This is a genomic window from Luteimonas sp. MJ250 (assembly GCF_039548455.1).
Classification (GTDB): domain Bacteria; phylum Pseudomonadota; class Gammaproteobacteria; order Xanthomonadales; family Xanthomonadaceae; genus Luteimonas.
This window is the reverse complement of sequence record NZ_JBCLVB010000003.1, coordinates 112,693-169,284: the sequence shown is the minus strand read 5'-3', so window position 1 is coordinate 169,284 and position 56,592 is coordinate 112,693. Positions and strand designations below refer to the sequence as shown.

At 65.9% G+C, this 56,592-nt stretch carries 51 protein-coding genes, 2 tRNA genes and 1 pseudogene (2 of these 54 cut by a window edge); 27 read left to right on the top strand and 27 right to left on the bottom strand.

All coding sequences use genetic code 11. The features are described 5' to 3' along the window. The 5 genes in view from pdeM to WCE37_RS01280 are tightly spaced (at most 12 nt apart) and all read right to left on the bottom strand, a layout consistent with a single transcriptional unit that may run on beyond the window. Positions 1-493 carry the 5' portion of a ligase-associated DNA damage response endonuclease PdeM gene (gene pdeM, locus WCE37_RS01300; protein WP_343277790.1) on the bottom strand. Its footprint begins 209 nt before the window's first position, so only the first 493 of its 702 coding nucleotides appear in the window; it begins with the start codon at positions 491-493; its stop codon lies off the left edge, out of view. Beyond that, the gene (locus WCE37_RS01295; RefSeq protein WP_343277789.1) at positions 486-2,975 is read right to left on the bottom strand and encodes a ligase-associated DNA damage response DEXH box helicase; all 2,490 of its coding nucleotides are present in this window, start codon (positions 2,973-2,975) and stop codon (positions 486-488) included. The genes pdeM and WCE37_RS01295 overlap by 8 nt, the downstream gene beginning before the upstream one ends. Continuing rightward, the gene (locus WCE37_RS01290) at positions 2,975-4,744 is read right to left on the bottom strand and encodes an ATP-dependent DNA ligase (protein WP_343277788.1); all 1,770 of its coding nucleotides are present in this window, start codon (positions 4,742-4,744) and stop codon (positions 2,975-2,977) included. The genes WCE37_RS01295 and WCE37_RS01290 overlap by 1 nt, the downstream gene beginning before the upstream one ends. After that, entirely contained in the window at positions 4,744-5,739 is a 996-nt protein-coding gene (locus WCE37_RS01285) for a ligase-associated DNA damage response exonuclease (protein WP_343277787.1), read from the bottom strand. The genes WCE37_RS01290 and WCE37_RS01285 overlap by 1 nt, the downstream gene beginning before the upstream one ends. A 12-nt stretch (positions 5,740-5,751) precedes the next feature. Beyond that, entirely contained in the window at positions 5,752-6,237 is a 486-nt protein-coding gene (locus WCE37_RS01280) for a pyridoxamine 5'-phosphate oxidase family protein (RefSeq protein WP_343277786.1), read from the bottom strand. A 212-nt stretch (positions 6,238-6,449) separates the two neighbouring features. Between WCE37_RS01280 and WCE37_RS01275 the strand changes: the two genes are divergently transcribed. Further along, positions 6,450-6,716, top strand: coding sequence for a hypothetical protein (locus WCE37_RS01275; protein WP_343277785.1), 267 nt, complete (start codon positions 6,450-6,452; stop codon positions 6,714-6,716). 9 nt (positions 6,717-6,725) lie between these two features. Here WCE37_RS01275 and WCE37_RS01270 read toward each other — a convergent pair whose 3' ends face one another. The 3 genes and pseudogenes from WCE37_RS01270 to WCE37_RS01260 form a co-directional block, all read right to left on the bottom strand. Further along, positions 6,726-7,013 carry a hypothetical protein gene (locus tag WCE37_RS01270; RefSeq protein WP_343277784.1) on the bottom strand — a complete coding sequence of 96 codons (288 nt, stop codon included), beginning with the start codon at positions 7,011-7,013 and terminating at the stop codon, positions 6,726-6,728. Between the two features lie 34 nt (positions 7,014-7,047). Continuing rightward, on the bottom strand, positions 7,048-7,974 hold the full coding sequence (locus tag WCE37_RS01265; RefSeq protein WP_343277783.1) for a ribonuclease H-like domain-containing protein: 927 nt from the start codon (positions 7,972-7,974) through the stop codon (positions 7,048-7,050). Between the two features lie 8 nt (positions 7,975-7,982). Further along, positions 7,983-10,262 (bottom strand): annotated as a pseudogene (locus WCE37_RS01260) (DEAD/DEAH box helicase); the annotation flags it as partial. A gap of 290 nt (positions 10,263-10,552) precedes the next feature. Here WCE37_RS01260 and WCE37_RS01255 point away from each other — a divergent pair. Next, positions 10,553-10,822, top strand: a complete 270-nt coding sequence (locus tag WCE37_RS01255) for a hypothetical protein (RefSeq protein ID WP_343253757.1) — start codon at positions 10,553-10,555, stop codon at positions 10,820-10,822. Positions 10,823-10,988: 166 nt separating this feature from the next. Further along, the gene (gene dbpA / locus WCE37_RS01250) at positions 10,989-12,377 is read left to right on the top strand and encodes an ATP-dependent RNA helicase DbpA (protein ID WP_343277782.1); all 1,389 of its coding nucleotides are present in this window, start codon (positions 10,989-10,991) and stop codon (positions 12,375-12,377) included. On the opposite strand, the gene WCE37_RS01245 is transcribed toward dbpA, so the two are convergent. Next, positions 12,374-13,267 (bottom strand): hypothetical protein, encoded by an 894-nt coding sequence (locus WCE37_RS01245; RefSeq protein ID WP_343277781.1) that lies wholly within the window; start codon positions 13,265-13,267, stop codon positions 12,374-12,376. The two genes, dbpA and WCE37_RS01245, sit on opposite strands and share 4 nt — an antisense overlap. A gap of 1 nt (position 13,268) precedes the next feature. Continuing rightward, positions 13,269-14,777, bottom strand: a complete 1,509-nt coding sequence (locus WCE37_RS01240; protein ID WP_343277780.1) for an amino acid permease — start codon at positions 14,775-14,777, stop codon at positions 13,269-13,271. A gap of 157 nt (positions 14,778-14,934) precedes the next feature. Between WCE37_RS01240 and WCE37_RS01235 the strand changes: the two genes are divergently transcribed. Together WCE37_RS01235 and WCE37_RS01230 are read left to right on the top strand one after the other, a co-directional pair. Further along, the gene (locus WCE37_RS01235) at positions 14,935-15,708 is read left to right on the top strand and encodes a HipA family kinase (protein WP_343277779.1); all 774 of its coding nucleotides are present in this window, start codon (positions 14,935-14,937) and stop codon (positions 15,706-15,708) included. Beyond that, complete coding sequence (locus WCE37_RS01230; RefSeq protein WP_343277778.1) at positions 15,683-16,090, top strand: DUF3037 domain-containing protein; 408 nt, start codon at positions 15,683-15,685, stop codon at positions 16,088-16,090. The genes WCE37_RS01235 and WCE37_RS01230 overlap by 26 nt, the downstream gene beginning before the upstream one ends. A 41-nt stretch (positions 16,091-16,131) precedes the next feature. Here the strand turns inward: WCE37_RS01230 and WCE37_RS01225 are convergent, their stop codons facing one another. Beyond that, positions 16,132-16,404 carry a hypothetical protein gene (locus WCE37_RS01225; protein ID WP_343277777.1) on the bottom strand — a complete coding sequence of 91 codons (273 nt, stop codon included), beginning with the start codon at positions 16,402-16,404 and terminating at the stop codon, positions 16,132-16,134. Positions 16,405-16,644: 240 nt separating this feature from the next. Between WCE37_RS01225 and WCE37_RS01220 the strand changes: the two genes are divergently transcribed. Beyond that, on the top strand, positions 16,645-17,181 hold the full coding sequence (locus WCE37_RS01220) for a DnrO protein (protein ID WP_343277776.1): 537 nt from the start codon (positions 16,645-16,647) through the stop codon (positions 17,179-17,181). A gap of 136 nt (positions 17,182-17,317) precedes the next feature. Further along, on the top strand, positions 17,318-17,926 hold the full coding sequence (locus WCE37_RS01215) for an NAD(P)H-dependent oxidoreductase (protein ID WP_343277775.1): 609 nt from the start codon (positions 17,318-17,320) through the stop codon (positions 17,924-17,926). A gap of 21 nt (positions 17,927-17,947) precedes the next feature. Here WCE37_RS01215 and WCE37_RS01210 read toward each other — a convergent pair whose 3' ends face one another. From WCE37_RS01210 to WCE37_RS01195, 4 genes are all read right to left on the bottom strand, one after another. Beyond that, positions 17,948-18,187: a hypothetical protein gene (locus WCE37_RS01210; RefSeq protein WP_343277774.1), complete on the bottom strand. Its 240-nt coding sequence runs from the start codon at positions 18,185-18,187 to the stop codon at positions 17,948-17,950. A 99-nt stretch (positions 18,188-18,286) separates the two neighbouring features. Further along, positions 18,287-19,951, bottom strand: coding sequence for a urocanate hydratase (hutU, locus tag WCE37_RS01205; protein WP_343277773.1), 1,665 nt, complete (start codon positions 19,949-19,951; stop codon positions 18,287-18,289). A 151-nt stretch (positions 19,952-20,102) separates the two neighbouring features. Continuing rightward, a complete protein-coding gene (locus WCE37_RS01200) occupies positions 20,103-20,414 on the bottom strand; it encodes a hypothetical protein (protein WP_343253765.1) in 312 nt (103 codons plus the stop codon). Between the two features lie 88 nt (positions 20,415-20,502). Beyond that, entirely contained in the window at positions 20,503-22,203 is a 1,701-nt protein-coding gene (locus WCE37_RS01195; RefSeq protein ID WP_343277772.1) for a type IV secretory system conjugative DNA transfer family protein, read from the bottom strand. An 84-nt stretch (positions 22,204-22,287) separates the two neighbouring features. On the opposite strand from WCE37_RS01195, the gene WCE37_RS01190 reads away from it, so the two are divergent. Further along, positions 22,288-22,785, top strand: a complete 498-nt coding sequence (locus WCE37_RS01190; RefSeq protein WP_343277771.1) for a hypothetical protein — start codon at positions 22,288-22,290, stop codon at positions 22,783-22,785. On the opposite strand, the gene WCE37_RS01185 is transcribed toward WCE37_RS01190, so the two are convergent. Continuing rightward, the gene (locus WCE37_RS01185; protein WP_343253768.1) at positions 22,778-22,951 is read right to left on the bottom strand and encodes a DUF1328 family protein; all 174 of its coding nucleotides are present in this window, start codon (positions 22,949-22,951) and stop codon (positions 22,778-22,780) included. The genes WCE37_RS01190 and WCE37_RS01185 overlap by 8 nt on opposite strands. 76 nt (positions 22,952-23,027) lie before the next feature. Beyond that, on the bottom strand, positions 23,028-23,885 hold the full coding sequence (locus WCE37_RS01180) for a PA4780 family RIO1-like protein kinase (protein WP_343277770.1): 858 nt from the start codon (positions 23,883-23,885) through the stop codon (positions 23,028-23,030). 169 nt (positions 23,886-24,054) lie between these two features. Here WCE37_RS01180 and WCE37_RS01175 point away from each other — a divergent pair, with 169 nt between their 5' ends. From WCE37_RS01175 to WCE37_RS01165, 3 genes are all read left to right on the top strand, one after another. After that, complete coding sequence (locus WCE37_RS01175) at positions 24,055-25,134, top strand: DUF4105 domain-containing protein (RefSeq protein ID WP_343277769.1); 1,080 nt, start codon at positions 24,055-24,057, stop codon at positions 25,132-25,134. After that, positions 25,131-27,227, top strand: a complete 2,097-nt coding sequence (locus WCE37_RS01170) for an alpha/beta hydrolase (protein ID WP_343277768.1) — start codon at positions 25,131-25,133, stop codon at positions 27,225-27,227. The genes WCE37_RS01175 and WCE37_RS01170 overlap by 4 nt, the downstream gene beginning before the upstream one ends. 278 nt (positions 27,228-27,505) lie before the next feature. Then, a complete protein-coding gene (locus tag WCE37_RS01165) occupies positions 27,506-28,717 on the top strand; it encodes a site-specific integrase (protein ID WP_343277767.1) in 1,212 nt (403 codons plus the stop codon). Here WCE37_RS01165 and WCE37_RS01160 read toward each other — a convergent pair. Then, on the bottom strand, positions 28,714-29,226 hold the full coding sequence (locus WCE37_RS01160) for a hypothetical protein (protein WP_343277766.1): 513 nt from the start codon (positions 29,224-29,226) through the stop codon (positions 28,714-28,716). The two genes, WCE37_RS01165 and WCE37_RS01160, sit on opposite strands and share 4 nt — an antisense overlap. Positions 29,227-29,339: 113 nt before the next feature. Here WCE37_RS01160 and WCE37_RS01155 point away from each other — a divergent pair, with 113 nt between their 5' ends. The 13 genes from WCE37_RS01155 to WCE37_RS01095 all read left to right on the top strand — a co-directional run bounded on the left by WCE37_RS01155 (position 29,340) and on the right by WCE37_RS01095 (position 37,569). Beyond that, positions 29,340-29,540: a helix-turn-helix domain-containing protein gene (locus WCE37_RS01155; protein WP_343277765.1), complete on the top strand. Its 201-nt coding sequence runs from the start codon at positions 29,340-29,342 to the stop codon at positions 29,538-29,540. Next, a complete protein-coding gene (locus WCE37_RS01150; RefSeq protein ID WP_343277764.1) occupies positions 29,537-30,010 on the top strand; it encodes a hypothetical protein in 474 nt (157 codons plus the stop codon). The genes WCE37_RS01155 and WCE37_RS01150 overlap by 4 nt, the downstream gene beginning before the upstream one ends. Next, positions 30,007-30,207, top strand: coding sequence for a hypothetical protein (locus tag WCE37_RS01145; protein ID WP_343277763.1), 201 nt, complete (start codon positions 30,007-30,009; stop codon positions 30,205-30,207). The genes WCE37_RS01150 and WCE37_RS01145 overlap by 4 nt, the downstream gene beginning before the upstream one ends. Before the next feature lie 94 nt (positions 30,208-30,301). After that, positions 30,302-30,772: a hypothetical protein gene (locus WCE37_RS01140; RefSeq protein ID WP_343277762.1), complete on the top strand. Its 471-nt coding sequence runs from the start codon at positions 30,302-30,304 to the stop codon at positions 30,770-30,772. 302 nt (positions 30,773-31,074) lie between these two features. After that, complete coding sequence (locus WCE37_RS01135; protein WP_343277761.1) at positions 31,075-31,482, top strand: hypothetical protein; 408 nt, start codon at positions 31,075-31,077, stop codon at positions 31,480-31,482. Positions 31,483-31,665: 183 nt separating this feature from the next. Next, on the top strand, positions 31,666-31,947 hold the full coding sequence (locus WCE37_RS01130; protein WP_343277760.1) for a head-tail connector protein: 282 nt from the start codon (positions 31,666-31,668) through the stop codon (positions 31,945-31,947). 70 nt (positions 31,948-32,017) lie between these two features. Further along, entirely contained in the window at positions 32,018-33,235 is a 1,218-nt protein-coding gene (locus tag WCE37_RS01125) for a phage major capsid protein (protein WP_343277759.1), read from the top strand. Next, on the top strand, positions 33,235-33,753 hold the full coding sequence (locus WCE37_RS01120) for an HK97 family phage prohead protease (RefSeq protein ID WP_343277758.1): 519 nt from the start codon (positions 33,235-33,237) through the stop codon (positions 33,751-33,753). The genes WCE37_RS01125 and WCE37_RS01120 overlap by 1 nt, the downstream gene beginning before the upstream one ends. Next, a complete protein-coding gene (locus tag WCE37_RS01115) occupies positions 33,750-34,907 on the top strand; it encodes a phage portal protein (RefSeq protein ID WP_343277757.1) in 1,158 nt (385 codons plus the stop codon). The genes WCE37_RS01120 and WCE37_RS01115 overlap by 4 nt, the downstream gene beginning before the upstream one ends. Continuing rightward, positions 34,885-35,286, top strand: a complete 402-nt coding sequence (locus WCE37_RS01110) for an HNH endonuclease (RefSeq protein ID WP_343277756.1) — start codon at positions 34,885-34,887, stop codon at positions 35,284-35,286. The genes WCE37_RS01115 and WCE37_RS01110 overlap by 23 nt, the downstream gene beginning before the upstream one ends. After that, the gene (locus tag WCE37_RS01105; RefSeq protein ID WP_343277755.1) at positions 35,283-35,729 is read left to right on the top strand and encodes a hypothetical protein; all 447 of its coding nucleotides are present in this window, start codon (positions 35,283-35,285) and stop codon (positions 35,727-35,729) included. Before WCE37_RS01110 ends, WCE37_RS01105 begins: the two co-directional genes overlap by 4 nt. After that, positions 35,726-37,231, top strand: coding sequence for a terminase TerL endonuclease subunit (locus WCE37_RS01100; RefSeq protein ID WP_343277754.1), 1,506 nt, complete (start codon positions 35,726-35,728; stop codon positions 37,229-37,231). The genes WCE37_RS01105 and WCE37_RS01100 overlap by 4 nt, the downstream gene beginning before the upstream one ends. Before the next feature lie 11 nt (positions 37,232-37,242). Beyond that, positions 37,243-37,569, top strand: coding sequence for a phage head closure protein (locus WCE37_RS01095; protein WP_343277753.1), 327 nt, complete (start codon positions 37,243-37,245; stop codon positions 37,567-37,569). 576 nt (positions 37,570-38,145) lie between these two features. Here WCE37_RS01095 and WCE37_RS01090 read toward each other — a convergent pair. Both WCE37_RS01090 and uvrB read right to left on the bottom strand, forming a co-directional pair. Continuing rightward, positions 38,146-38,220: transfer RNA gene (locus WCE37_RS01090), tRNA-Val, on the bottom strand. 104 nt (positions 38,221-38,324) lie between these two features. Beyond that, positions 38,325-40,361, bottom strand: coding sequence for an excinuclease ABC subunit UvrB (gene uvrB, locus WCE37_RS01085; protein ID WP_343277752.1), 2,037 nt, complete (start codon positions 40,359-40,361; stop codon positions 38,325-38,327). Positions 40,362-40,558: 197 nt separating this feature from the next. Here uvrB and WCE37_RS01080 point away from each other — a divergent pair, with 197 nt between their 5' ends. The 3 genes from WCE37_RS01080 (at position 40,559) to WCE37_RS01070 (ending at position 42,569) form a co-directional block, all read left to right on the top strand. Next, a complete protein-coding gene (locus WCE37_RS01080; RefSeq protein ID WP_343277751.1) occupies positions 40,559-41,086 on the top strand; it encodes a GspH/FimT family pseudopilin in 528 nt (175 codons plus the stop codon). Positions 41,087-41,145: 59 nt separating this feature from the next. Continuing rightward, positions 41,146-41,222, top strand: a tRNA-Asn gene (locus WCE37_RS01075). A gap of 144 nt (positions 41,223-41,366) precedes the next feature. After that, positions 41,367-42,569 carry an integrase arm-type DNA-binding domain-containing protein gene (locus WCE37_RS01070; protein ID WP_343277750.1) on the top strand — a complete coding sequence of 401 codons (1,203 nt, stop codon included), beginning with the start codon at positions 41,367-41,369 and terminating at the stop codon, positions 42,567-42,569. Positions 42,570-43,091: 522 nt separating this feature from the next. Here WCE37_RS01070 and WCE37_RS01065 read toward each other — a convergent pair. The 7 genes from WCE37_RS01065 to WCE37_RS01035 all read right to left on the bottom strand — a co-directional run. Continuing rightward, a complete protein-coding gene (locus tag WCE37_RS01065) occupies positions 43,092-43,541 on the bottom strand; it encodes a hypothetical protein (protein WP_343277749.1) in 450 nt (149 codons plus the stop codon). Between the two features lie 251 nt (positions 43,542-43,792). Beyond that, complete coding sequence (locus WCE37_RS01060; RefSeq protein ID WP_343277748.1) at positions 43,793-44,311, bottom strand: hypothetical protein; 519 nt, start codon at positions 44,309-44,311, stop codon at positions 43,793-43,795. Between the two features lie 265 nt (positions 44,312-44,576). Next, entirely contained in the window at positions 44,577-46,646 is a 2,070-nt protein-coding gene (gene brxL / locus WCE37_RS01055) for a protease Lon-related BREX system protein BrxL (protein WP_343277747.1), read from the bottom strand. Continuing rightward, entirely contained in the window at positions 46,636-49,254 is a 2,619-nt protein-coding gene (gene pglZ / locus WCE37_RS01050; RefSeq protein ID WP_343277746.1) for a BREX-1 system phosphatase PglZ type A, read from the bottom strand. The genes brxL and pglZ overlap by 11 nt, the downstream gene beginning before the upstream one ends. Before the next feature lie 2 nt (positions 49,255-49,256). Next, positions 49,257-52,868: a BREX-1 system adenine-specific DNA-methyltransferase PglX gene (pglX, locus tag WCE37_RS01045; protein ID WP_343277745.1), complete on the bottom strand. Its 3,612-nt coding sequence runs from the start codon at positions 52,866-52,868 to the stop codon at positions 49,257-49,259. Then, positions 52,868-56,488, bottom strand: a complete 3,621-nt coding sequence (brxC, locus tag WCE37_RS01040; protein WP_343277744.1) for a BREX system P-loop protein BrxC — start codon at positions 56,486-56,488, stop codon at positions 52,868-52,870. The genes pglX and brxC overlap by 1 nt, the downstream gene beginning before the upstream one ends. Positions 56,489-56,504: 16 nt before the next feature. Further along, a protein-coding gene (locus tag WCE37_RS01035) for a DUF1788 domain-containing protein (protein ID WP_343277743.1) crosses the window boundary here: on the bottom strand, positions 56,505-56,592 show its end. 491 nt of this gene lie beyond the right edge of the window; only the last 88 of its 579 coding nucleotides appear in the window; its start codon lies off the right edge, out of view — the gene reads right to left on this strand; its stop codon occupies positions 56,505-56,507.

The window sequence follows — 56,592 nt, the reverse complement described above, 5'->3', positions numbered from 1 at the left end:
AGATCACGTAGCCCGCTGCCGGATCGAAGCCGCGGGGGCCGCCATCGGGTCCATCCAGCGGCATGTGGCGGAAGCGGAAGGGCCCGTCGCGCACATCGTCGGGCAGGGGGACGATGCCGACCGCGTCAGGCACCAGGCTGCGATCGTGGTTGCCCGCGACCACGCTGGCCACGACGCCCGGGTGCGCGCCGAGCAGCGCGCGCCACGCCGCTTCCACCCGCGGATGGCGGCGGCCGTGCAGGAAGTCGCCGAGCACCCACAGTTCGCGGGCACCGGTGGCGCGCAGCAGCGCATCCAGGCGCGCGAGGTCGTGGCTGGTGCCGCCGCTGGGCACCGGGATCCCGGCCGCGCGCAGGATGTCGCCCTTGCCCAGGTGCAGGTCGGCGATCAGCAGTCGCCCGCGCCCAGGCCAGTACAGGGCGCGCTCCGCATGCAGCCGCATCGGCTCGCCGGCGATGAGCAGGTCCACGGCATCGTCCATGGCTTCATCCATGCCGCTTCTCCAGCTGCGCGGCCGCTCGCCGCACGCGCGTGCGCCAGTCCTCGGTGCTCAGCTGTCCGCGCAGGGAGTCCGCCCACAGCGGGAAGGCCAGCGGCGTCAGGCCGCGCGGGCGGTGCAGGTCGAGCCTGCGCGCGCGGCAGCGCTCCAGCGCCTCGCCAAGGCGTCGGATTTCGAGCTGCGCCTCCAGCACTTCGCGCTCCGCCTGCGCCAGCAGCACGTGGCCGGGGTCGTGGCGGCGCAGCACGTCGAACAGCAGGCCGCTGGACGCCTGCAGCTGGCGCAGCGAGCGGATCGCGCGGCCCGGCAGCGACGGCGGCAGCAGACCGGCGACGCGCGCGATCTCGCGGAACTGCCGGCGCGCGAGCTCGGCCAGGTTGAGACTGGCGTACAGGTCATCGAGCAGGCCTTCGGGCGTGAACATGCGTTCGAGCAGCGCGGTGTCGGGCCAGGCTTCGGCCTGTGCGTTCAGCACCAGGCCGTAGTCGTTCACCGCCCAGGCGAAGGTGTTGGGCGCCTCGCGCGCCCAGCGCAGGGCGAGCAGCGGCGCCAGGCCTTCGTGCACGGCGCGGCCGGCGAACGGGAACACGAACAGGTGCCAGCCCTGCCGGGTCCTGGCCGCTTCCACCAGCAGGGTGTCGGGCGTCGGCAGCGCGGAGAGCTTCGACTGCAGCGCGAGCAGCGGCGACAGCGCGCGCATCTCCGGGCTGTCGGCCGGCTGTCCGATGATGGCTTCCACCTCAGCGGCAAGCTCGCTTGACAGCGGCATGCGCCCGCCCTGCCAGCGCGGCACGGCGCCGTCGCTGCGCCTGGCGATGCGCACGTAGGCGGTCATGTCCTTCATCTGCACCAGCTCCAGCGTGCGGCCCGCGAACTGGAAGCGGTCGCGCGGCCGAAGCCGGGAGACGAAGGCCTCCTCCACCACGCCCAGGTGGCCGCCCTTGAGGAAGCGCACCTGCACGCCGCCATCGCTGGTGATGGTGCCGATCGAGAGCCGGTGGCGGAAGGCGACGCGACGGTCGTGCACGCGATAGGTACCGTCCTCGTCGCGCAGCACGCGGCGGTAGTCGGGATAGGACTCCAGCGCGCTGCCGCCGCGGACGATGAAATCGAGCACCGCCTCCCACGCGGCATCGGACAGATCGGCGAAGGCGTGCGTGCCGCGGACTTCGGCAAGCAGCGCGTCGGGCTTGAAGCCACCGCCGAGCGCGAGGGTGACGCAGTGCTGTGCCAGCACGTCGAGCGACAGCCGCGGCGGTGGCCGCGATTCGATGCGGCCGGATGCCAGCGCCTTGCGCGCCGCGGCGTATTCGGCCAGCTCAAGCGCGTGCGTCGGCACGCAGACCACCTGCCCGGCTTCGCCCGGGCGGTGCCGCGCCCGCCCGCCGCGCTGCAGCAGGCGCGCCATGCCCTTGGGGCTGCCGACCTGCAGGACCTGGTCGACGGCGGGGAAGTCGACGCCGAGGTCGAGGCTGGAGGTCGCGACTACGCAACGCACGCTGCCGTCGCGCAGGCCGGATTCAGCGGCGGCACGCAATGAGGCGTCGAGCGAGCCGTGGTGAAGCGCAAGCGTGGACGGGTCGTCCAGCCACACCGATTGCAAGGCGCGGTGCCAGAGTTCGGCCTGCGAGCGGGTGTTGGTGAACAGCAGGCTGCTGCGGGCGCGCTGCAGCACGGCGGCAACGCGTTCGAGCTGCGACAGGCCGAGGTGGCCGGCCCAGGGAAAGCGTTCGCCCTCGCCGGGCAGCAGGGTCTCGAGGGTCATCTTGCGCTGCTTCGGGGCGGACAGGATGGCCGCGCCGGGCGCGTGCGGAAGCAGTACGTCGCGCGCCTCATCAAGGTTGCCGAGCGTTGCCGACAGGCCCCAGGTGCGCGCGCCCGGGGCCAGCGCGCGCAGGCGCGCCAGGCAGAGCTGCAGCAGCACGCCGCGCTTGTTGCCGAGCAGTTCGTGCCATTCGTCGACGACCACCGCGCGCACGCCGGACAGGATGTCGCCGGCATCCGGATACGACAGCGCCAGCGCGAAGGACTCCGGCGTGGTCACCAGCACGTCGGCCAGGCCCTTGCGCGCAAGCCGGCGGTCGCGGGCGGCGGCGTCGCCGGTGCGCATGGCCACGATCCAGGGCACGCCGAGGGCGTCGATCGGCTCGCGCAGCGCGCGCACGGTGTCCACGGCGAGCGCGCGCAGGGGCGTGATCCAGAGCAGGCGCAGGCGCGGCGGCGTGGACGCGGACGTGCGTTTCGGCGCCGGCACATCGCCCAGGCTAAGCGCTTCCAGCAGCGGTCCGCCAGCCGCGGCCAGGGTCTTGCCGCTGCCGGTGGGCGTGACCAGCAGGCCGGACTCGCCGCGCAGGTAGCGACGCCAGGCTTCGCGCTGGAAGGCTGCGGGACGCCAGGCCCGGGCCGCGAACCATGCGGTGAGCGCTGCGTCGGCGGGTCGGCGGCCGGACCCGCGGACGCCGCTGCCAGTCACCATCACCGCGCCAGCGCCCGCAGGCTGTCGAGCCGGTCGGCTTCGCTCGCGGGCTTGTCCTCGCGCCAGCGCAGGATGCGCGGGAAGCGCACGGCGATGCCGGACTTGTGGCGCGCTGAGCGGTTCACGCCCTCGAAGCCAAGCTCGAACACGTGCACCGCCTCGACCGAGCGCACCGGCCCGAAACGCTCCAGCGTATGCGCGCGGATCCAGCGGTCCAGTCGCAGTATTTCGGCGTCGTCCAGGCCGGAATAGGCCTTGGCCACGGGCACCAGCGCGTCGCCATCCCACAGGCCGAAGGTGTAGTCGGTGAACAGCGTGCTGCGCCGGCCGTGGCCGGACTGGGCGTAGATCAGCACCGCGTCGATGCTGAGCGGATCGACCTTCCACTTCCACCAGTCGCCGCGCTTGCGGCCGTGGCGATAGGGCGAATCGGCGCGCTTGAGCATCAGCCCTTCGACGCCGCGGTCGCGGGACTGTTCGCGGAGCGTGGCGGCGTGTGCCCAGTCGTCGGCGTCGACACCGGGCGAAAGCACGATGCGGCCGATGCCGGGATCGGCACGTGGTCCGGCGTCGTGGTCGGCGCTGGCGTTGGCGCACGTGCCGGCCTGCGTTGCACCAAGCAGCTCCGTCAGCAGCGCGCGGCGCTCGCGCAGCGGGCGCGTCCTCAGGTCCTCGCCTTCAAGCTCCAGCAGATCGTAGGCAAGCACGCGGGCAGGGGCGGCGGCGAGCGACTTCGGCCCGGGCCTGAGCCGCTGGATGCGGGTCTGCAGCGCACTGAACGGCATCGGGTCCGCCTCCCCCGGCTGCCAGGCAAGCAGTTCACCGTCGATCACGCAGTCGCGCGGCAGCAGCGCCGCAGCGGCTTCGATTTCGGGGAAGCGCCCGTCCATGCGCTCCTCGCCGCGCGACCACAGCGCAACAGGACCCTCGCGCCGGATCAGCTGCAGGCGGATGCCGTCCCACTTCCACTCCAGCAGCCAGTCGTCGATCGGACCAAGCGCGTCCGGCTCGACCTCCAGCGGCGAAGCCAGGAAGAAGGGATATGGCAGCGCGGCGTCGCCGGCCTGCGGCTCCGCCGAGAGCAGGCCCTCGAGGAAAGCGGCGCTGGGCGTCCAGCGGCCGAGCATGCGCTGCGCGATCAGCGCGATGTCGACGCCCGACAGTTCGGCGAGCGCCTGCTGCACCAGGCCCTGGGACACGCCCACGCGCAATGCCCCGGTCAGCAGCTTGTTGAATACCAGGCGTTCGCGAAACACGAGGCTGCGCCACGCGCCGACGACCACCGCGCGGCGCGCTTCGGGTTCGGCGTTGGCGATCGGCGCCAGGCGAAGTTCGATCCAGTCGGCGAGGCCGGTTGCTTCCGCGGCGCCATCACCACCACTGCTGCTACTGCCGCTGCCGCTGCCACCACCACTGCCGCCGCCGATGTCGACCGCGTCATCGCCCTGTCGACGGGCGCCGCTCGCGTAGTCGACGGGCGGGTCGTCCAGCAGCAGGGCCAGGGTCTCGGCCAGATCGCCGACCTGGTGGTGGCAGGCCTCGACCAGCCAGTCAGGCGTGCCGCTTTCTTCCCCGATCCAGGCGCGCAACTCACCGGTGCCGGCGATCTTCGCGCGCGCGCCACCGACCTTGCCGCCGGCCAGCAGCCACAGCGCCCATGCGGCATCGCGCGGCGGCGCATCGCCAAAGTAGGCGACCAGGGCGCGACGCTTGTCGGTCGTGCCGGTGCTGCGGTCCAGCCGCTCGTAGAGGGCGGCGAAGCGGCGCATCAGTCGTCCTCGCCGTAGCCGGTGGCGAACACGCCGGTATCGATGCCGCGCTCGTTAAGCACGCGCACCAGCGCGTCGGTGTCGCCGTGGGTGGCGATCACCCGACGCGCGCCGGTCTCGTGCGCGGTGCGCAGCAGCGCCGGCCAGTCGGCGTGATCGGACACGACGAAACCACGGTCGTAATTGCGCCGCCTGCGGTTTCCGCGGATGCGCATCCAGCCCGACGCGAAGCCCTGCTGCGCGCGGCGAAAGCGGCGGATCCACGGACTGCCGGCGGCCGACGGCGGCGCGATCACCAGCTCGCCGGCGAAATCAGAGCCGCGCGCCTCGTCGGCCACGCGGCGGGTGTCGAGCATCGCCACGCCAGCCTCGCGATAGACCTGCACGCCGGCGTCGATCGCGCCATGCACGAATGCCGGACGATCGGTGTGTGCCGCGAGCTCGGCCAGCACGCGCTGCGCCTTGCCCAGCGCGTAGCAGTACAGGATCGCGGCCTCGCCGTTGGCGGCGCACTCTTCGCGCCACTCGACAATGTCGCGCGCCACCGCCGACGCCAGCGGCCAGCGGTAGATCGGCAGGCCAAAGGTCGATTCAGTGATGAACACATCGCAGGGCACGACCTCGAACGGCAGGCAGGTCGGGTCCGGATCGCGCTTGTAGTCGCCCGATGCCACCCAGACCTCGCCGCCACTTTCGATGCGCACCTGGGTGGAACCAAGCACGTGGCCGGCAGGATGGAATGACACCAGCGCACCGCCGATGCGCACGCGCTCGCCGAGCGCGTACACGCGGTAGTCCTGCTCGCCCAGCCGCCATTGCAGGATCGGCAGCCCCTGCTCTGCAACGTGGTAGGTCCCCATGCCGGGGCGCGCATGGTCGCCGTGGCCGTGGGTGATCACCGCGCGCGGCACCGGCCGCGAGGGATCGATGTGGAAATCGCCGGCGGGGCAGTACAGCCCCTCCGGCGTCGATACCACCAGATCACCCCGGGCCACCGTGCGCTCCGCTCAGCGCAGGTCGACGTCGCCGACCTTGTCCCTGTAATCCTTCTTCGGATCCATGCCCAGCAGCATCTTCACGCCGGCGACCATGCTGGACGCATCGATCCAGACCTCGGCGTCTTCCGCGTCCAGGCGCAGCAGTCGCAGCTTGGGATCGTCCTTGCCCTCGTACCAGGCGCCGACGAAGGGATTCCACAGCCGTTCGACCACGGCGCGGTCGGTGTCCACGCGCAGGGTGCCGCGGATGCTGGCGAAAAGGTCATGGCCCTTGGAGGCGAAACCGGCGATAGCGCGGCCGCTGCCGGAACCCAGCTGCTTCACGAGCATATTGTCGGCGGAGGTGAAGAACCAGATCGGGGCGCGGCGTTCTTCCGCCATCCCGGTCATCGGCCGGGCGTGGCCGTCTTCCTGGCCGTCAAGGCCGAGCATCACGGTGCGGTCGCTCTCAAGCGCCTTCCAGAATTTCTCTTCGAGTTCGCGGGGGTCGGTCACGATCAACTCCAGTGGGTTTGGAGCATCGATGTAATCACCGCACCGGTGATAGCGACGTGCGCGCCCGCTCCGGACGCCGGGCGCTCCACTGTTCCACCGTGGGAGCGGCCATGGCCGCGATGCCGCGATGCCCGTCGCGGCCGGTTCACCCGCCGCGGACCCGTCGCGCCGCATGATCGCGCCCCTTCCCACTGATCGCGGACACCCCACCCATGAATCCCGACATCATCGGCTGGGCGGCCTCGGCCATCCTGCTCGCCACCCTCAGCCGCCAGATCGTCACCCAGTGGAAGGACAAGGACGCCAAGGGCGTCTCGCGCTGGCTGTTCCTGGGCCAGATGGCCGCGTCCGTCGGCTTCATCGCCTACAGCTGGATGCTCGACAACCGGGTGTTCATCGTCACCAACTCGCTGATCCTGCTGACGGCGGTGGTCGGTGAAATCGGGCTGCTACTGCGGCGCCGTGGCGCCGGGACATGAGGGCCGCGCTCAGGGCACCGGATGGAAGCGGACCCGCACCACGCCGTAGGGATTGAACGGCACGCGCGTCTGCCAGTGACTTCCGTGCACCGTGACGCCGGTACCCGGCAATTCTGGATGCACGTAAAGCAATACGAACCGTGCACCCTCCAGGCCATCCGCCAGTGCGACCATGCCATCCAGGCCGGAGGTCATCATGCGGCTGTTGTAGTTGGCCTCGGGAGCCGGCTCGTCGCGCACGATGTCGTGGCCGTCATCCAGGAACAGCAGCGAGGGCAGCACGAGCCGGTGCCCCATCGCGGTCACCGGCCCCTTCGATTGACCGCGGCCATCAGGCAATGGCCGGCAAAGGACAAATGGTCGACTCGCCCTCGCCTTTGTCCTGCAGCGCCTCAAGCAGCCCGCACAGGCTGCGCAGGTCCTGCGCGTTGTGCAGGCCGACCCGGCGCAGCTTGGAGGCGCTGCCGCCGCGCAGGTAGCCCAGCCATGCACCGGGCGCTTCGGAACCCGGCAGGTCGTCCTCGCGCAGCACGCCGAGCAGCTCCCGCTCCACCGTCGCCAGGCGGCAGTTGGCCCAGACGCCGCGGTAGCGCCGGCGCACCGGGTGCAGCAGGTCGATGTGGCGGCGCCCGAACACCGGATCGGGCAGGCGTGCGAGGCGGTAGCGCGTGGACAGCAGCGGGCGGTCGTAGCTCTTGCCGTTGTAGCTGACCAGCGCGGTGTCTTCTTCCAGCCAGCCGGCGAAGGCACGAAGCATCGCCTCTTCCGCCGACAGCCGGGTGATGCACAGCTGGCGGATGCGCAGGCCGCCGTCGCGCCAGTCGGCGGCACCGATCATGAAGGCACGGGTGCCGGTGCCGCCGGCAAGCCCGGTGGTTTCGGTATCGAAGGCGAGCAGGTGTTCGCGGGCGATCGTGTCCTGGCCGATGCCGGTGAGCGGCAGGACGTCCTCACCGTCTGGCCACGGCGTCCATTGTTCGAAATAGCGAAGACCGGGCGAAACCTCCTCGCCAGGCAGCGTGCGGTCGATGCTCCGCGGGGCCGCGACCGGCGCCGGCGCGCGGATCTTCAGCAGCGTGCGGAGCTGGGCGATGGTGGCCTCATGCGATGTCCTGGCCGCGCGCGCCGATGCGCTGGCATCGTGGCGGTACGGAGCAGCCGAGACACGGTCGGACACCGGTTCCACCCCACCCTTCATGCCCGCTGCCACGCCCGCCTGCTTGCGCAGCCCGGCCAGCCTTTTCGCCAGCGCGCTCACGCCGCGACCAGGAGGTCGAGCACGCGCAGCGCAAGCTGCCGCGGCGTGCCGGTACCGCCCTCGTCGGCCTCGAGGATCGGACCGACGCAGGCCGGGCAGCCGGCATGGCAGTCGCAGTCCTGCACCACCGCGCGCGCGCGGGCGACCAGTTCGTCGCGCCGCTCGTACAGCGGCGAGGACAGTCCCACACCGCCGGGATAGTTGTCGTAGAGGTACAGCGTGGGCGTAAAGCGGCCGGCCGGATCAAGCACATGTACGTTGGCCCACGCCCCGTCCCCGCTGCCCACCGCCTTCAGCAGGTCGCGCGACTCGGCCATCACCGACACCTGCGCCACCAGGTGCAGCGCGTGCGCCGCGCCGAGGAAGCCGTCCAACGCCTCGTGACGCATCTCGAACGCATCCTCCAGCACCCGCTGCGGCAGCTGCCACCACACCGCGCTGGTATGCAGCTCCTGGTCGGGCAGCGTGACCGGGCCGTAGCCGATGTTCTCGTGGGTGTGGAAGCGGATCTTCTTGTAGCCCGAGACCCGGCGCAGCACGTGCACCTCGCCCAGGTGCGCCGAGCCCTGCCCCGCCGGCGCCTGCTCCATGTCGTCGAGCACCTTGAGCTTGGTGTAGTCGATGGCGTCGGTGTAGTAGTCCACCCGCGTGCGCTGCACATAGGCCTTGCGGCCCTCCCAGTCCAGGCGCTCCACCTGGAAGGGCTCGGACTGGATCATGTGGATCGCACCCTCGTACAGCGTCAGCGCCGCGGCCGAATAATCGACCTCGGCCACGATCACCTGGCGGCCATCGGTGCGATCGACGACCACGAAATTGCCGTCGGCCACCGAGCGCAGGTTCACCGCCTGGGCCGGATAGCTGTCGGCGATCCACTCCCAGCGCTCGCCCTCCTGGTGCAGCACGCCGCTCTCGGCCAGCACCTCCAGCCACGGCCCCGGATCCACCGGGCCGAACCCGTCGCCATCGCGGAACGGAAGCTCGAAGGCCGCGCAGCGGATGTGGTCGAGCAGGATCAGCGGCTGGTCGGGTTCGATGCGCGCGTGCTCCGGGTTGGCCGCGGCAAAGAACTCGGGATGCCGCACCACGTACTGGTCCAGCGCCTCCGAGCTCGCCACCAGCACGCCCAGCGACGGCTGCTGCCGACGACCGGCGCGCCCGAAGCGCTGCCAGGTGGCGGAGATGCTGCCGGGATAGCCGTTGAGCACCACCACGTCCAGGCTGCCAATGTCCACGCCAAGCTCCAGCGCCGAGGTGCTGACGATGCCGTCGATGCGCCCGGCGCGCATGTCCTGCTCCACGGCACGGCGCTCGGTCGGCAGGTAGCCGCCGCGATACGCGCGGATGCGGCGGGGCTTGCGCGGGTCGTGGTCGAAGACTTCCTTCAGGTACTTGGTCAGCACCTCGACCATCGACCGCGACTGGCAGAACACCAGGGTCTTGAGCCCCGCCCTGATCGCCAGCCGCGCGATGCGGTTGGACTGCGAGCGCGCCGACGCGCGGATGCCGAGGTCGGGATTGATCACCGGTGGATTCCACAGCAGCACGTGCTTGTCGCCGCGCGGCGCGCCGCTGTCTTCGATCACCTCGACTTCGTCGATCGAGGCCTCGATCAGCGCGCGCCCGTGTTCACCGGCGTTGCCGATGGTCGCCGAGCACAGGATGAAGGTCGGCGACGCGCCATAGAAGGCGCACACCCGCCGCAGCCGGCGGATCACGTTGGCGACGTGGCTGCCGAACACGCCGCGATAGGTGTGGATCTCGTCGATCACCACGTAGCGCAGATTCTCGAAAAACTGCGCCCACTTGGTGTGGTGCGGCAGGATGCCCTGGTGGAGCATGTCCGGGTTGCTGACCACGATGTCGCCGCTGACCCGGATCGCGCGGCGCGCATCGCCAGGGGTATCACCGTCGAAGGTGGCCGCACGCAGGCCAAGTTCACCGGCGGCATTCAGCTCCAGCAGCTCCGACACCTGGTCCTGCGCCAGCGCCTTGGTCGGGAACAGGTACAGCGCCTTGCCGCGCTCGCGCAGTGCGCCGGCGACCACCGGCAGCGTGTAGCACAGCGACTTTCCCGACGCCGTGGGCGTGGCCACCACCAGGTGCCGGCCGGCCTGCGTCGCCGCCCAGGCCCGCGCCTGGTGGCTGTACAGGCGATCGATGCCGCGAGCGCGCAGGGCGCCGGCCAGGGGCTCGGGAAGATCCTCGGGGAGCGGCGCGTAGTCGCCGCCCTGCCCGGGCAGCAGCAGGCTGCCGGTAACGCGGCCGGGGTACTTGGCCTCGAGCCTGGCGGCCAGGGTGTTGCCGCCCATGGGCGCGATGTCCTGGGCGGGCCGGGTAATGGCGTTCAAGGCGGGCTCCGGTTGGGCGTGGCGCGCAGCCTGCGCGCCCGGCGTCTCACCCCATGCGACTGCGATCCGGCCCCCCGGCTTCAGGCCAGCATGGCCATCGCGCGCGGCCGCTCTGTTTGGCGCGACAACGGGCCTGGTTGGCGCCCGCTCAGCAGCCCGGCCCGTGTTTGCCTTGCCTTGACACGCCCCGGACCACAGTGGTCTCCCCCTCGCAGCGGAGTGCCCTGATGGCCAAGTCCAACCCCACCCGACCCGACGCCCCCGCGGAAGAGTCCAGCCTCGACGACGGCACCGACCTGCCCGAGACCCGCGGCCCGAAGCTGAAGGACCCGCGCGCGACCTCGGCGATGGACAACATCGGCGTCGATACAGGCGCCGACCTCCTGGACGTGGCCCTGGACGACCAGCCTGGCGATGTCGATGCCGACGGCCGCTCCTTTGCCGATGACGTGCGCAGCGACACGATCAGCGACGACGAAGGACGCGAGCGACGCTGACAGCGACCGCGAAGCCGCGAGCAGCTCCGACAGCAGCCGTCCGCGACGTCCCGCGGGATCGGCTACAAGCGCGACCCGTCCTGGGGGAGCGGCCAAGGCCGCGATCGGCGCCGGTGCATCGCGGCCGGAGCCGCTCCCACGGCAGGAATGCTGCGATCATGGCGATATGGATATCGACCAGCCCCCCGCCTTCTCCACCCTTCCCGTCCCGCCTGCGCTGCTCCGCGGCGTGGAGGCACTCGGCTACACCGCGATGACGCCGGTGCAGGCGCAGGCCCTGCCCGCGATCCTCGAAGGCCGTGATGTCATCGCCCAGGCGCCCACCGGCAGCGGCAAGACCGCGGCCTTCGGGCTCGGCCTGCTGCAGCGCCTGGACCCGGCGCAGGTGCGCACCCAGGCGCTGGTGCTGTGCCCCACCCGCGAGCTTGCCGAGCAGGTCGGCGCCCAGCTGCGCAAGCTGGCCCTGGGGGTGCCGAACGTGAAGCTGTCGGTGCTGTGCGGCGGCATTCCGCTGGCGCCGCAGCTGGCGTCGCTCGCGCACGCGCCACATGTGGTCGTGGGCACGCCGGGGCGCATCCTGGAACTCCTCGGCCAGGGCGCACTGCAGCTCGGCGGCGTGCAGACCTTCGTGCTTGACGAAGCCGACCGCATGCTCGACATGGGCTTCGAAGACCAGATCCGCGATGTCGCCCGGCACGTTCCGCGCAACTGCCAGCGGCTGCTGTTCTCGGCGACCTTTCCGGATGCGATCCGCGCCCTGGCCAGGACGATGCTGCGTGATCCCGCGGAAGTCAGCGTCGGCGGCAGCGCCGGCGCGCCGGAGATCACCCAGGTGGTGGTGGACGCCGAACCCGAGCGCAAGGCGCCGCAGCTGGCGGCGCTGCTGCTCGAACATCGCCCGGAGTCGTGCGTGGTGTTCTGCAACATGCGCCGCGACGTCGACGAAGTCGCCGCTTCGCTGAACCACTACGGCTTCGACGCGCTCGCCCTGCACGGCGACATGGAGCAGCGCGACCGCGCCGAAACCCTGCTGCGCTTCGCCAACCGCAGCTGCAACGTGCTGGTGGCCAGCGACGTCGCCGCGCGCGGCCTGGACATCGACGACCTGGCCGCGGTGGTGAACTACGACGTGCCCTCGGACCCCGACACCTACATGCACCGCATCGGCCGCACCGGCCGCGCCGGGCGCGAGGGCCTGGCGCTGACCCTGTGCACGCCGCAGGAGTTGCGGCGCATGGAGGCGATCGAGGACCACCAGTTCCGCACCCTGCCGCGCGAACGCGCGCAGCCGGTCGAAGGGCGGCCGAAGGGCGTGCCCAGGGCCGCGATGGCCACGCTGCGCATCGACGCCGGCAAGACCGACAAGCTGCGTCCCGGCGACATCCTGGGCGCGCTCACCGGCGACGCCGGCCTGTCGGCGAAGGCGATCGGCAAGATCGACGTACTGGCCACGCGCGCCTACGTCGCGATCGCGCGCGCGCAGGCGCCGCAGGCGCTGGCACGCCTGCGCGAAGGCAAGATCAAGGGCCGGAAGTTCCGGGTGGCCGCGCTCTAGCCGGGGACCTGCGCACGCAGCGCCCTGGCAAAGCCCGCGCCGCGCGCCGGATCCACGCCCAGGTAGAAGTCGGGCTCGATCAGCTCCGCTTCCATCAGCAGCCAACGGCCCTCCGCGTCGGGCACCACGTCGATGCGTGCGTACAGCAGCGGGGCGTCGATGGCCGCGAGCGTCGCTGCGGCCAGTTCGAGCGCAGCTGCCGGCGCCTCCCGCAGCAGCGTGTATTGCCCGCCGAAGGTTTCCTGCACGCGGAAATCGCCCGGCACGGGGCGCTTGTTCACCACGTGCGAAAGCTGGCCGCCGAAGTACAGCAACGAGGTTTCGCCTTCGCTGGCGATGGTGGACAGGTAGGGCTGCACCAGCATGTCGCCAGCGCCGGCAGCGGCTGCCACGGCTTCATCGATGCTATGGCGGCGCACGCGCTGCGTTTTCCACGCACCTCCGGAGACTGAGGGCTTGACGATCAGCTCGTCGGCACCGGTCTCGTCGAAGAACTGTTCGAGCCGGGCGCGAGACGGATCCGGCGTCCACGCCGTGTGCGGGATCGCGACGCCCCGCGCCGCCAGTCCGGCGAGGTAGCGCTTGTCGGAATTCCACTCCAGCACCTCGGCCGGGTTGGCCATTGGCAGGTCCGTGCGCCGCCAGGTCGCGCAGGCCCGGAGCCAGCGCGCGTGGTCCAGGTGGTAGCTCCACGCCAGCAGCGGCAGCACCTGCGCGAAGTCGCGCAGCCCGGCAGCATCGTCGACGTGCGCCGTCCAGGGCGTCGGCGTTGCGCGGATGCCTTCGTTCCGCAGCGTGGCCTGCAGCCGTGCGAGCACCCGGGGCCACAGCTGCGCGTATTCGCCGACCGCGGGGTCGGGCGTGAGGATGGCGACCTCGACCTCGGCCACCTCAACCTTCCCCGGCCGTACCCGGACGTCCCACGCGCGCGTTGCGGCGCCCGTAGGCGAAGTAGATCGCCGCGCCCACCGCCAGCCAGACCGCGAAGCGGACCCAGGTCAGCGTGGTCAGGTTGAGCATCAGATAGAAGCAGAGCAGCGCCGATATGACCGGCAGCACGGGCGAGAACGGCACCCGGTAGCCACGCTTCAGGTCCGGCCGCGTGCGCCGCAGCACCACCACCGCCAGGCTGACCAGCACGAAGGCCGACAGCGTGCCGATATTGATCATCTCTTCCAGGATCTCGACCTGGGTGAAGCCGGCCAGCAGCGCCACCGCCGCGCCGCTGATCAACTGCAGGCGCACCGGCGTCTTGCGCGTTTCAGAGGTGACGCTGAGCCAGCGCGGCAGCAGGCCGTCGCGGCTCATTGCCAGCAGCACGCGCGACAGCCCCATCAGCAGCACCATGATCACCGTGGTCAGGCCCACCAGGATGCCGACCGAGATCACCTGCGCCGCCCAAGGCGCGCCCACGGCCACGAAGGCAGTGGCCAGCGACGGATTCTCGGCTTCGGCAAGCACCGTGTACGGCACCATGCCGGTCAGCGCGAACGCGACGCCGATATACAGCAGGGTGACCAGGGCCAGGCCGCCGAAGATGCCCAGCGGCAGGGTGCGCTGCGGATTCTTGACCTCTTCCGCCGAGGTCGCGACCACGTCGAAGCCGATGAAGGCGAAGAACACCAGCGCCGCGCCAGAGAGCACGCCCGCGATTCCGTATTTCGCCGGCGCCGCGCCGGTGAGCCAGGCCAGCAGCGACTGCGACCAGACATCGCCCTCCGCCCCGCCCGCGGGCTCGGACGGCGGCACGAAGGGCGTGAGGTTGTCGGCGTTGAAATAGGTCAGGCCGACCACGATCACGAACACCACGATGCCGACCTTGATCATGGTGAACACATTGTTGACCCGCGCCGACATCTTGGTACCGAGGATCAGCAGGCCGGTGAACACGCTGACGATGAACAGCGGGCCCCAGTCCATGGCCAGCCCGAACACGCCGATCGTGGTGGGTATGTGCACGTCGAACAGTTCGAACACCATCGCCAGGTAGATGCCCCAGTATTTGGCGATCACCGCGGCGGCGGTCAGCAGCTCCAGGATCAGGTCCCAGCCGATGATCCAGGCCAGGAACTCGCCGAGGGTAGCGTAGGTGTAGGTGTAGGCGCTGCCGGCGACGGGAATGCTGGATGCGAATTCGGCATAGCACATGATCGCGAGCGCACAGGCCAGCGCCGCGAGCATGAAGGACACCGAGACCGCCGGCCCCGCGAAGCTGCCCGCCGCGCGCGCGCCCACCGAGAAGATGCCCGCGCCCACCGCCACCGCCACGCCCAGGATCATCAGGTCCCAGGCCGTCAGCGAACGCTTGAGCTCGCGACCCGGCTCGACGGAGTCGGCGATGGTCTGCTCGATGGACTTGGTGCGGAACAGGCTGCGGGACGGACGGGGCTGCTGGCTCATTCGGTCGCTCGTGCGGAAACGTGGGCCGTCCGCGTTCCAGGCTGCGTTGGCCCGACCGCTGAACGAGCCCGCAGACTACGCCGCCCGGCGCCGCGCGGACAATGCCGAAAGGGCCGGGCCGGGCCGCCTGTCGGCGCCCGGGCGCTATGCTTCACCCATGCAACCGCGCACGATCACCGCCACCCGCTACGTCACGCCGCTGCGTGAAGGCGGCTCGATGCCCGCCATCGTCGAGGCCGACGACGATGGCATGTACGTGCTCAAGTTCCGCGGCGCGGGCCAGGGGCCGCGTGCGCTGGTGGCGGAGCTGGTCTCCGGCGGGATCGCGCACGCGCTCGGCCTGCCGGTGCCGGAGATCGTGCTCATCGAACTCGACGCCGAACTTGCACGCACCGAGGGCGACCCCGAGATCCAGGCGCTGATCAAGGCCAGCGCCGGACTCAACCTGGCGCTGGACTATCTTCCGGGCGCGATGAACTTCGACCCGGTCGCCACGCAGCCGTCGCCGGAGCTTGCGTCGGCGATCGTCTGGTTCGACGCCTACACCAGCAACGTCGACCGCACCGCGCGCAATCCGAACCTGCTGGTCTGGCACCGCCAGCTCACCCTGATCGACCATGGCGCATCGCTGTATTTCCACCATGGCTGGGACGGCGACACCGGCGGCGCCGGCAGGCCCTTCCCGCTGATCCGCGACCACGTCCTGCTGCCCTGGGCGAGCGAACTCACCGAGGCCGACGCACGCCTTACAGCGCTGCTGCCGCCGGAACGACTGGCGGAAATAGTGGACGACATTCCGGATGCATGGCTTCAGGCCGAAGACGCCTTCGGCACTCCCGCGCAGCAACGCGTGGCCTACGCGCGCTACCTGCAGCAGCGCCTTGCGCTGCCGCATTCCTTTGTCGATGAGGCCCAACGTGCGCGCGCCTGACAGCTACGACTATGCGGTGATCCGCGTCGTGCCGCGGGTGGAGCGCGGCGAGTTCATCAACGTCGGCGTGATCGTGTCCTGCGAGAAAACCGGCTATCTCAAGGCCGTCATCGAACCGGACGATGCCCGCCTGCGGGCGCTGGACCCCGGCATCGACCTGGACACGTTGCGGCGCCACCTCGATGCCATCCAGCGCATCTGCGAAGGCGGGCCGGACGCAGGCCCCATCGGCCTGCTGCCGCAGCGCGCCCGCTTCCACTGGCTGACCGCCAAGCGCAGCGCGATCATCCAGACCTCGGCGGTGCACATGGGCCGCTGCGGCGACATGGACGCCATCGTCGAACACCTGATGGACCGGATGGTGAGGATTGCGCCGGAGTAAGTGCACCCATGGCGCGCGCGCGGGGCGGTTGCGCCCCCTGCTCAGCTGATGCGGAACATCGGCTGGCCCACGCGCGAATCGCGGAGCGGCCGGGACAGATAACCGGCGTGGGTATAGCCGGGGAGCGAGCGGCGGCGGCGGTACGCCATCTTGACGTGCCCAGGCACGGAATGCGCCTGCGGGATGCCCGCCTGGATGCGGGTGATGCTTTGAGCGGGAGCCGCATGGCTGCGCGTGCCGTGGTGGCGGCGACGGCTGCCGGGGATCAGGGACAGGAATGACTGCTTCAGGTAATTTTTGATTTCTTCCTCCATAAATTCAATGTTTACAACAACTTACGACGCGTATTGTAGCACGTCCGGTCATTTATGAATAGGCAGCTGGTTCCATGTGTACCGGGTACCTGCAAAGCCATGCGTTGCCGTGATGCCGCTCCGTACCGGGCGCCGGCAGGCTTGACCCGGGTCATGGCCCGCTTCGAGCGCCGCTCCTACGATGTCCTCACGAACGCTCGGATGTGACATCCAGGCAGTCATCGCCCACCAGGAGATCCCATGAACCTGAAGCAGATTCCCCTCGCCCTCGCGCTCACGCTGGCGATCGCCGCCATGGCCGGCTGCGCCCAGGACAGCACCCCGGCCGCCAGCGCCGCGGACGCCGGCGCCATCGAGCAGGTCGCGCATGCGGAAGACGACGCGCACGACGCAGCACATGATGCCGACCACGCACACGCAGCCGCGGCCGCCCTTGGCGTCGACTTCCCGGTGCCCGACAACCACGAGCCCTGGGCCCCGGATGCGCCCCTGATCGAAGGCATGTCGCGCGTCCGCACCGCGGTCGCCGGCCTTGAGGCCCGTCCGGACGAAGCCACCGTGATCGCCCGGGCCGCGGACGTCGACGACGCGGTCGAATACATGTTCGCCAACTGCAGCCTGCCTACCGAACCCGACATCGCCCTGCACGCGATCCTGGCGCGGCTGATGGCCGGCACCCAGGCGCTGCAGGAGAACCCGGCCGACGCCGCGCCGGTCGCCGACATGCACGCTGCGCTCGAGAACTATCGGACCCTGTTCGACGACCCGAACAGCTGACCGCGAAGGCACGGGCCGTTGCCACCGAACCGGCGCGACGGCTCGGGCTTGCGCCAGCCGAGCCGACCCGCCGGCGACATGCCCTGCACCCCATGGCTGCCAGGATGGCCCGCTCCCCGTCCACCCGGAGCCTCCCATGGCACTGCGCGCTTTCGGCCTCAACTGCACCCTGAAATCCTCTCCCGGCGAATCCTCCGCGCAGAAGATGCTGGACCTGCTGCTGCAGGCCCTGGGCAAACACGATGTGACCTCGACCAGCACCCGCGTGGCCGATCACGACGTGAAGCCGGGCGTCAGCGTGGATGAAGGCGACGGCGATGCCTGGCCCGGCCTGCGCGGCAAGGTGATGGAGGCCGACATCGTCGTGCTCGCCACCCCCATCTGGCTGGGCCAGCCCTCCAGCGTCGTCAAGCGCGTGCTGGAACGCATGAATGCCTTCCTCGGTGAAGGCGACGACCGCGGCCGCTTCCCGACCTTCGGCAAGGTGGCCGTGGTCGGCGTGGTCGGCAACGAGGACGGCGCCCACCACGTCACCGCCGAGCTCTACCAGGCGCTGGCCGACGTCGGCTTCACCATTCCCGCGTCAGGCGGCGCCTACTGGGTGGGCGAAGCGATGCAGAAGACGGACTTCAAGGACCTGCCGGAGGTACCGGAAAAGGTCACGCAAAGCGTGGAGATGGCGGCGAGCAATGCCGCACACCTGGCGCGGCTACTGAAGGCGGAGCGCTACCCCGGCGTCGGATGACGCATTCGTGCGGCGGGCACGCTAGTGGGCGAAGGGTCGCCGGTACACCGCGGCGCTGATGCACGAAAACAGGCTGACCACGAACCAGCCGAAGGGGAACAGCGTGAACGTCAGCAGCCAGGTCACGCCGCCGGCGATGCAGCCGGCGACGAACCACAGGACCGCCGAAACCACGCGCCCCTGCACCAGCTGGCCGAGACCGGGGATGAAGAGGCTGCAGATGGCGGCGATGACGTTGCCGGTGGAACCTTGTCCGCTCATCACTGGTACTCCGTTCGGATCTGGGGAAAGGGGCGCAAGCCGCGGAATCCGCGCTCATGGACAGGGACGCCTGCCAGGCGCGAAGTGTGACTGTGGCAATCAGGACATCGGCAGCTTCAGGCCCTGCTCTTTCGCGCACCGCTTCGCGATCTCGTAGCCGGCGTCGGCATGGCGCATCACGCCGGTACCCGGGTCGTTCCACAGCACCCGCGCCAGCCGGCGGTCCGCCGCCTCGCTGCCGTCGCAGACGATGACCACGCCGCTGTGCTGCGAATACCCCATGCCGACGCCACCGCCGTGGTGCAGGCTGACCCAGGTCGCACCGCCGGCCACGTTCAGCATGGCGTTGAGCAGCGGCCAGTCGCTGACGGCGTCGCTGCCATCCTGCATCGCCTCGGTTTCGCGGTTGGGCGAGGCCACGCTGCCGCTGTCCAGGTGGTCGCGGCCGATCACCACCGGCGCTTTCAACTCGCCGTTGCGGACCATCTCGTTGAAGGCCAGGCCCAGGCGGTGGCGCTGGCCCAGGCCGACCCAGCAGATGCGTGCCGGCAGGCCCTGGAACGCGATGCGCTCGCGCGCCATGTCCAGCCAGGTGTGCAGGTGCTCGTCATCGGGGATCAGCTCCTTGACCTTGGCATCGGTTTTATAGATGTCTTCCGGGTCTCCGGACAGCGCCACCCAGCGGAACGGGCCGACCCCACGACAGAACAGCGGCCGCACGTAGGCCGGCACGAAGCCCGGGAAGTCGAAGGCGTTCGCGCAGCCCTCGTCCTTCGCCATCTGGCGGATGTTGTTGCCGTAGTCGACCGTCGGGATGCCCTGGGCGTGGAAGGCCAGCATCGCCTCCACGTGCACGCGCATGGATTGCTTGGCGGCGTCACGCACCGTCTCCGGGTTCGCCTCCTGCTCCGCCAGCCACTGCTCCACCGTCCAGCCGACCGGCAGGTAGCCGTGCACCGGATCGTGCGCGCTGGTCTGGTCGGTGACGCAGTCCGGGCGCACGCCGCGCTCCACCAGCTCGGGCAGGATCTCGGCGGCGTTGCCCAGCAGTGCGATCGACTTCGCCTCGCCGGAGGCGGTGTACTTCGCGATCCGCGCCAGTGCGTCGTCGATGCCGCTCGCCTGCTCGTCGACGTAGCGCGTGCGCAGGCGGAAATCGATGCTCGCCTGGCGACACTCGATGGTCAGGCTGCTGGCGCCGGCGAGCGATGCGGCCAGCGGCTGCGCGCCGCCCATGCCGCCGAGTCCCGCGGTCAGGATCCAGCGGCCGGTGAGGCTGCCGCCGTAATGCTGGCGCCCCATCTCGACGAAGGTCTCGTAGGTGCCCTGCACGATGCCCTGGCTGCCGATGTAGATCCACGAGCCGGCGGTCATCTGGCCGTACATCATCAGGCCCTTGCGATCGAGCTCGTTGAAGTGCTCCCAGTTGGCCCAGGCCGGCACCAGGTTGGAGTTGGCGATAAGCACCCGCGGTGCATCGACGTGGCTGGGGAAAATGCCGACCGGCTTGCCGGACTGCACCAGCAGGGTCTCGTCATCGCCAAGCGTGCGCAGCGATTCGAGGATCGCGTCGAAGCTCTCCCAGTCGCGCGCCGCGCGGCCGATGCCGCCATACACCACCAGGTCCTCCGGACGTTCGGCCACCTCCGGGTCCAGGTTGTTCTGGATCATCCGGTACGGCGCTTCGGTCAGCCAGGATCGGCAGCTGAGCCCGGTGCCGCGGGGCGCGCGGATGGTGCGGGACGGGTCGTGGCGCGTGGACATCGGCGGCTCACCGGTTGGCTGGGCCCCGGATTATCGCATCGCGTGAAAAGAAGACGCCCGACACGGAGCCGGGCGTCCCGGAGGCCAACGCTGGGCCTCCAAACCGAGGACGCCCGGCGGGCCGGGCGTCCGGATGCTGCGTGTGCAGGCGTCAGCGGATCGACGGATCCAGCCGGCGCAGGGCGTCCTGCAGGTCGACCGAACCGGACCGTTCGATGTCCTCGCGGGTGTACACCCGGCCGCCGGCGCTCACGCATTCCTTCTGCGCGGACTTCGAGCGCGCATTGCGCGCCGCGGTGATCCGCGATCCGGTCTGCTCGATGCAGAAGCGGTCGTCGACCTTGCGGCTGTCCTTGGCCCGCGAGCGCGCGGCCTCTTCGGGTTCGTCCTGGGCATGGACGGCGATCGGCGCGGCAGCGAAGGCCATCGCGGCAAGTGCGGCGGTGAGGAAGACGTGCTTCATGGGGTCACCTCGTTCGGCGTTGCGGGGGGAGCAGCCTCCCACGATACGCTGCGCGCATGGGCTCGCCCACGGCCGCCGGAAGTCGCGTTCACGGCGTCGTCAGGCTTGTGGACAGCGTCGGCAGAGCGACCGGCGGCAGCAGGCGGGAGCGGTAGCGGCCATCCGCGTAGTAGCGGATCTTGCTGCACCTGACCGGATGCGCCAGGCCTTCGCAGAACACGATCTCGCGCTTCGGGCCCATGGCCTTGAGCTCCTGCGGCAGCATCAGCGCGCGGCGCTCTTCGCTTTCGCTGCGGCTGACATCGCGCCGGCGACGGCCCCGGGTCAGGCTGCGGCGGCGCAGCGTGGTGTAGCCGAGCATCTCTGAATAGTCGTTGGCGTCCTGCTGCTCGCGCGGCGCGAACACCACCTGCATGGCGTGGTTGGTGACGATCGCACGCGCCACGTCCTTGCCATAGACCGCGTCCAGCTGCGCCATGCTCTGCACCACCGGCAGCAGGCGCAGGTTGTAGCCGGCCATGTAGGCCATGGCGGTGGCGATGATGTCGACGCGGCCGAGCGCGGTGAATTCGTCCATCAGCAGCAGGCATTGGTGGCGCAGCCCGGGATCGTCCTGCGGCAGGGTCTGCGTGTTCAGGTTGATCAGCTGGCTGAAGAACAGGTTGAGCAGCGGACGCGCCTCGGCCAGGCGGTGCGGCTGCACGCCGACGTAGATCGTCATCGGTCGGCGGCGCAGGTCGTCAAGCAGGAAATCGTTGCCGCTGGTGGCCGCGTCCAGCACTGGGTCGATCCAGGGATTGAGCGGCTCGCGGAAGCTGCCGAGGATGGATGCGAAGGTCTCCTCGGCCTGCGACAGCAGGTTGCCGAAGGCGCGTCGCGCGTGTTCACCCACGAACGGCCGCGCGGCCAGGTCCTGCAGGTGCTGCCGCGCAGGCGCGCCCTCCGACGAGGACAGCCGGAACACGTGGCCGAGGGTCGGGAACAGCTGCAGGCCCTCGGGCACGCCGTCGCGCCGCTGCGCCTCGTAATGGTCGAACAGGTACAGCGCGAAGGCCATGAACGCGCTGCGCGCCTGGCTGGTCCAGAACTTCTGTTCGGCGCCGGCATCCGGATACAGCAGGTTGGCGATGCCCTGCAGGTCGGACACCCGCTGCAGCGGTTCGGTGGACACGTACGACAGCGGATTCCACCGATGCGTGCGGCGGTCCTCGGCAAACGGGTTGAACAGGTACACGGCCTGTCCCTGCGCCGCGCGCCAGCCGCTGGTGAGCGCGAAGTTCTCCTGCTTGATGTCGAGCACCACCACCGAGCCGCGGTAGTCGAGCAGGTTGGGCACCACCACGCCCACGCCCTTGCCGGAGCGCGTGGGCGCGGCGAGCAGGACCGATTGCTGGCCGTCCAGGCGCAGCAGGCGTCCGAACCGCCGGCCGACAACGATGCCGTGGCCCGAGCGCGTGAACAGCCCCCGCCGCGCGAGCTCGAAGACATTGGCGAAGCGCGCCCTGCCGTGCATCGAACGCCGCGCCGGCCGCAGCAGCGCGAACACGGGAACGCTCGCCAGCAACAGCGGCAGGCCCATGCCGATCCCACCGGCAACGCGGATACGGCCCGCATGCGGTGCGACCCGGGGATGCTCGATGGCGCGCAGGTAGCGGAGGTACGTATCCCATCCGGCAGCCACATCGCCGATGCCGAGCAGCTGCAGCACCAGCACGCCCGAAAGCCACACACCTGCGGCCAATGCCGCGCACAGGCACGCGAGTGCCAGCGTCATCCTGATCCTGTCCATGTCACCTTCCGTGGTGTCGCCGATCTGGCTGTCGAGAGCTTAGCGTAAGCTCGATGCCTGGTCCCCGGACGAGGAGTCGCAGCGATGCAGTGGCCTGGATTCCGCGCAGACGGCAGCCTGGCGCTGCCACTCGATCCGCTGGGGCTGTTGCCGACCGACTCGCCGCAGCGCCTGCGGCTGGACGGCCAGGTGCTCGAGCGCAAGCGCGAACTGCACATGACCCTGCTCGGCCGCGACGCCGGCGATGCGCTGCGCACGCAGCTGGGTGAAGAGCGCATCCGTGCGCTGTTCGAGCCGCTTCACTGGCGTCCCCGCGGCACCGGACGGTATGCGCTGGTCCACAAGGCCAAGGAACAATGGAATGGCGAGCTGCAGGCCTGGTCGGTCATCGAACACCTGCAGGCTCCCGCCTTCGCCGAGTTCCGCCACCACCTGGCGCAGTCCAGCGGGCGCGCGCTGGACTGCGGCGTTCCCCACGTCACGCTGTACGTTGCCGGCGATCCCTACGGCATCGGGCTGCCGGATATCACGGCCTACCAGGCCTGCTTCGTGCGCGAGGTGGCCGCATCCGAGCTCATGTGACCTTCTTGTAGATGGTCATGCCGAGCACGAACAGGATCACGGCGATGATGATCGCGGCGAAGAACAGGAACTTGGCGATGCCCATGGCCGCGCCCGCGGCGCCGCCGAAGCCGAGCGCACCGGCGATGAGGCCGATGACGGCGAAGATGATGGCCCACTTGATCATGTCTGGCTCCGTCCCCCGCGGTTGCAGGGCTTGGGACGAGGCTAGGTCCGGCGCGGTGTGACCGCCGTGAAGCCGCTCAATCCTGCTCTTCGGCCGCTTCGCGTCCCTGCTGGCGGATCAGCGCCTGCTCGCGCGCATCGTTGATCGCATCGCGCACGCCGTCGATGTCGGGCACCGACTCGTCATGGACGAACACGCCGGTGAGCTCACTTTCGGGCCGCAGTTCGCCGGCCTCGAACAGCGCCCACATCTCTTCGCCGTACCAGGTATCGAGCAGCTCGGGGGCCCAGGCGCCAAGGCTTGCGGTGAGGTTGTTGACGTCGCGCAGCAGCATGCTGCGCGCGGCGTTGTTGCCGGCCGCACTGACCACCTGCGGGAAGTCGATCAGCACCGGGCCGTCGGGTGCCACCAGCACGTTGTATTCCGACAGGTCACCGTGGATCAGGCCGGCGCACAGCATCTTCACCACCTGCCGCACCAGGAAGCGGTGGAAGCCCCGGGCCTGGTCCGCCGACAGCTCCACTTCGCCCAGGCGCGGCGCGGACCGGCCGTCGGCGTCCACCACCAGCTCCATCACCAGCACGCCGTGGTAGTAGCCGTGGGGCTCGGGCACGCGCACGCCGGCATCGCGCAGCGCGTACAGCGCTTCGACCTCGGTGTTCTTCCACTCCGCTTCCTGCTGCTTGCGGCCGTACTTCGTGGCCTTGCCGATCGCGCGCGCCTCGCGGCTGCCGCGGACCTTGCGTCCCTCCTGGTACTGCACGCGCTGCTGGAAGCTGCGGTGCGCCATGTCCTTGTAGACCTTCGCGCAGCGCACGTCATCGCCTGAGCGGACCACGTAGACCGCAGCCTCCTTGCCGCTTTTCAGCGGCCGCATCACTTCGTCGATCACGCCGTCGTCGATCAGCGCTTGCAGGCCACCCGGGGTCTTCATGACGCGCAGGAATCTCGTTTGAATGACCGCGCAGTCAATCATGCGCGGCGCCCGGGCGCCACTCCGACGCGGCCGGCCAGGCCATCGCCGGGCGATGCCTGCAGGTCCGCTGCGGTCCCTTCCCGCGCGGCAGGGTACCCTTCCGCGTTCCCTCCGGCCCGTGGTTCCGATGCCCGAACACGCCTTCCGCGAATACGCGCGCCAGCGCCGCCCCTGGCTGACATGCATCGGAAGGTCGCTGCTGGCCGTAGCCTTGGCCGCGGCCATCGGCTGGGGCGCCCTCCTGCTGGCCTATCAGCTGCCGGGGCCCGGGATATTGCGCGGCATCGTGGTCGCCGCCTGGTCGCTGCTCGGAATCGCGGCCATCGCCTCGCTCGCGGGCCGGCGCCTGCGCCCCGCCCGCGGCCTGCTGCTGGCGGCGTTCGCCCTGGGACTGGCGGGGCTGCTCGCCTGGTGGGCCAGCCTCGCGCCCTCCCACGATCGCGACTGGGCCGATGACGTCGCGCGGCTGCTCGAAGCCGAGGTGCATGGCGACACCGTGCTGCTGCACAACGTGCGCAATTTCGAATGGCGCACCGAAGAGGACTACACGCCGCACTGGGAAACGCGGCGCTACGACCTCGCTGGATTGGCCAGCGCGGACCTGGTGATGTCGTACTGGATGGGGCCGCACATTGCCCACACCCTGGTCTCGTTCGGCTTCGAAGACGGCAGCCGGGTGGTGTTCTCGCTGGAGATCCGCAAGGAGCGCCACGAATCGTTCTCCGCGCTGGGTGGCTTCTTCCGCAGGTTCGAGCAGGTGCTGGTAGCCGCGGACGAGCGCGACATCGTGCGAACGCGCAGCAACGCACGCGGCGAAGACGTGTACCTGTACCGGCTGGACGTTCCGCGCGAAGCGCTGCGCGCCATGTTCCTCGGCTACGTCGCCGAGGCCGGCGAACTGCAGGAGCGGCCCGCCTTCTACAATTCCCTGACCAGCAACTGCACGACCATCATCTTCAAGATCGCACGCCACATCGCCCCGGGACTTCCGATGGACTATCGCCTGCTGCTGTCGGGACACTTCGCCAGCTACGCCCATGACCAGGGCGCACTGGTGCCCGGCCACGACTTCGCCGAGCTGGAGGCGCGCGGGTACATCAACCCGCGCGCCCTGCGCGTTCCGGCGGATGCGCCGGATCCGCAGGCGTTCTCGCGGGCCATCCGGCAGCAGGTGCCCGGCGTCACGGCGGCGGAGCTGTCGCAATGACCGTCATGCATCGCAGGGCCCCCGCGACGAGCCCCGCGCACCGTGCAGTTCGCGCGCTGGCGCTGGCCAGCTGCCTGCTGCTGCTCGGCGGCTGCGCGATCCTGAAGGAGTTCGCGCCGCGCGTGGAGGCCCAGCAGCTGGGCCCCGGCGAGTACATCGCCATCAAGCGCAGCGACATCCTCACCACCGATGAACTCAGCCCGGCGACCCAGGCAGCACTGCGCGTCGCCGGCCTCGACGACAACGCCTGCCTGGAACCGCCCGCGCCCGCCTGCATGGCCGCATTGGCACAGGTGCAGGGCCTGACCGACGAGCGTCGCCTGGCGTCGCTGGCCGAACTCTGGACGCAGCAGGCCATCGCGCTGACGCCGGCGGGCCCGGTGCCCGCCGCCGACGCCCAGATCGACGCCTGGCTGGAAGCCGCGCGCCACGCCTACGCCTACCTGTTCTTCAGCGAGCGCGCGCCCGGCGAACGCGCCTTCGAGGATCGCCAGACCCAGGTGCGCGATTACTACAACTACGCCGTGCAGCAGGCGGCGTCGGGCCTGTTCCAGCGCTGGCAGGTGTTGCACACGGACAATGCCGCGGCAGGCGATGCCGCAGACAGCAGCACCGGCACCAATGCCGAAGGTCGCGCTGACGCTGATGCCGTCCTGTCGATCGCTGGCTGGACCATCAGCAACGACATGTCCGGCGTGCGCATGCCCGAAGGGGTGGAGCTGCCGAGGGAGCTGGTGCCCGCATCGTCGATTTCCTTCGCCGGGCTGCACAGCATCTACCGGCGTGACGGCTTTGGCGCCGAAATGGTTGCGGTGATGGGCGACGACCCGGTGACCACGGCGGCGACGCCAGTACAGGTCCCGGATCCGGCCTCAATCGAGCGCAACCGCGGCGACGGGCCGGATCGTCGGCGCGCAAACCGCCCCCGCCCCTACAGCGAGATGCCCTCGCCGACCCTCACCCTGCTGATCCGCTTCCCGGGCGACGACCTGGCGAGCGTGCTGTCGACGCCGGAGCTGCTCATCAGCGGCCACGATCCATATGTCGAAGAGGCGATCGACCTGCACGGTCTGCGCGTGCCCCTTTCAGCCAATTACAGCGCCGGCTACGGCCTGTGGCTGGCCCGCTCCGGCTTCAACCGGCAGTCGCTGCAAACCCTGTTCGGCCGTGAACAGGGCATCACCCGGCCGCACCTCTATCTGATGCAGCCTTACGACCCCGACCGCCGGATCCTGCTGATGATCCACGGCCTGGCAAGCAGCCCCGAGGCCTGGGTGAACGTCGCCAATGAAGTGCTGGGCGACGACGTGCTGCGCCGCGAATTCCAGATCTGGCAGGTCTACTACCCCACCAACATGCCGCTGGTGCTCAACCAGTCCGCGATCCGCCGCATCATCGTGGACGCGATGCAGCATTTCGATCCCGAAGGCAGCGCGCGCGCCTCGCATGGCACGGTATTGATCGGCCACAGCATGGGCGGCGTGCTGTCGCGACTGCTGGTGTCCTCGGCCGACGACCAGCTGTGGACCTGGCTGCAGCAGAACTACGAGCTCGATGACGGCCGCCTGGAGCGCGCCGGCCCGAGGCTGGACAGGATGCTGCGCTTCGAACCGCTGCCGAGCGTGGGGCGCGTGGTGTTCATCGCCTCGCCGCATCGCGGCACGAAGGTGGCCGGGAACCGTCTGGGGCGCCTCATAGGGAAGCTGGTCCGGCTGCCGCTGACGGTGCTGGAGGAGGTGGGCGAACTCCTGGTCGGGGACGACGGAACGGCGGAGCCGATCGCGCTGCCCAACAGCATCGAGAATCTCAGCGAAAACGACCCCTTCGTCCGCGCCGCCGCCGACCTGCCGATATCGCCCAGGGTGCAGTACCACAGCATCATCGCGCAGGCCGACCCGACTGTGCCGCTCGAGGAATCTGATGACGGGCTGGTGCCCTACCCCAGCGCGCACCTGCCCGGCGCGCTGTCGGAGAAAGTGATCATTGGCGGGCACAGCATCCAGGAATCCGCGCCTGCGATCCTGGAGATCAGGCGGATCCTGCATCGGGATATCAGGGAGGTTACCGGCCCGCTGGACGCCGGCGGCGACTGAGCACCGGCCTTGGGCACCAGGCCGTTGGTCGCCTTGCAACGGACACGAAAAACCCGGCGCAGTGGCCGGGTTTCGTTCCTTCGTCACTTAATCCCGTTGGTTCAAGGTCTTAAGTGGTGGGCGGTGAGGGTTTCGAACCCCCGACCCCTACCATGTCAACGTGATTTTAGAGCCTTTCGGATCAAGCATCTACACCTAAGCCATTGAATTGATTGTCCCGTTGCGTCCTGTCGGATAGGGGGATATTGTCCGGTTTGCACTTACGGATGCACTTACGGATGAAAGCCAAGCTATCCCCCAAGGTCGCCAGCGATGCAATGCCGAAGGCGAAGCCCTACGAGATTCACGATACCGACCTGCGCGGCCTGCTGCTGCGGGTGCAACCTTCGGGCGTGAAGTCATTCGTAGTGAGCTGGGGACGCGGCAAGCGCCGAACGCTGGGCCGCTATCCGGTGATGACCGTGGCAGGCGCCCGTAGAGCCGCCCTGGCGGCGTTGGCAGAGTCGGCGGCGCACGGGGCACCCTTGGCCGTCCTGGAGGCGTCCAAGCCCAAGCCGGACACGCTAGGGGCATTCATCGCGGAGCACTACGCACCTTGGGCCAAGGCCAACCAGAAAGCCGGGGCCGAGACGGTGGCGGCGATCAAGTCCGTGTTCGGCGCGTTGTATGACCGTCCCCTGCCGAGCCTGTCCGCCTTCGACTTCGAGCGGATCAAGGCGAAGCGGCTGAAGGACGGTATCCGCCCCGCCACCGTCAACCGTGACCTGTCCCGCATCCGTGGCGCACTCTCCCGCGCCGTCGATTGGGGGATGCTGTCAGACCATCCCCTGAAGACCGTCAAACAAGCCAAGGGAGCCGACGAAGGCCGCGTGCGGTATCTGTCGCCCCAAGAGGACAAGCGCCTTAGAGACGCGCTGGTGCAGCGTGAGGCGATGCGTAGGGCGAGCCGGGAACGGCACAATGCATGGCACGCCGCGCGGGGCACCGCAGGGCATCCCGTGTGGCCCGCCGAGGGCTACACCGATCACCTGATGCCGCTGGTGCTGTTGGCGCTCAATACCGGGATGCGCCGGGGCGAGCTGCTGAGTCTGGATTGGGCGAGCGTGAACCTGCCAGCCAATCTGTTGACCGTCACCGCCGGCAACGCGAAGTCACGCAAGGCGCGACATATTCCGCTGAACGCCGAAGCCTTGGACGTGCTGACCCGCTGGAAGAAACAAGGCAAGGGCGCGGGACTGGTGTTCCCCTCCCCTTCCGGTGCGCGCATGGGGAATATCAATTCAAGCTGGGAGTCCCTATGCGAGTTGGCGAAGCTGCCCGCCTTCCGGTTCCACGACTTGCGGCACGACTTCGCATCGAAGCTGGTGATGGCCGGCGTGGACTTGAACACAGTCCGGGAGCTGCTAGGCCATGCCGACATCCGCATGACCCTGCGCTATGCGCACCTGGCGCCGCACAAGCTGGCAGACGCGGTGGCGAAGCTGGGTTAGAACGGCAACACCATCGAGCTAGCCCCGGCGCTCTCCAGCTCCTTTTCACTTATCGCGCGAAACTTTCCGTCTTCAAGAATCTCTTGGACGATGTGAGCGAATGCGAGCGGATCTTCGATGTCCACGAGGTTGCTGCCATCGCGAACCGCACCGGGGTTGTACCAGAGCTGCTCGGTCATGTGCATGATCCGGTACTTCTGAGTCTCTTCGAACGTGGCAAGCCTCGGCGCGTACGCGCAGATATTCGCAAGCATCTTGTTGGGGTCAACGTCCCAGACGCGGTGAGTTAGGTCAAAGAAAGTCCACGCCCCCGGCAGGGCTATATCGACCTCGGTCTCGCGTAGCACGCGCTCCACGCACCACTCAACGGTGCCGGAAATACTCCGATGCTGATCACGGGCTGCCAGCTCCAACGCAAATTTCAGCCTAGGGTCTAAGCGCAGCCCCAGGGTCTCGGTGCGCGTGGCTGCCGGCTTCTTCGACGCGCCAGCCTTCTTCTTTACGGCCATTGTTTCGACTCCTTCGTTCTGAGCGATCGTACTTGTTTTCCCTGCCGCGTGTGGTAGTGTGCTGCTGTGTCCAACACTCGTACGCCAGACGCACACTCGCTAAAGGATTAAACATGACCACAAATCAGCAGCTTAGCTACACCGTCGACGGTGCCGTCCGGGCCACCGGCCTGACCCGGACCCGCCTGTATGCCGCAATCGGTGAAGGCTCCCTCCGGTCCTTCAAGGACGGTCGGCGCCGGATGATTTCCGCCAAGGCCCTGGAAGAGTTCATCACCAAGCTGGAGCGCGACAGCGCCCGGAGGGTGGCATGAACCGCGACGCCATCCTGAAGACCGTCGACGAGGCCGCACGCATCCTTTACGTCCGCGCTGAGTCCCCGGCAGACGAGAAGCTGGCGCAAGCCCTGCTAGACGTGCATGGGGAGCTGAAGGGGCAGCAGGACGCACCGGAGGCCATCACCACGCTGGAGAGTGAACAGCAGTGGGCCGAGTCTCCCCTCCCCCTTGGCGTCGCCAACCGGCTGAAGGCGGTCGACAACTGTCTAGACGCCATCGGCACGATTGCCGACATGCTGCTGAAAGACGCGCTAGGCAAGGCGGACAAGCGGGGCAGCGGGGCCGCCTTCGAAGGGTTGTCGACCTGCGAGGTATGGGGTTTGCGCGTCGCGCTCCAGGAGCTGCACCGGCGCGCAGAACAGCATTTGGGCGAAGTGGCTGATCCGTCCGACGGCTGCCACGACACGCGCCCTGCCAACCGCAGGGAACGGGAGGTGACGGCATGACCGCCGCCCGTGCCTGCACCCGCGAAGAGGTGGAAGTTCTGCACCTGTATCGCACGGCAGACGCCAAGGGGAAAGACCGGCTGGTGAAGACGGCAATCCTGGCGATCCAAGGGCGCTTGTCGAGTCTGGAGGAAGTCCAGGCGATGGGGCCGCACAAGCTGCGCGCCCTTGTCGATTCAATGCAGGTCGACCAATAAGCGAAACCCCAAGCGTTGGCGCGCTCGGGGCTTCAGGTGCAATCGGACTAGGAATGCGGGGCCAGTGTAAGGCTGGCCCCGTCAAGGGACAAGCATGGGCAAAAAGAAAGACAACCGATGGAATGACATTGACGGCGGTGCTGCGTTTGTGATGCCGCTAACGTTGTTGCGGCATCCCAACTTCACCCGGCTGAGTCCGTGGGCCGTGAAGCTGGTCATCGACCTTGCGAGGCAATACACCGGCTTCAACAACGGCTACCTGTGCGCGTCCCGAACGCTGATGAAGGAATGCGGCTGGCGTTCGTCGGCCCAACTCCACAACGCCATGGCGGAGCTGGAGCACTACAGGATCATCGTCCGGACCCGCCAAGGGGGAAGGAACCGGGCAAGTCTCCATGCACTAACCTGGAGGCGCATCGACGACAAGCCGAACAACCCCCTAGACGTTGGCCCTGCTATCCGGCCCACGGATGAGTGGAAGGAAGACCGTCCGGAATTTGTCCGCACGACCGGCACCCGGAAGGCGAGCAAGGCGACCCGTCGCCACCTGAAGGTGGTGGCATGAAAACAGTTTGCCTTGTCCGCCCCGCGCACACTTGTTGTCCGCCCCGTGAACCAGTCCGGCTACACGTTGTCCGCCCCGAAGACACTGAAACTGTGACTGGTCCGCCCTGTGAACCAGTCAGGGCCACTTTTGGGCCTTCTGTTGTCCGCCCCTTGAACACCTTAAAAGCTTTACCAGGTACAAGGGCTGTTTGTGGAGGGCACGAATACAAGCCCTTAGACGCGGGCGGCCCAAAACGACCGCACGAAACCGACACGAAACCCGCTGGGTTTCCTGTTGACCGTCTGAGTCACAAGGCCCTGTTGCGGGAGCTGGTAGACCGCTGCATCGCTGGTGACTGCGACAACACGACGGCGGCCAAGTTGTTGATGATGCGGCGCGCTGTCTTCGATGAGTACATCCGACTTGCCCGAGCTGAGCGCCTGGGCCTGCGTCGGCTGCAAGGTGCCTTCTACGCTGCCTTCCCCGAGTGCGACCCGCGCCAAGCGGTGACGGCCCGAAGCTGGCCTGAGAGGAAGGCGGATGACCTGTTCCGGGAACCCGTGGCCGCGCCCTGCGTGACCTACTCCGCAGCGGAGGCGGAACACCTGCCGGCAGCGCAGCCGCACCTGTTGATGCCGGACGTGGAAAACGAGGTTATTAGTTATAATACTAATGAACAGTTGGAAGCGGGCGCGCTGGATTTTTCCGGCCCCGATTCACTGTTCTGACCCTTGGCGGGGATCACTTCCGGACTAGCGTCCGCGTCACGAAATTCAGCCGGTCGCCCATGCCGGCTAATCGCGTGCCTGCCGTGTCAGAGCAGGCAACCCCGCCAGCCCGTCTGAGGCTTAGAAGACACCGCGCGCCCCCGGTATATGGGGCGCTCTTTTTTTGAGGCCCAAGGACACCGCATGACCATTGCCACCATCTTTGAGTTCAGGGACTTCCTGCGCATCGTCGGCAGCGACCTGGACCCCACGCTAGACCTTGCGCTGCGTTCCGCCAGTGCCGAGGTTCGGCATTACCTGGGCTTCGATCCAGAGGAACCCGACCCGGACATGGTCATCGCGTGCTGCCTGTTGGCGCAGACGCATGTGGACGCCGGAAGCCCGGACGACCAGAACCACCGCAGAGAGGCAGCGCATCGCCTGCTGCGACCCCATCGACTGGATACCGGCATTGCCGGCGCCTGAGTCGCACCCCGCACCACCTACCACGGCCCCGAAAGGGGCTTTTTTCATTTCTAGCTAGAGGAAACACCGCATGTCCCTGAAGTCGATTCGTGAGGCGAAAGCCGCCAAGACCGCCGAAGCCCGCGCCCTGCTGAGCAAGGCCGAAACCGAAAACCGCAACCTGACCACCGAAGAGGCCGCCGGCTTCGACGCGATCAAGGCTGACATTGAGAACCTGGAGGCGTCCGAGCGCCGGCAGCAGTTCCTTGATGAGTCCGAACGCCGCGCCGTGGGCACCATCGTTACCGGCAACGGCGAGACGATGGCCGACCTGGAAAGCCGCGTGTCCCTGCTGTCCGTGCTGCGTGCCGGCATGGAAGGCCGCGCCCTGTCCGGTGCCGAAGCCGAGATGCATTCGGAGCTGGAGCGTCGCCACGGCAAGGGCAAGCACGGCGGCATCCTTGTTCCGCTGGCTGCCTTCGAGCGTCGCGCGCCGAACACCACCGCGACCGCCCCGGAGCTGGTGGGCACCGACCACCGCGCCGACCAGTTCATCGGCCCGCTGCGTAACTCGGTCCTGGTGCAGCGCCTTGGCGTGCGCACCCTGTCGGGCCTGGTGGGCAATGTGTCCATTCCGAAGCACGCCGCTGGCCTGTCGGCGGGCTGGGTCGCAGAGGGCGCGGCCCTGAGCGAGAGCGAGATGGAGTTCGATTCCGTCACCCTGTCGCCCAAGCACGTTGGCGGCATCGCGGAGATGAGCCGCCAGCTTATCCAGCAGAGCGCCCCGGCTATCGAGGGGCTGGTGCGCGACGACCTGAGCTTTGCGGTCGCGGCTGCGGTGGATGCCGCCATCATCGCGGGCACCGGCCTTGCGGGGCAGCCGCTGGGCATCATCGGTCGCGCGGGCGTGCAGGAAGCCGATATGCCGGCGACCTGGGCCGACGTGCTGGACATTGAGCAGCTTCTCGCTGCCGTCAACGTCAACCCGACCGGCTGGTACACGTCGCCTGCCGTCATGACTGCACTCCGCAAGGTGCTGAAGTCGGCCAGTGCCGGTTCGGACTACATCGCCACCGGGTCGAGCATTGGCGACCTGCCGGCTGCATCGTCCAACGCGGCCCCGGCTTCAACCGCCATCCTTGGCGATTGGTCGCAGGTGCTGCTGGGGCAGTGGGGCGCGGTCGAGCTGCTGGTGAACCCGTACGCCGAGGTGCCCTACCGTCGCGGTGGCGTGCTGGTCCGTGCGTTCAGCACCGTAGACGTTGCGGTGCGACACGAGCAGGCGTTTGTCGTGGCGACTCCCGCCTGATGAACGTCGAGCGCCGATTTGCAACCGGTGCGACCGTGGAGGGCCGCCAGCTTGTCGGGCTGGCGGCCCCCTTTGGATCGCAGACTCGAATTGCAGACTTCCGGGAAGTGATCGCGCCCGGAGCCTTCACCCGCACGCTGTCCGAAAACCGGGACATTCTCGCCCTGGTAGATCACGACGCCGGCAAGGTGCTAGGTCGCACCCGCAGCGGCACGCTAGAGCTGCGCGAGGCCGAAGGTGGGCTTGCCTACCGCATCACGCTGCCGGACACGACAACCGGCAATGACCTGCGCGCCCTTGCGGAGCGTGGCGACCTTGGCGGTGTGTCTATGGGATTCGTCGCAACCCGCGATAGCTGGGACGGCGAGCTGCGGACCTTGCACGAGGTCGAGCTTCACGAGATTTCCATTGTCCAGGCGCACGCGGCCTACCCGACGACCACCGTTTCGCTGCGCAGCCGAGGCAATGGCGGCTTGCGTAACGACCCCCGTTTCCGCTGGCTGGAGCTGCAACCTTGAAACTCCCTTGGAAGCGCGAGAAACGCGCAACGCCGGACCCGTCCTGGGCCGCACTGATTGACCGAGGCACCGTGAGTGCGTCCGGGCAGTATGTGGACAGTAAGACGGCGGAGAGCATCGCCACGGTTCATGCCGCTGTGAACCTGATCGCGGGCACCGTCGCCAGCCTGCCGCTGCACCTGTTCCAGCGCGGCGACAACGGCGACCGGACCCGCGCCACGCTGCACCCGCTGTATCGCGTGCTGCACGACTCGCCAAACGAGTTTCAGACCGCGTTGGAGTTCCGGGAGCAGCTACAAGCGCACGTCCTGCTGTGGGGCAATGCGTATGCGGAGATCCACCGCGACGCCGCCGACACGGTAACGGCCCTGACCCCGATTCACCCGCGCGACGTGACCATCGTGAAGCTGCCGTCCGGGCGTATCCGGTATGACGTGGCTGAAGGCGGCGAGCTGCGCCGACTGTTGGCAGGGGAAGTCCTACACCTGCGTGACCGTTCGGATGACGGGATCGTGGGTAAGTCCCGCATCACCACCGCGCGGGAAATGTTAGGCGGCATCCTGGCATCGCAAGAGCATGGCAACCGGACCTTTGCCAACGGCGCGCGGCTGTCTGGCGTGCTGAAGACCCCGCACGTATTGGACGGGGGAAGCGCAGAGCGCATCGGCACAAGCTGGCGGGAACAGTTCGGCGGCGCTGCCAACGCGGGCAAGGTCGCAGTCCTGGAGAACGGCCTGGAGTTTCAGCCGCTGAGCATGACTAACGAGGATGCGCAGTGGCTTGCGTCCCGGCAGTTCAGCGTGGAGGAAGTCGCGCGCCTGTTCAACGTGCCGCCTGTCCTGTTGGGCGACCTGCGCCATGCCAACTTCAGTAACAGCGTCGAGATGATGCGGCACTTCGTGACCGTCACCCTGCGCCCGTGGCTCACGCGATGGGAGCAGGCGCTAGAGCACGCGCTGCTAGGACCGATCGCACGCAAGCGGTACTTCGTAGAGTTCAGCGCGGAAGGGCTGCTGAGAGGCGATGCCAAGAACCGAGCCGAGTTCTACAAGTCGGGCATTGATGCCGGATGGATGCTGCGCAGCGAAGCGCGACGCCTGGAGAACCTGCCGACCATTGAGGGGATAGACGATGAGCGACAAGACAGCGAGTGACCGCCAGCGCCGCCGCTTCCTGCATACCGGTTCCGCGCAGTGGCGAGCAATCCGCAGCGCGCAGCTAGACCATTCCCCGCTGTGTGAGGACTGCTACCGCGACGGCATCGCAACCGTCGCGCGTGAGGTAGATCACAACACCGGAGACACCGCACGGAACACGGTCGGAGTGGAGCTGTCGAGCCTGTGCAAGCCCTGCCATAGCAGCCGCACCGCACGCCGAGAGCGTGGCCTGCCAACCGTCATTGGATGCGACGTGGACGGCTGGCCGCTTGACCCGGCGCACCCGTGGAACCGCGAGGCGAAAAATCGCCACGAAGCTGGCCCGCTTGGCACGTCGCCCAAGCTTTCATTTATCGCTAAGGACAAGACCGAATGAGACAGACCCGGAGCGATAGCGCCACGGCTGCCGTACAAGCTGCCCAGAACGCCGCACAAGCGCCGCTTAGCCCGCCTGACCATGTGACCCTGCCGACTGGCGCGCTGCCCTTCTGGGGCGCGCTGGTGGCGAATAGGCCGCGCCACAAGTGGAACGATGCTGACCTTGCCACTGCGGCCATGTTGGCGCGTGCGCAATTCGACGTAGAGCGCCACGAGCGGGCCATCACGGAGGAAGGCGACATTGTGGACGGCAAGGCGAATCCCCGGCTGGCGCTGGTGGACAAGCTGGCCCGTCGCATCGTCATGCTGGCCCGCCTGTTGCACGTCCACCCCGAGGCGACGCAGGGCAGAGCACGCGAGCAAGGCAACGGCCTGGAGCTGGAGCGGGAAGCCGCCGCCGATCATGATCCGCTGATTCCCCGGCTGCGGTCCGTATCGTGACCCGTGCCGAGGCCGTCTGCCAGTTCATCAGGCGCTACTGCGTCACGCCGGACGGGGCGCAAGTAGGGCAGCCGCTGGTGTTGGCTGAGTTCCAAAAGGAGTTCATCCGGGCTGTCTATGACAACCCGCACGGCACCCGGCGCGCGTACCTGTCCGTGAGCCGAAAGAATGGGAAGTCCGGTTTGGTGGCCGCGCTGCTGTTGGCGCACCTGGTCGGACCCGAGGCGAAACAGAACGCGCAGCTGGTATCCGGTGCCATGAGCCGGGAGCAGGCGGCAATCGTCTTCCGGGCTGCGTCGCAGATGGTGCAGCTGTCCCCGAAGCTGTCCGGCATCGTGCGCATCGTGCCGAGCGGCAAGCGCCTAATCGGCCTGCCGTTGAATACCGAGTTCCGGGCACTGGCTGCCGAGGGTAAGACCGCACACGGCCTGTCCCCGGTCCTGGCGATTCTGGATGAAGTCGGGCAGGTGCGCGGTCCGCAGTCTGACTTTGTGGATGCCATTGTGACTTCGCAGGGCGCGCACGCGGACCCGCTGCTGTTGGTAATCAGCACGCAAGCGGCATCCGACGCTGACCTGTTGAGCGTATGGCTAGACGACGCCGCCGCCAGTAACGACCCGCGCATCGTGTCGCACGTCTACGCCGCGCCCGAGGGCTGCGACCTGTTGGATGAAACCGCATGGCAGGCCGCGAACCCGGCGCTGGGGATCTTCCGCAGCCGCGACGACCTAGCCGAGCAAATGAAGCAGGCGCAGCGGATGCCGAGTGCCGAGAACATGGCAAGGAACCTGCTGCTAAATCAGCGCGTATCGACCGAATCGCCGTTTGTGTCCCCGTCGGTCTGGGGCGCCTGCGGTGGCGAGGTGGCCGCGTTCCACGGCCCCGTGTTCGCTGGCCTGGACCTGTCCGCGCGAACCGACCTGACTGCCCTTGTCCTGGTCGGGCAGGTGGACGGTGTATGGCAGGTGCAGCCGCACTTCTGGACCCCTTCGCAGGGGCTGGCAGACCGCGCACGCCGCGACCGTTCGGACTATGAGACCTGGCACCGGCAAGGCTTCCTGCACACGACCCCCGGCGCGTCCGTCGACTACGCCCATGTAGCGGCGGACATTGCCGAGATTGTGGCGGACTTGGACCTGCGGGCGGTGGCGTTCGACCGCTGGCGCATGGACGTAATGCAAACCGAGCTAGACCGGCTGGGCATCGTCCTGCCGCTGGTCCCGTTCGGGCAGGGCTTCAAGGATATGAGTCCGGCCCTGGACTCGCTGGAAGTCGAGCTGCTGAACCATCGCATCGCACATGGCGGCCATCCGGTCCTGACCATGTGCGCCGCTAACGCGACCGTGACCCGCGACCCTGCCGGCAATCGCAAGCTGGACAAGCAACGGGCTACCGGGCGCATCGACGGCATGGTCGCCCTTGCAATGGCCCTAGGAGCCGCGCAGAGCGCCGACGCGCCGATCCCTGACCCTTACGCCGCACGCGGCCTGTTAATCATCTAGGAGGCCATACCGTGGCATTTCAAGCGCAAGAGCTGGCGCACAAAGTGACGTTCGACCGAAAGCAGGAAGTGATCGACCCGGTGACGGGCTACCGCACGGAAGAATGGGTGCAGGTAGCGGAGGCATACGCGCGCGTCGATCCCATGCTAGGCCGGGAGCGGCTGGCGGCGCTGGCAGTCCGGGAACATGCGGAAACCAAGTTCACCATGCGCTACCTGACCGGCATAACGACTCACGACCGCCTGAAGTGGAACGGCGAGGCTTGGAACGTTCAGAGCATCGTCAACGTCGGCGGACGCAATCGGGAAACGCTGATCTACGCGACCCGCACCACATAGCGCGCAGGTGTTCGGCGGATGGGGCCTGCGCGCCTTGATTACCCCACCGCTGCCGGATTCGCTGTGAGTACCGGCGTTCAGCAAAAACCGCAGCAGCAAGGGCAGTGCCGCTTTAACCCGCAGTGCAGCGCGGGCTACCTAGGGCTGTGACCTTGCACCGCCCCCGCCACGGGTGATCCTGTCGGGGGCATCTATTCGGGCTGTGTGGCGGAGCGATCCGCAACACCTGCCGTTATCCGCAACACCGGAGGCCGCGTAAACACTGGCCTGTGGCGGCTGTTGCGCATGTTGCGCACTTCTAGGGGGAGGGATGCCCCCGCCGCTGTCGCATGGACGGCCAAGCTTCACGGCAGGCGGGGCCGGTGGCGTCGCCTGATCCCCCGTTCAACCCTGGCGCGGCGGTGGCGTGGATAGCGTGCGCCAGCGCCACAAAAGGCGCTAGCAGGGATAGTCCTGCGGGGATGTAGGAATCGCCTGATTAGGCGTTCTGCACTTACTGTGCACTTACAAAAAACCCGGCACGCTGGCCGGGCTTCTTTCCTTCGCCACTAAAGTCCATGAAATCAGGTACTTAAGTGGTGGGCGGTGAGGGTTTCGAACCCCCGACCCCTACCATGTCAAGGTAATGCTCTACCACTGAGCTAACCGCCCGAAGGGACGGGAATTCTAGCGGCTGCCCCGCCTGACAGCAAGCCCGGTGGACCGTAATCCCTCATCCACCTGTACGAGCGGCTATAGCCCCTCCTACGAAGCTCCTAGCGGACGGCCAGCATGGCCTCCTTGAGCTGGTGGATACGGTCACGGACGGCGGCGGCTTCCTCGAACTCGAGGTCCCGGGCGTGCTGGTACATCTGCTGCTCCAGCGCCTTGAGACGGGCCGCGGCCTTGGCCGGCTCGAGCCGGGCATAGTCGTCGGCCGCCTCTGCCACCTTGCGGGCGCCCTTTCCGCGGCTGCCGCGGGCTTCCGCGGCGTCGCTGCGGGCACCTTCCATGATGTCCATGATCGGCCGCGCCACCGAGCGCGGGGTGATGCCGTGCTCGGTGTTGTATTCGACCTGCTTCGCCCGGCGGCGATCGGTTTCGTCGATCGCGCGCTTCATCGAATCGGTCACCCGGTCCGCATACAGGATCGCCTTGCCGCGCACGTTGCGCGCGGCGCGGCCGATGGTCTGGATCAGAGAGCCGGTGGAACGCAGGAAGCCCTCCTTGTCGGCGTCCAGGATCGCCACCAGCGACACCTCGGGCATGTCCAGGCCTTCGCGCAGCAGGTTGATGCCGACCAGTACGTCGAACTTGCCCAGGCGCAGGTCGCGGATGATCTCCACCCGCTCCACGGTGTCGATGTCGGAGTGCAGGTAGCGCACGCGCACGCCGTGCTCGCCGAGGTACTCGGTGAGGTTCTCGGACATGCGCTTGGTCAGGGTGGTGATCAGTACGCGGTCGCCCATGGCCACGCGCTTGGTGATCTCGCCAAGGACGTCGTCGACCTGGGTCGCCACCGGACGGATCTCGACCTCGGGATCGATCAGGCCGGTCGGCCTCACCACCAGCTCCACGATCTCGTCACCGGAATGCTCGAGCTCGTACTTGCCGGGCGTGGCCGAGACGAAGATCTTGCGCGGCGCGCGCGCCTCCCACTCTTCGAAGCGCAGCGGCCGGTTGTCGAGCGCCGACGGCAGGCGAAAGCCGAATTCGACCAGCGTTTCCTTGCGCGCGCGGTCGCCGCGGTACATGCCGCCGATCTGCGGCACGGTGACGTGCGATTCGTCTACCACCAGCAGCGCATCCGGCGGCAGATAGTCGAACAGCGTGGGCGGCGGCGCATCGGGCGGGCGCCGGGTCATGTGCCGCGAGTAGTTCTCGATGCCGTTGCAGAAGCCGACCTCGGCCATCATCTCGATGTCGAAACGCGTGCGCTGTTCCAGGCGCTGCGCCTCGACCAGCTTGTTCTGCGCGTACAGCTGCTCCAGCCGCTCCTTCAGCTCGACCTTGATGGTCTCGATGGCGTTGAGCACGCTCTCGCGGGTGCTGGCGTAGTGGGTCTTCGGATAGACCGTGTAGCGCGGCACCTTGCGCTGCACCTCGCCGGTCAGCGGGTCGAACAGCGCCAGGTTGTCGACCTCGCCGTCGAACAGCTCGATCCGCAGGGCTTCCGCCTCCGATTCCGCCGGATGCACGTCGATCACCTCGCCGCGCACGCGGTAGGTGCCGCGGCGCAGCTCGGTGTCGTTGCGCGTGTACTGCAGCTCGGTGAGGTGGCGGATCAGCGCGCGCTGCTCGATGCGCTCGCCGCGCGCCAGGATCAGGCGCAGCTTGAGGTAGTCCTCCGGATCGCCGAGCCCGTAGATCGCCGACACCGTGGCCACGATCAGCGCGTCCGGCCGCGACAGCAGCGCCTTGGTCGCCGACAGCCGCATCTGCTCGATGTGCTCGTTCATCGCGCTGTCCTTGTCGATGAACGTGTCCGACGACGGGATGTAGGCTTCGGGCTGGTAATAGTCGTAGTAGCTGACGAAGTACTCGACCGCATTGTGCGGGAAGAAGGACTTGAACTCGCCGTACAGCTGCGCCGCCAGCGTCTTGTTCGGCGCCATGACGATGGTCGGCTTCTGCACCGCCTCGACCACGTTGGCGATGGTGTAGGTCTTGCCGGAGCCGGTGACGCCCAGCAGTGTCTGTTGCGCCAGGCCGTTCTCGAAACCGGCGATCAGGCGTTTGATCGCCTGCGGCTGGTCGCCCGCGGGCTGGTAGGGGGAAACGAGTTTGAAGGGCGTATGCGCGGCTGCTCTCATCCGGTCATTGTAGGTGGGCGGCGCGAACGGTCCGCGAACGTGGCCCGAGGCGCTGGCGCGGCTCCAGATACGCCTGCACGGACGCCTCCCTCCGCGCTTTCCCGACCCCGTCGGGCGCTTGACGCCGACAGCGGTGGCGGGACCCACGGTCTAGCGTGGTGCCCCCCGGACAGACATGACCGGCAAGGAGGCTGGACATGCCCAAGCGCCATTCGCGCGGGTTCACCCTGATCGAGGCGATGGTGGTGGCGGCCATCGCCGCCATTACCCTCACCATCGGCCTGCCGGCATTCAGCAGCACGCTGGAGCGCCAGCGCCTGGCGACCAGCCTGCATCTGCTCACGGCCGACATGGCCACCGCCCGCAGCAGCGCGATCATGCGCCGCGAGCAGGTCGTGGTATGTCCAGGCCGCGCCGAGACCGGCTGCGCCGGCGACCACGACTGGAGCGGCGGCTGGCTGGTGTTCCGGGATCCGGATGGCAACCGTCAGCCAGACGTCCCGGGCGACATCCTGCGTGCAACCGGCGCCCCCGCTGGCGGCGCGGAACGGCTTCGCCTCACCTCCACGCGCCCTTGGCTCCGCTACCAGGCCAATGGCACGGCCGCGCACAGCAACCTGAGCGTGAACGCCTGCGCCCGCGGGCTGCTGCGCGGAAAGGTGGTGGTGAACCGCTTGGGGAGGGTGCGAAGCGAACGGCCACGGCAGGAAACGCTGTGTCCCTGAGCCGGTTCGCTGCTTCCCTCCTTGACCCGGCCGGAACAAGCACTAAAATGTGCGTCCCCGCCCGAATAGCTCAGCTGGTTAGAGCACTTGACTGTTAATCAGGGGGTCGTTGGTTCGAGTCCAACTTCGGGCGCCATTTTTTAGTCCACCTGTGTGCGTGTACGTCCGCGCATAAGTGGAATCTCAAGAAACATCAACTACTTAGCGGCCATCCAAGGCCGCTTGCGTGCGGCATTGTCCACTGCCAGCCGGCAGCATCTGTGCGTAGAAACGTGCGTAGATGCTGACAGACGCCGCCATCCGCGCACTCAGGCCCCGTTCGACCCTCTACCGAGTGGCCGACCGAGACGGCTTGTGCCTTGAAGTCACTCCCCGCGGGGCCAAGCACTGGCGCTACCGGTATCGCAGGGCCGGCAAGGCCGGAATGATCAGCCTCGGCACCTACCCCGTCATCACCCTTGGAATGGCCCGTGACCGCCTCCTGGATGCCCGCCGGCAACTTGCCAATGGCACGGATCCCGCCCAAGCAAAACGGGAGGCCGAGCGCGCCGCCTTGGAAACGGACCACGGGCGATTCCCGGCATTCGCTGCGTCATGGCTCCAAGACCGGGCCACAAAGGTCAAGCCACGAACCCTCGCAAAGATGACGGCTATCCTCGAAAAGGATCTGGTCCCGTCACTACGCCACACAAACATCGCAACGCTCACCACGCCAGAGGCCATGCGCGCCCTGCAACCGATCATCGAGCGAGCACCCCACATGGCGATCAAGGCACTTGGCTACCTCAATGACATGGTCGACCACGCCATCAAAGCGGGGGTTCGGGAGGACGGCAAGACCCTGAGTCTCCGCGGGGCAGTCAAGTTGGGCAGAAGCAAACCTGTTCCCGCGGCAGAAAGTCCAGAACAACTCAAGCAAGTCCTCCTCGCTCTCGATCGCTACCCTCACCCTGTAGTGAGAAGTGCATTGAAGCTCATTTCTTTGACAGTACTCAGGCCATCGAACGTGGTCGAGGCAAGGTGGAGCCAGATCGATCTTGAACGCGGCGTCTGGAAGATCCCAGGCGAATGGATGAAAACCGGCGACGACCACTCGATCCCTCTACCGAAGCAGGCAATTGCCCTTTTGAAAGAAGCGAGAACCTGGTCCTGTGGCGGCGATTGGGTATTTCCGTCACTGTCGCGCAGAGGCACGCCGCATCTTCACCGGGATACATTGAGCAAAGCGCTTCGAGAATCTGGCTTGCAAGGTCAACACGTACCACATGGCTTCAGGGCAAGCCTGAGAACGATCGCACGCGAGGAGCTCAACGAGGAAATCGATGTTCTTGAAGCGCAACTCGCTCACACCCTGGGCAACGCCACACAACGCGCTTATAACCGGGCAAGACACCTGAAGAAGCGCATGATTGTGATGCAAGCTTGGGCCGACTACCTTGATCATCTCAGGAGGTCGAACACTGATGCGCATGATGCGGATTAATGATGCGCATGTCGGCCGATCATGGAACAGCTGGATTCACCCTACGATTCGATGACCTCGAAACGCTGCGGACGCCCCCATCCCATTGAGTGGATAAAACGACGCGCGTGGACCGTAGACACAAACACCTCCGGACGCGGAACGTTCCAGCCCATCGGCCGTATGAGTTCAGGTGATGCCGGCAACACGTCCGCACGAAGCAGCCGGGTGAAGCCTCGCCCTTCAACCAACAGGGCCCATCGAATCCTCTCTCCCTTGATTCGGACAGGTCGAACGCCCCTGACCAGTCCCAACAGCTTAGCCATAGATACCGTGGACGCGTCCATCAACTTCAGCTTCATCATCAGCTCCCAGGCGAACAACGATCAATTGTCCGCAACCAACAAAAGGCAACGGGACTCGAACGGATTGTCTCCACGTCACGAAAGGTAAGTCAGTTCCGCCCCACAGATTCTTGTCTCGCTGATCTCCGACGCGAGACGCGCCAAGCCGCGGCGCACAGGCGACTTCCAACCAGTGAGATCAACTCCAATCCCCGCATCGACCAGACGATCCGTCGCTTCCATCCGACGCGTCAGAATCCCACGACGCAATCCCGCGGAACCCACTGCCGAGCGTATCGCCAGCAAGGTCATGCTCGAGATCCGTGCCAAATGGGTTTCCCATCACATCGACGCCGAACTCATCCCCGGAAGCCATGGGAAGTCCAGTAGCAGGGTTAACGGCGGGTCCGACCACAGCATCTTGGGCGTGCCGTAGCGGAGCCTCAAATCGCGATGGTGCATGCCCCTCGATGTCATTCCACGCCCCGCCGCGATTCCACGCGTCAAATTCCGTAGGACTGAAGTCGAAGGAGCCGGCTTCGCCGGTTGCATCACTCTCCAAATCGCTTTCGGTCTCTGACGCAAGAAACATCCGCAGCACAAGGACCGCACAAACGCCAAACACGACGAACAGGATGATTTCCACCATGACCAGAACTCCACCAGTGAGTAGTTGGTACTGGTTGGATATATCACATCCTAGAGACACTCAAAATTGCTATGCGATCACTTCGATCTGCGAACCGATATCTTGGTCATATGGAACGCCGTAGCTCCGTAAAGACAGGATCGATCTAGTGCCTACAACTTGCAAGTCGATCGACACTTGATCAACATTCTCCTCATTCAGACTGTGCGTACCGAATCAGCGTAAGCGGTTTCAAAGTCGCAAAACTTAGGTCAAGACTCCCTGCTGGGACGAGTCGTCCATTTCAGCAGCGCATCCGAAGTCAACTGCATCTCCTGATAGCGCGACCACAGATCCCTCATGGCCATCACCTGCCGGTTGTGATGAACAATCAACTCACGTTCGTCAGCATGAGCGCCGCGGAGAAGATACGGATTCCACGAACAGTCCACCTGTGCAAGCGGAACAGGATGCGTCGGCAGATCGCCAGGCAGATCAATCTTCCGGCAAGCGCCCTTTACAGTTCGCCACAAGATTTCCACGTGGGAATCGCGCACATCGACGGTCAAATGCATCGGAGACATTCGGGCATCGGGGCACACCCTGAGAATCTCCCGCCTCAACGAAACGCGCTCACCCTCACATATCTGCACCACGTCCAGAGACGCCCCAGCAAGCACGCGATACAACTCGCTGTTCGAAGCATGAATGCCTTGGGCACGTTCGACGAACGGGCTGAACCAGGCATCGCGATACTCCTCACTCAGATTCCACCAGATTCGATCTTCCATCTCATCCTCCCAATTCACTGGAAGGTTCAAGCTACGCTTCGGACACGCGGATGTTCACCTGAAACGGCGGCTAAATTCGGGTCGAATCAGCGATTAGGCATGATCTTGCGTCCGCACACGACGATCCGGGCCGTCAAGCCGACCGACGCGAGGAAGTGACTGCTACTGATCGCAACAGCACGAAACGAGCGACCTAAGACCTGCTATGCGGAGGAGTCCCAAGGTCTAAACCGTCACTACTTCGCAGCATTCATTATCGCGCCTCTCAATCAACGCCCAATGCCTTGAACACAGCGTCCACCGGGTCCGCGTAGAAACTCGTCTGGAACTTCGCAAAAAGCTCGCCAGGCACTGATGGAATGTCGCCAACGCTGCTCATTGGCAGAAGGATGCGCTTAGCGCCAGCGTCGAATGCGACCTGCATTGACTCAGCCAGATTGCGCGCAGGGCTGATCGTGCCACCCAGGGACATGTCGCCCAGCACCACCATCTGGCTCTGCATCGGGCGTCCGAGGCCCGCGGAGCACAGCGCGATAAAGCTCGACAACGTCATCGTTTCCGGTGCGCCGATGTTCTGGAGTTCCACGAGGTGCAGATGGAAATCATGCTCTCCCGGCTTGATCGACGCGCTGACACGACCGGCATGCGCCTTGAAGTAGTCGAACCCGACCCGCACCGACTCCTTTGCCGCCGAGCCCGAGATCGACAGCTTGCCGTTGCCGGCCATGGTCTGGATCTCCAGGCGGTACACGCCCGGCATGCCGGCTGGCCCCAGCGCGATGGTGTACAGGGTCCCTGGCGCACTGCCACCCTCAGGAATCAGCCCGCCGCCACCTTGCTCGGGTACTGCGATGAATCGCTCCTCGCCGCCTTCAAGATCAATGTAGGAGAAGTGGACGTCATAGAACTCCATGCCGCCGATCTTCTTCAGTTGCTCCTTGATTCTGCGGCGCGTCTCAAGCGCGTACTCCAGGCACTGCCGCACCTGCTCCTTGCCGTACTCCCCATGTGGGCAGAGCAGCTTCAACAAGCCTGAGACAGTGCGGCGCACGGCAATCGTATCGCGTTGGTTGAGGTTGTTGCCCAGCTTGAAGTAGCGATCGATCGCGTCCGAGAAGCTGTGCTTGCGCATTTCCCGCAAGTACTCGGCCAGGTAGTCGACGATCAAGCCGAACTGATTGGTGAAGAACTCCGGCCGCATCTTCGGAATCTCCCAGCCAGGCACGTAGGCATGAAAGCGGTCGAAGAAGGCCGAGTCGATCATCGCGTCCGGAAACGGCGCCAGCAGGTGCGAAGTTTTGACCAATGACTCGACGCTCTGGTTGATATTGCCGATGAACACCATCGAGGCATTGGCGTTGATGGACTCGCGGCCACGGCTGAAGGAACCGGAGGCCATGTAGTCCTTCATGATCTGCACGCCGTCCTGATCCTTGAAACGTATCCCGGCGACCTCGTCGAAGGCGACCACATCCCATAGGCCCACCAGCCCCACCGTGCGTGCGGCCATGTTGTAGAACAGATTGGCCACGGTCGTCTGCCCACCCGAGACCAGGATGCTGTTGGGGCTGATCTCCTTGAAGATGTGGCTCTTGCCGGTGCCGCGCGGGCCCAGCTCGCAGTAGTTGTAGTTGTTCTCGACCAGCGGAATCATGCGTGCCAGCAGGTGCCATTTGGTCCTGCGCTCGAACGAAGTCGGTTCCATGCCGGTGGAGCGCAGCAGGACATCGATCCACTGCTCGTCGGTAAACGCCTTGCGTCCGTCGAACAAGGCCTGCATATCCATGTTCGGCATCTGGATCGGCTTGAGCTCCTCGACGACGAAGGGCGACCCTTTCTGATTCTCTTCGTAGAGGTAGCGCAGGGTGACGATGCACCAGATGCCACCTGCCAACAGCTTCTCGAACTGGCGAACGAAGCGGTGCGATATCTCGGCGTTCTTTACGCCCAGGTTGGATAGCAGCGCCTCATAGACGTCGCGCTTGTCGTTGAGCTTGACGGTGACCTTGTCGATGATCCGATAGGTGCCGCTTTCGCGGATCTTCGACTTGACCTTCTCCGCTTCGTCCGGGCGAACGTAGTTCTCGCTCAGCACGCGCTTGACGGTCGACATCCCCGCCTGGATGGTGGCCTCGTCATCCGAGGCGCAATACATGCCGAGCAGGTACTCCAGCACGTACACCGGCACATTGGCGCCTTCCTTGATCAGCTTGGTCAGGTCCTTGCGCACCACCTTGCCGGCAAAATGCCGGTTCAGCAGATGATCCTGATCCCGCGAGGGCTTGGCGTCACTGTCCGTTGTAGCTCCCAGTTCAATTGAAGGTTCAGAAGTCATTGGAGAACGCCAGGTCGATTCGGTATGCCACACGCAGTACTTCAACGCTGGTAGCCGCGTCGCGTCCCACGAGGTAATAGTCCTTGTGACGATCGTATGCGCCCGAGCGAACGGTCAAAACTATCTGTTTTATGCGCTCAGTCAGCACGGTCGATGCGCTATCAAATGTCACCGTTGCCTCGTCGCTGATCAGCGTGTCTCCATCGCGCAGTGAGATCTTCAGCGTCCTGGGGAGCACCTGGTGACTCACTGGCTCGGACTGGATCAAGTCCAGGCGCTGGGTATTGGTGACGACCTTGTTGGACGCACCCACCACGCTGACATCCACCCAACGGGTGCGGGCCTTTTCGGACTCGGACACGCGCACGGTGATCAACGGCACAATGACCTCCTGCGGCATGGCCGAACCGTGAACAAACCGCGCGCCTCCTGCGAAGTGGAAGCGCATTGCGCCCTTGGGCAACCAGAAGTCCACGCTGCCCGCGCCCGGCTCGGTGCCTGCCGTGATGGCGGTCGAACCCTGCCAGACAGTCGGGTTCTGTGGCAGGTCCCGCCCCATGAGATAACGCTTCTTGGCGCGCAAGGTGCCGGCGGGTTTATCGCCCAACGCTGCCTTGCTTGCGTTGTCCAGCGGCGATTCCTGATAAAGGAATCCATGGTCTGCCGTCACCAGCACCATCGAGCCGTTGAGGTTGTTGATGATGAAAGAGATGATGCGGCCCAGTTCCGTCAACGTCTGCGCCACCGCATCAAAGGTCTTGCCTTCGGAGCCCTGCTTGTCGCCGGTCATGTCGATCAGGTCGTGATAGACATAGATCACACGGTGCTCGCCGACCAGCTCGCGGCCCTTGGTCTTGCCAAGCTCCAGAAGATCCGCGGCACGTACTGCGATGCCGTCGTAGCGCCCCAGCTGAGCGTTGCGTGCCTCCAGCGTTGCCGCCGGTTGGCCATCCACCAGCACATCCAGGCTGTCGCCTGACTTGTAGGCCAGGGTGTGGTGCGGCAGCAGGGCCGACATGCCCAGGGCCGTGTAACTGGGCAGCACGCTGAGCATGGCGCCAAGTTCGGCGGTGAACCGGTTCTTGCTGCGAAGATCGCGCACCAGCTCCTCGCCCGCCTCATACCGGAACGCATCCGAGATGACGACAAACACGCGCTTGGTGTTGGCGAGTTGGCTCGCCACGTGATCGTTGAAGAACTGTTGCTGGGGTCCGAGGCCATAGGCGCTCCAGGTCTCCAGCATGCCACCCTTGTTTTCGACGATGCTTGCCCAGGCCGACGACAGCATTGGCACGAACCAGCCTGAGTAGGCCGACTCGATCAGTGCGTCCAGGTCGTGCAATACGCTCCAGCCCATCGGCTCCACCTGGCTGGAGGCGTGATGGAAGTGTCGATACAGCTGATCGAATTGGAAGAGTTCGGCACGATACTGCTGCACTGCCTGCTCGGCGTTGGCGAAACTGATGCCGGCACCATGCCGCTCCTTGAGTGCGAGAAAGCCGGCGGCCGCTTCCAGCGCGTCATAACAGCTGGCCACGGCCCGGAACTCGTCATTGTCCCCGCCCAGCCGCACATCGGCCCAATGGCCGTCGCGCCGACGATCAATCAAAGGCTGGATGGAGTCCGCAGCGGCGCCACCCAATTGCAGTACGCGTCCCTTCAGATCGTGGATGACCCGACGCTCCACTTGGGCAAACGTCATGCAGTCGAGCAGGTCTTCCGCTGAGTAGTCGCCTATCAGTTCACCGACCCTGAGCTCGTCGGCAACCGCCGCCGAAAGACCGGCGTACGCACGGTGGCGATTGAGATCGCTGCGCCAGCGAGCGGCCAGCACGGAGGCGTTACCGGCCAGCAGCGGATGTTTCAAACGGAGGTGCGCGAGCGCGGCGGGAAGATCACGGGACAGGCTGCGGGCAAAGTCGGTCACCAGCGCGCGCCGCAGCAGATCCGCCAGGTTGGGCTCCGCCGATTCGTAGCCAAACGTGTCCTTGATCATTTGCCAGAACGGAGGTTCCAACCCATAACCCGCCAGGTCGCTCCATTCCTTGGGCGGTTCGCCGATCGCGGTATGGCCCGGCTCCCACAGCCCACTGAGCAATTTCAGGGTCAGGGATAGCGGATCGGCCTCATCGCTGCGCAGCGTGACCGCAAGCATCTTGCGGTCCACGTCGGACTCGCCATCCATCGGCTGCAGCAGGCGCTTGAGGCGATTGCGGCGGGTCTCGGCCGCAAGGAACTTGGAACGCGCACGAATGTGGGGCGCCAACGCCACGCTGCTGAGCCCCAGCTCTTCCAGGCGAATGGAGGTCAGGTCGGCCCGGAATGATTGGGCACGCAGACGGATATCCAGCAGCCAGTCAGAAATCGGATCGGGTTCGGGACGATTGCTGTACAGCAGAAAGCGGGTGTCCGCACTGGACTCGATGCGCCGCTTGATCGCCAATGCCGGCGTTTCCTCAAGGCGAATCACGTCTGCCTGGCCGATCTGCAGCTTGTCCAGGACATCAGCGAACTCGCCGTCGGCGTCATGCCAGAAGATGATGTTTGCGCCGGCAAAGAGTGCTGCCAGTGCCTCGCCGATCCGCTGTTCGTTGAGTTCGGCCGCCATGGCTATTCCTCGCCCTGCTTGCCGACGATGGATTTCACTTCCGCCAGCAGGTCGCCGAACTTGCCGTAGTTGACCTTGACGCCATCATCCAGATCCAGCTCGATGCGCTGGTCGGCGTAGTGGCGCAGCTGCTCGTCATAGACCAGCAGTTCCAAGTGCTTCTTGCGCAGGCTTTCCAACTGCTTGTTGGCGCGGTTGCGTGCTGCCGTGGAACTGGCGGTTGTCGCGTCGCGCTCCAACTGTTCGATGCGGGCGTGCATCTTTCCTGTCAGTGGGATGACGTACTCGGCGCGCAGGCGCGACAAGGTCCCGGCGTTGTATCGGTGCAGATAGACCAAGGCTTGGAACGCGCCCTGCTTGCCACTGGAGAACAACCAGTAGATAGGACGTTTTTTGTAGGTCTGCAGGTGGTCTTTGAAGAATTTTCCGGCCAGGTAGCGGCGGATGCCTTCTTCGGGTGATTCGGTTGCTTTGCGGCCTAGGTTGTCGGCCAGCCAAGTCATGTTCTGCTCAACTGTGTCGGCACCCCAGAGGGTCAGCAGGAATTCTCGGACGCGCAGCGTCGCATCGTCGTCGAACCAGAGGGCGTCGGTCAGGGGGACGATGCCGTCGGCGTCGGCGGGGAATTTTTTGTAACGGGTGGCATCGAAACCGAGGTTGCCCGCGTGAGCGTAGATCAGGCCGGGGGCGTCCAGGCTATAGCGGCCCATCATGCAGCCAATGGCGTAGGAGACCAGTTCCTCCATGGTGTCTTGGCGGAACCGGGTCAAATGCTCCTCTTCGCTAAGCTTGCCGCCGTAGCGGTACGCGGGGTTCACCGTGAGAGTGATCTGCTCGATCGGGACCTCGGGGATGAGTTCGTCCGCCAGGCCATAGGCGTCGATGAAGAGGCGGTTGTTCTCCTCTTCGAGCCGCTTCATCTCGGCGATAGCGTCGCGGTTCTGGGCCATCCAGTCGGTGAAGTTGGATTTGACGGTGGGCGTCGACTCGGAGAACGCCGTCAGGAGAGGGTGAGCTTGGAAGTCCCAAGAGCGTTCATAGGCGTCCCAGTCGTTACGCGCCAGCTCGACAAGCTGGCTCACTAACGCTTGTACCGGCTCCTGCTGAGCTTTCAGAGCCTCACTGAGCAATGGAATGCGGTCAATGTCGCCGGACTGGATATTGATAGTTGGATTCTGAGCACGCAGGAACAACATCGCCAACGTTGAGCCAAACAGACCGCCAATGGTCCAGAGGAGATTCGCTGAGGGGAAAACCGATGAGCCAGCCACGTCGAACAAGAAGCCTGGTCCGGACATACGCGCGCTGAACTGGCCGGTAGATATCTTGGTATACGAAATTCCAGGTCGAAAGTAGTACCCACGATCCTTGACCACGTAGTCGATGTTGCCGTTGAGGTAAGGATACTTTCCGTTGACATACGACTTGATTGCATGACCGTCGTCTTGCCAGTTCACGACATGATCATGATTGCCGTACCACTTACGAGCCTCTCCGCCTTTCAGATAAGGGAACCACCTGAGGCAGGACGCCGCAGCGTCCTGGCTGCTGGCCAATCCGAACCCAACATCGGAAAGCGACACTTCGGACCATGTGCGGATGAAGCGTTCGTTGTTGCTCGTTTGCAGGCCGGGCTGGCCGTAACAGACCTCGCCCAGTCCCGTTCCGCGGCGATACGCATCGAGCGCAGCAGCCGGGAGCCAGTAAGCGATCGGACTTCCTGGGATGCCCGTGAAACCCTGTTGATTGATCCTGTCGAATCGGTGCTGGCCTCCCGTAAGGGCAGTGCGCTTCTCGTATTCTCCACCATCCAGAAGCCGGAAGAATGCCGGCCTGTAGCCAAGTAGCGATCTGTTATTAAGCACAAAAGTTGTCGTCTGAACGACTTCGCCCGAGATGCTTCCGAAGGCCCTGGCGCCGAGGTGCGCCATGGTGCGAATAGTTTTTCCCCGGAGTATTTGCTCGCGCATCTTCTGGAAGCTGGACAGGAACATCCAACTCTGCATGGTCACCATGGCGCTATGACCGGTGCTGCTCGCGAGCTTGTAGCTGCGCTCGATAAAGCACGCAAAGAGGTCGCTCTTGGCGTCAGGGTATTTCTCCTTAACGAAATTCTTCACAAGAGTGTTCATGCCTTTGCTGCCCATATACGGCGGATTCGCCACCACCGCGTCGTACTGCGCCGCCAGCAGGTCGGCCTGCTGCACCAACGGCGCCAACTGCGTGAGCGACTGCGACACAAAGAGGTCCTCGCTCACTGCCTCGCTCAGCCGCTTCAGCGCCGGCAAGCTCGAAGCCACATCCTCCGGCACCTGAATCAACGACCCGAACGTCGTCGCGTGCTGGAATAGCCGCTTCAGTTCCGTGAGATTCTCCGCGCTCAGCCCGTAGTCCGAGAGATTCACTCCCTTCGCAAGCCCTTCCGCATCGACTCCCGCGCTATCCAAAAGGGCCATTACATTGAGCTTCAGTCCGCGGTCGAAGATTTGCCGGTCATCTGCCCGCCCCTTCATCATCAGCGCAAAGCCTGTCAGCTGCGCTGCGCGCTCGTCGATGTCGAGGCCGAAGAGGTTCTTCTCGAGGATCAACTGTGGGATGTCTCGCTGCCGATAACCGCGCTCCAGATAGATGGCCTTGAACAGCTCATAGGACTCCACCAGGATGTGCCCGGAGCCACTGGCCGGATCGATAAGAGTCAGCTCTTCGGGGTTTAGCAGGCTGGGGGTGGTGGCCGCGAGCTGCGCGTTGACCTCTGCAGTTTGCTCGGCTGGTTCGATGTAGTACTCCATCCGTCCTTTGATGGGCGACTGGGGATAGGTCATCAGCCACTGCGCGCCCAGCGAATTCTGGACCATGTACTTCACGATCCAGTTTGGCGTGAACAACTGCGTGGCCGCCGGAAGATCCTCCGACTTCACCACCTTACCGATCACCTGGTCCTTCTTCTCCGAAATATAGAACTGGTAAAGCCAGCCGATTATCTCGATCTGCTGCCAATCCGCCTCCGGAACGGACTGCACCAGCTTGTTGACCACCGAATCGGTCAGCAACAAATTCTCCGGCAACAACAACTCCGTCTCATCCCCAATCGACTCGAAAAGGAACGGCATGGCCTGATGCAGCGCATTGCACTGCGCAATCAACACCTGCCGGTACAACTCCGCATCCTGGTTGGCCAGCTTCAACTCCCGGACAGCGTCCACCGACAGTCCGGGCAACGCACCGGCTTCCGCCAGATCCAGCGCATGCGTCAACACCTCCGGCAAGCCGCCCTGCGGATTGGACAACACCCGCCGGCCATGGCCCAGATAGTCATGCAACTCCATGAAACGCAGCGCCGCCAAGCGGTTGAACCACGAATAGGCCACCGCCTCTACCGTCTGCCCAAAGCCCTGCTGCTGCATGCGCGCGATCAACTTCCTGCGCTGCTCGTTGACCCGCAGCGGCCACGGGCGGCCGGCGATCATGACGAGGTCGCCACTCGTCTTGGCCTCGGCCACGACGAGCTGACCTTTGGCCTCACTCAGTCCGAGCAGATTAGCCCGGGCGGTGACGGCCGCGATGAAGTCCTTGCGTGCCTGCGGGGCGTAGCTCTTGAGATTCCCTGTATTCATTACTGGATCCGGATGCGCTTGCCCGAGGCCAAGATGGCCGCGAACTTTTCCCTCAGTCGACCAAGGTAAGCATCGACCTCGACTTCTGTTTCTAAGTAGGGGCGTTCGGCCAGTTCAGACGGAGTCACCGTCTGCGATGGCTTCGGGACAGACGTCGTTGTCTTGCCACCGGCAGTGCCCGTTGTCGACGATCCGGGGGGGCTGGTGCTGGACGTGGCGGTCTGCTGCTTCTGCATCCAGCTGATGATCTCGTCCGTCGCAGCTTCAAGCAGTTGCCCTGCACCCTTTTCGAGGTAGCTGATCTCCGGGATGCTGGCCGATTCGCCGATCCTGACCTTCAGCTGCTGCAAGGGATGTAGTGCGGCATTGCTAATGTCGGCGGGAGCGGACGCCTTGGTCAGGTCCTGCATAACCTCCGCGATATTCCTTTCGACCGCCTGGACTGCGGCAACCCGGGCGTCTTGCACCAAGTTGTCGTTGCTGGCCTCGATGGAGGCAATCAGTGGATCGATCTTATTGATCTTGCTGTAAGGCGCAGGATCTTCACGGATGGCCAGTAGCTCGGCCAGTGCCGCACTGGCCTTGGGATCGTTTGCCAGGGCGGCCTGGTTGGTCGAAAACCGTACGGCGGCGGCGATCAACTTGCGCCACGAACCCAGCTGGCTGCCGTAGAACCCGTTGAGGTCGGAGAAATCCTCGCCGGCGTCCAACCAGGCATCGCGGTCCTTGTTCATCGCCTCGATGAACTCATAGGGGTCGCGCACGGCAAGTTGCTTGCCTACCAGCCCCAACAGCGCTTCGATTTTCGCCTTGCCTGGATAGTGTGATTGGGAAGCCAGTGGCTGTGCGGCCTTCAATGCCTCCTGCCATTCCAGCAACTTGCTTTTGAAATCGCCGACCACACCATCCTCGTCCTTGCGCGGCAGAGACGAGAACAACTGCCGGTAGAGCTCCGCGACCCGATTGATGCTGCCGCTGTCGGCGGTCTTGCGCTTGAGGATGGAGATCTGTTTGTGCTGCACAGACTTGGACAAAGGCTCGAAGGCCGACTTCGGATCCAGATCCGAACCGCCCAGGGTCAACTTGATCTCACCTGCCATGAACAGCCGGGTGGCCATCAGTACCACTTCCCAGTCCGGCTTCCAACCGAAGGGAATTCCGGTGAAGCGGTCGATCAAGTCCGATAGCAATACGCGATTCTGGGTGGCCGTGAGAAGCAGGTACTGCCGGACTTCGTCCAAGGCCTGCGGATTGCCCTCGTCTCCGCCCAGCGCAAGCTGGCGCTGCCCCAAGTCATCGATGGCCAGCAGCGACCTGATCTCCGCGAGCGGGTCGTTCTGCCGCACCTTCAGGTAGGGCAGCTTGTTGTAAGTGTTGGTGATCAGGTAGTTGACCAACTCGTCCAGCAGCGTTGACGGCGCGGCGGCCTTGGACTGCACGCGCTGGCCCTTGGCATAGCAGTCACCGCGCACCATCAGTTCGCCGATCTGGCTGACCAGGCGCTGGCGGCGCTCGCGGTTCTCTTCCTTGCGCTCCAGCAGAATCTTCTTGAGCGACGGCGTTGCCGTGCTGGCCTTGGGGCTATCGACGAACTTCTCGATCTGGCGATAGAGGGTCAGCTCGATATCCAAGCGCTCGCCCTCGGCCAGCCGAATCAATGCCCGGCCGTGCCCCTCGGCACTGCGCAGGATGCACTTGTCCGACTTGAGCAGTTCGTACTCGTCACCCAGCGGCGACAGTACCTCCAGGGTCAGCGCATGGGTGGCGGTGCGGTACGGCAGACTGTCGAGCAGACGGTTGAACTCGTAGTCGGCCTTGGTATCCCTGTGGCGAACCTTGGTCTGGCCGCCAAGCGCTTCCTCGAAGACGATCTCTGCCAGCAGGCGAGACTTCTCAGCGGCCGAGACGTCGACATGACCGATCTCGCGGGCAATATCGCGTTCCTCGTTGGTCAGGAAGAACCACAGGTCGCCATTACGATTGACAAGGCGCTGCCGCTCCAGGCGCTCCAGGCTCTGCTGGATGTCACGCTTGAGTTGCAGCTTGTCCGCATCAATCTGGGACAGGCACAGCGTCGCCAGGTTGTCGACACTGGGCTTGATGACATCGGCGATGTGGCGGATCAGGAACAACGCCTTGAGTAGCCTGGTGTCCTGAGGTTCGAGCGAACGATCTTCTGCAGCCTGGTCAATCGCACGCTTGACAGTGGTATCGAGGAAGCTCTCGATTGACGGATAAAAGTCATACAGCGGAACCAGCGCATCGGTTGCCTTGTCCGCATTGACCTTGGCAGCCGACTGGAAGGCGTCCAGCAAGGAGCGCTCACCGCGGGAGAGATGCTGCCCGGTCGCCCCTACCTTGCGAATGGCTTCAAAGATCTTCTGCAGCAGGGTGAACTGGTACGGAGCGAACGGATAGTTGCCCACGTAATCGGCCGCGTCGCGGTAGCCGCGCATCACGACTGAATTGCCCACGAAGGAGAGCTGGTTGTTGATGATATCGCCCTTGGCCTCGTACACATCCCGAAGGACGTCGTGCGCCGCCTCGGTCTTGGCCAGCAAGCGCTCGCCAATCACTTCATCCGTATTGGAGCTGGCCAGGGACAACCGGGTGTGGAAGCGGCCCTGGATCTTGGAGAAGTCCTGGGATCGTGCCTTGTTGGCCTCGCCGATGGCCGCATCGATATCCTCCTGGCTGGTAACGATGACCCAGGCGCGCCCATTACAGAGGGTGCCCAGCTGCTCGGTGATCGTCTGCAGGCTGAGCATCAGCTGGGTGTTGTTGCCGATGAACTGACCGACTTCGTCCGCCAGGAAGATGATGCGGTGGTTCGCGCCCTTGGAATCAAGGTACTCGCGCAGCAGCCTGGCGAACCCCTCGATATTGATAGTGAAATTGTCTTTGGCGTCGTCGAACCACTTCGCGGCCGACGCATTGGACATCTTCAGTGCGGTCGCCAGCGCACTGATGACTTCGTCGCGCAGGAAGTCGAAGGCGTCCCGTTCCTTGACCCAGGGACTGCCATGGACGTTCTGGAACTGAGCCTGGAAGACTTCATAAGCGCCCTTTGAGACCAGGTAACGTTCCATCTCGGCGATGTACGGCGCGTCTCCGGAGAAGCCAAGCTTCTCGTTGAAGACGCGCAGGAACACTTGCAGGATCGCGTCCCGATCTGACTTGCTGTCGGCCTTGGCGTCGATGTTGAAGAGGATGACATCCGCCTTGTTGCGGGTTGCCCGCTGGATGTCGGCCAGCAACAGTGGATCCTTGATCTTGTGCTCGTCAAAGAAGGCCGCGGCCGACCGCTTTTCGCCTGTCTCCGGATCGACCGCCTCATAGTTCTCGAGCAGGTAGGACAGGATCTTGATGAAGTGCGATTTACCGGACCCGAAGAACCCGGACACCCAGACACCCATGCGATCAGTCAGAACCGGATCCCGCGGGTTGTCCATCGCCGCCAGATAGGCGTCGAAGAACTTCCGGAAGTGCTCGGAGAGCTGCTTGGTAACGACGTATTCGTCAAGCTCCTGCCAGATGCTCCCCGCATCTCGCTGATCGGCCTTGATGACGCCATTGATCGGCCGGTCGACGGGCTTTCGAAATAGATCTCGGATCTTCATTGGTATTTCCCCTGTGTCATTCCACTAGCCGGAAGGCCCGGTAGTAGTGGTCGTCGGCCAGTGTGTTGAATAGCCGCAAAGAAAATCCGTCATACCGCCCCGGA

What these genes read in the sequence shown, in the direction of transcription:
- WCE37_RS01155 (WP_343277765.1), top strand. Translation starts at nt 29,340, where the DNA reads ATGACCACAAATCAGCAGCTTAGCTACACCGTCGACGGTGCCGTCCGG.
- WCE37_RS01240 (WP_343277780.1), bottom strand. Translation starts at nt 14,777, where the DNA reads ATGAGCCAGCAGCCCCGTCCGTCCCGCAGCCTGTTCCGCACCAAGTCC.
- dbpA (WP_343277782.1), top strand. Translation starts at nt 10,989, where the DNA reads ATGGATATCGACCAGCCCCCCGCCTTCTCCACCCTTCCCGTCCCGCCT.
- WCE37_RS01210 (WP_343277774.1), bottom strand. Translation starts at nt 18,187, where the DNA reads ATGAGCGGACAAGGTTCCACCGGCAACGTCATCGCCGCCATCTGCAGC.
- WCE37_RS01270 (WP_343277784.1), bottom strand. Translation starts at nt 7,013, where the DNA reads ATGGGGCACCGGCTCGTGCTGCCCTCGCTGCTGTTCCTGGATGACGGC.
- WCE37_RS01255 (WP_343253757.1), top strand. Translation starts at nt 10,553, where the DNA reads ATGGCCAAGTCCAACCCCACCCGACCCGACGCCCCCGCGGAAGAGTCC.
- WCE37_RS01145 (WP_343277763.1), top strand. Translation starts at nt 30,007, where the DNA reads ATGACCGCCGCCCGTGCCTGCACCCGCGAAGAGGTGGAAGTTCTGCAC.
- pglZ (WP_343277746.1), bottom strand. Translation starts at nt 49,254, where the DNA reads ATGGCGGCCGAACTCAACGAACAGCGGATCGGCGAGGCACTGGCAGCA.
- WCE37_RS01120 (WP_343277758.1), top strand. Translation starts at nt 33,235, where the DNA reads ATGAACGTCGAGCGCCGATTTGCAACCGGTGCGACCGTGGAGGGCCGC.
- WCE37_RS01080 (WP_343277751.1), top strand. Translation starts at nt 40,559, where the DNA reads ATGCCCAAGCGCCATTCGCGCGGGTTCACCCTGATCGAGGCGATGGTG.
- WCE37_RS01105 (WP_343277755.1), top strand. Translation starts at nt 35,283, where the DNA reads ATGAGACAGACCCGGAGCGATAGCGCCACGGCTGCCGTACAAGCTGCC.
- WCE37_RS01125 (WP_343277759.1), top strand. Translation starts at nt 32,018, where the DNA reads ATGTCCCTGAAGTCGATTCGTGAGGCGAAAGCCGCCAAGACCGCCGAA.
- WCE37_RS01150 (WP_343277764.1), top strand. Translation starts at nt 29,537, where the DNA reads ATGAACCGCGACGCCATCCTGAAGACCGTCGACGAGGCCGCACGCATC.
- WCE37_RS01190 (WP_343277771.1), top strand. Translation starts at nt 22,288, where the DNA reads ATGCAGTGGCCTGGATTCCGCGCAGACGGCAGCCTGGCGCTGCCACTC.
- brxL (WP_343277747.1), bottom strand. Translation starts at nt 46,646, where the DNA reads ATGACTTCTGAACCTTCAATTGAACTGGGAGCTACAACGGACAGTGAC.
- hutU (WP_343277773.1), bottom strand. Translation starts at nt 19,951, where the DNA reads ATGTCCACGCGCCACGACCCGTCCCGCACCATCCGCGCGCCCCGCGGC.
- WCE37_RS01220 (WP_343277776.1), top strand. Translation starts at nt 16,645, where the DNA reads ATGAACCTGAAGCAGATTCCCCTCGCCCTCGCGCTCACGCTGGCGATC.
- WCE37_RS01065 (WP_343277749.1), bottom strand. Translation starts at nt 43,541, where the DNA reads ATGGTGGAAATCATCCTGTTCGTCGTGTTTGGCGTTTGTGCGGTCCTT.
- WCE37_RS01070 (WP_343277750.1), top strand. Translation starts at nt 41,367, where the DNA reads ATGCTGACAGACGCCGCCATCCGCGCACTCAGGCCCCGTTCGACCCTC.
- WCE37_RS01230 (WP_343277778.1), top strand. Translation starts at nt 15,683, where the DNA reads ATGAGGCCCAACGTGCGCGCGCCTGACAGCTACGACTATGCGGTGATC.
- pglX (WP_343277745.1), bottom strand. Translation starts at nt 52,868, where the DNA reads ATGAATACAGGGAATCTCAAGAGCTACGCCCCGCAGGCACGCAAGGAC.
- WCE37_RS01110 (WP_343277756.1), top strand. Translation starts at nt 34,885, where the DNA reads ATGAGCGACAAGACAGCGAGTGACCGCCAGCGCCGCCGCTTCCTGCAT.
- uvrB (WP_343277752.1), bottom strand. Translation starts at nt 40,361, where the DNA reads ATGAGAGCAGCCGCGCATACGCCCTTCAAACTCGTTTCCCCCTACCAG.
- WCE37_RS01215 (WP_343277775.1), top strand. Translation starts at nt 17,318, where the DNA reads ATGGCACTGCGCGCTTTCGGCCTCAACTGCACCCTGAAATCCTCTCCC.
- WCE37_RS01195 (WP_343277772.1), bottom strand. Translation starts at nt 22,203, where the DNA reads ATGGACAGGATCAGGATGACGCTGGCACTCGCGTGCCTGTGCGCGGCA.
- WCE37_RS01180 (WP_343277770.1), bottom strand. Translation starts at nt 23,885, where the DNA reads ATGAAGACCCCGGGTGGCCTGCAAGCGCTGATCGACGACGGCGTGATC.
- WCE37_RS01160 (WP_343277766.1), bottom strand. Translation starts at nt 29,226, where the DNA reads ATGGCCGTAAAGAAGAAGGCTGGCGCGTCGAAGAAGCCGGCAGCCACG.
- WCE37_RS01130 (WP_343277760.1), top strand. Translation starts at nt 31,666, where the DNA reads ATGACCATTGCCACCATCTTTGAGTTCAGGGACTTCCTGCGCATCGTC.
- WCE37_RS01170 (WP_343277768.1), top strand. Translation starts at nt 25,131, where the DNA reads ATGACCGTCATGCATCGCAGGGCCCCCGCGACGAGCCCCGCGCACCGT.
- WCE37_RS01175 (WP_343277769.1), top strand. Translation starts at nt 24,055, where the DNA reads ATGCCCGAACACGCCTTCCGCGAATACGCGCGCCAGCGCCGCCCCTGG.
- WCE37_RS01290 (WP_343277788.1), bottom strand. Translation starts at nt 4,744, where the DNA reads ATGCGCCGCTTCGCCGCCCTCTACGAGCGGCTGGACCGCAGCACCGGC.
- WCE37_RS01185 (WP_343253768.1), bottom strand. Translation starts at nt 22,951, where the DNA reads ATGATCAAGTGGGCCATCATCTTCGCCGTCATCGGCCTCATCGCCGGT.
- WCE37_RS01060 (WP_343277748.1), bottom strand. Translation starts at nt 44,311, where the DNA reads ATGGAAGATCGAATCTGGTGGAATCTGAGTGAGGAGTATCGCGATGCC.
- WCE37_RS01140 (WP_343277762.1), top strand. Translation starts at nt 30,302, where the DNA reads ATGGGCAAAAAGAAAGACAACCGATGGAATGACATTGACGGCGGTGCT.
- WCE37_RS01165 (WP_343277767.1), top strand. Translation starts at nt 27,506, where the DNA reads ATGAAAGCCAAGCTATCCCCCAAGGTCGCCAGCGATGCAATGCCGAAG.
- WCE37_RS01295 (WP_343277789.1), bottom strand. Translation starts at nt 2,975, where the DNA reads ATGGTGACTGGCAGCGGCGTCCGCGGGTCCGGCCGCCGACCCGCCGAC.
- brxC (WP_343277744.1), bottom strand. Translation starts at nt 56,488, where the DNA reads ATGAAGATCCGAGATCTATTTCGAAAGCCCGTCGACCGGCCGATCAAT.
- WCE37_RS01200 (WP_343253765.1), bottom strand. Translation starts at nt 20,414, where the DNA reads ATGAAGCACGTCTTCCTCACCGCCGCACTTGCCGCGATGGCCTTCGCT.
- WCE37_RS01275 (WP_343277785.1), top strand. Translation starts at nt 6,450, where the DNA reads ATGAATCCCGACATCATCGGCTGGGCGGCCTCGGCCATCCTGCTCGCC.
- WCE37_RS01225 (WP_343277777.1), bottom strand. Translation starts at nt 16,404, where the DNA reads ATGGAGGAAGAAATCAAAAATTACCTGAAGCAGTCATTCCTGTCCCTG.
- WCE37_RS01235 (WP_343277779.1), top strand. Translation starts at nt 14,935, where the DNA reads ATGCAACCGCGCACGATCACCGCCACCCGCTACGTCACGCCGCTGCGT.